The organism is Rhodoferax sp. LS1R11 (assembly GCF_056521395.1).
Genome location: NZ_JBWMAW010000006.1, coordinates 1 through 57,671 on the forward strand (window position 1 = coordinate 1; position 57,671 = coordinate 57,671).

The 57,671-nt window shown below is 59.3% G+C and carries 49 protein-coding genes and 1 pseudogene (1 of these 50 running past the window's edge); 21 read left to right on the forward strand and 29 right to left on the reverse strand.

Annotated elements, in window-relative coordinates:
• Positions 1 to 184: 184 nt before the first annotated feature.
• Positions 185 to 1,381 (reverse strand): annotated as a pseudogene (locus tag AC097N_RS09135) (IS3 family transposase).
• Positions 1,382 to 1,774: 393 nt separating this feature from the next.
• On the opposite strand from AC097N_RS09135, the gene AC097N_RS09140 reads away from it, so the two are divergent.
• From AC097N_RS09140 to AC097N_RS09155, 4 genes are read left to right on the forward strand one after another with little or no spacing between them, the layout of a single operon-like run.
• A complete protein-coding gene (locus AC097N_RS09140; protein WP_479580643.1) occupies positions 1,775 to 2,026 on the forward strand; it encodes a hypothetical protein in 252 nt (83 codons plus the stop codon).
• A 5-nt stretch (positions 2,027 to 2,031) separates the two neighbouring features.
• Complete coding sequence (locus AC097N_RS09145; protein ID WP_479580644.1) at positions 2,032 to 2,457, forward strand: type II toxin-antitoxin system VapC family toxin; 426 nt, start codon at positions 2,032 to 2,034, stop codon at positions 2,455 to 2,457.
• Positions 2,458 to 2,462: 5 nt separating this feature from the next.
• Complete coding sequence (gene trhO / locus AC097N_RS09150) at positions 2,463 to 3,407, forward strand: oxygen-dependent tRNA uridine(34) hydroxylase TrhO (RefSeq protein ID WP_479580829.1); 945 nt, start codon at positions 2,463 to 2,465, stop codon at positions 3,405 to 3,407.
• Positions 3,404 to 4,063 (forward strand): glutathione S-transferase, encoded by a 660-nt coding sequence (locus AC097N_RS09155; protein WP_479580645.1) that lies wholly within the window; start codon positions 3,404 to 3,406, stop codon positions 4,061 to 4,063. Before trhO ends, AC097N_RS09155 begins: the two co-directional genes overlap by 4 nt.
• A gap of 54 nt (positions 4,064 to 4,117) precedes the next feature.
• Here AC097N_RS09155 and AC097N_RS09160 read toward each other — a convergent pair whose 3' ends face one another.
• The 6 genes from AC097N_RS09160 to AC097N_RS09185 all read right to left on the reverse strand — a co-directional run bounded on the left by AC097N_RS09160 (position 4,118) and on the right by AC097N_RS09185 (position 11,189).
• Positions 4,118 to 5,083, reverse strand: a complete 966-nt coding sequence (locus AC097N_RS09160) for an NAD(P)H-dependent flavin oxidoreductase (RefSeq protein ID WP_479580646.1) — start codon at positions 5,081 to 5,083, stop codon at positions 4,118 to 4,120.
• Between the two features lie 97 nt (positions 5,084 to 5,180).
• Positions 5,181 to 6,971, reverse strand: coding sequence for an acyl-CoA dehydrogenase (locus AC097N_RS09165; RefSeq protein ID WP_479580647.1), 1,791 nt, complete (start codon positions 6,969 to 6,971; stop codon positions 5,181 to 5,183).
• 107 nt (positions 6,972 to 7,078) lie between these two features.
• The gene (locus AC097N_RS09170; RefSeq protein WP_479580648.1) at positions 7,079 to 8,017 is read right to left on the reverse strand and encodes an electron transfer flavoprotein subunit alpha/FixB family protein; all 939 of its coding nucleotides are present in this window, start codon (positions 8,015 to 8,017) and stop codon (positions 7,079 to 7,081) included.
• Between the two features lie 13 nt (positions 8,018 to 8,030).
• A complete protein-coding gene (locus AC097N_RS09175) occupies positions 8,031 to 8,780 on the reverse strand; it encodes an electron transfer flavoprotein subunit beta/FixA family protein (protein ID WP_479580649.1) in 750 nt (249 codons plus the stop codon).
• Between the two features lie 170 nt (positions 8,781 to 8,950).
• The gene (locus AC097N_RS09180) at positions 8,951 to 10,243 is read right to left on the reverse strand and encodes a mechanosensitive ion channel family protein (RefSeq protein ID WP_479580650.1); all 1,293 of its coding nucleotides are present in this window, start codon (positions 10,241 to 10,243) and stop codon (positions 8,951 to 8,953) included.
• A complete protein-coding gene (locus AC097N_RS09185) occupies positions 10,236 to 11,189 on the reverse strand; it encodes a histone deacetylase family protein (protein ID WP_479580651.1) in 954 nt (317 codons plus the stop codon). Before AC097N_RS09185 ends, AC097N_RS09180 begins: the two co-directional genes overlap by 8 nt.
• 41 nt (positions 11,190 to 11,230) lie before the next feature.
• Between AC097N_RS09185 and AC097N_RS09190 the strand changes: the two genes are divergently transcribed.
• The 4 genes from AC097N_RS09190 to mltB are packed head-to-tail and all read left to right on the forward strand — an operon-like array spanning position 11,231 to position 16,227.
• Positions 11,231 to 12,151: an AAA family ATPase gene (locus tag AC097N_RS09190; protein WP_479580652.1), complete on the forward strand. Its 921-nt coding sequence runs from the start codon at positions 11,231 to 11,233 to the stop codon at positions 12,149 to 12,151.
• On the forward strand, positions 12,148 to 13,101 hold the full coding sequence (locus AC097N_RS09195; RefSeq protein ID WP_479580653.1) for a DUF58 domain-containing protein: 954 nt from the start codon (positions 12,148 to 12,150) through the stop codon (positions 13,099 to 13,101). The genes AC097N_RS09190 and AC097N_RS09195 overlap by 4 nt, the downstream gene beginning before the upstream one ends.
• A gap of 16 nt (positions 13,102 to 13,117) precedes the next feature.
• Positions 13,118 to 15,139, forward strand: coding sequence for a transglutaminase TgpA family protein (locus tag AC097N_RS09200; protein ID WP_479580830.1), 2,022 nt, complete (start codon positions 13,118 to 13,120; stop codon positions 15,137 to 15,139).
• A complete protein-coding gene (mltB, locus tag AC097N_RS09205) occupies positions 15,136 to 16,227 on the forward strand; it encodes a lytic murein transglycosylase B (RefSeq protein WP_479580654.1) in 1,092 nt (363 codons plus the stop codon). Before AC097N_RS09200 ends, mltB begins: the two co-directional genes overlap by 4 nt.
• Before the next feature lie 31 nt (positions 16,228 to 16,258).
• Here mltB and AC097N_RS09210 read toward each other — a convergent pair whose 3' ends face one another.
• From AC097N_RS09210 to AC097N_RS09225, 4 genes are all read right to left on the reverse strand, one after another.
• Positions 16,259 to 19,459 carry a bifunctional diguanylate cyclase/phosphodiesterase gene (locus tag AC097N_RS09210; protein ID WP_479580655.1) on the reverse strand — a complete coding sequence of 1,067 codons (3,201 nt, stop codon included), beginning with the start codon at positions 19,457 to 19,459 and terminating at the stop codon, positions 16,259 to 16,261.
• Positions 19,460 to 19,517: 58 nt separating this feature from the next.
• Positions 19,518 to 20,477, reverse strand: a complete 960-nt coding sequence (locus AC097N_RS09215; RefSeq protein WP_479580656.1) for an alpha-E domain-containing protein — start codon at positions 20,475 to 20,477, stop codon at positions 19,518 to 19,520.
• Positions 20,478 to 20,495: 18 nt separating this feature from the next.
• Positions 20,496 to 22,019 carry a circularly permuted type 2 ATP-grasp protein gene (locus AC097N_RS09220; protein ID WP_479580657.1) on the reverse strand — a complete coding sequence of 508 codons (1,524 nt, stop codon included), beginning with the start codon at positions 22,017 to 22,019 and terminating at the stop codon, positions 20,496 to 20,498.
• 62 nt (positions 22,020 to 22,081) lie between these two features.
• Positions 22,082 to 24,505, reverse strand: a complete 2,424-nt coding sequence (locus tag AC097N_RS09225) for a DNA internalization-related competence protein ComEC/Rec2 (RefSeq protein WP_479580658.1) — start codon at positions 24,503 to 24,505, stop codon at positions 22,082 to 22,084.
• 53 nt (positions 24,506 to 24,558) lie between these two features.
• On the opposite strand from AC097N_RS09225, the gene AC097N_RS09230 reads away from it, so the two are divergent.
• Positions 24,559 to 25,641 (forward strand): calcium:cation antiporter, encoded by a 1,083-nt coding sequence (locus tag AC097N_RS09230; RefSeq protein WP_479580659.1) that lies wholly within the window; start codon positions 24,559 to 24,561, stop codon positions 25,639 to 25,641.
• A gap of 2 nt (positions 25,642 to 25,643) precedes the next feature.
• Here AC097N_RS09230 and AC097N_RS09235 read toward each other — a convergent pair whose 3' ends face one another.
• Both AC097N_RS09235 and AC097N_RS09240 read right to left on the reverse strand, forming a co-directional pair.
• Positions 25,644 to 26,468 (reverse strand): HDOD domain-containing protein, encoded by an 825-nt coding sequence (locus AC097N_RS09235; RefSeq protein ID WP_479580660.1) that lies wholly within the window; start codon positions 26,466 to 26,468, stop codon positions 25,644 to 25,646.
• 51 nt (positions 26,469 to 26,519) lie between these two features.
• Positions 26,520 to 28,943, reverse strand: coding sequence for a Tex family protein (locus AC097N_RS09240; protein ID WP_479580661.1), 2,424 nt, complete (start codon positions 28,941 to 28,943; stop codon positions 26,520 to 26,522).
• Here AC097N_RS09240 and AC097N_RS09245 point away from each other — a divergent pair.
• From AC097N_RS09245 to AC097N_RS09255, 3 genes are all read left to right on the forward strand, one after another.
• Positions 28,942 to 29,115, forward strand: coding sequence for a hypothetical protein (locus tag AC097N_RS09245; RefSeq protein ID WP_479580662.1), 174 nt, complete (start codon positions 28,942 to 28,944; stop codon positions 29,113 to 29,115). The genes AC097N_RS09240 and AC097N_RS09245 overlap by 2 nt on opposite strands.
• Before the next feature lie 104 nt (positions 29,116 to 29,219).
• Positions 29,220 to 30,011, forward strand: coding sequence for a hypothetical protein (locus AC097N_RS09250; protein ID WP_479580663.1), 792 nt, complete (start codon positions 29,220 to 29,222; stop codon positions 30,009 to 30,011).
• Between the two features lie 378 nt (positions 30,012 to 30,389).
• Positions 30,390 to 33,374, forward strand: coding sequence for a putative bifunctional diguanylate cyclase/phosphodiesterase (locus tag AC097N_RS09255; protein WP_479580664.1), 2,985 nt, complete (start codon positions 30,390 to 30,392; stop codon positions 33,372 to 33,374).
• A 24-nt stretch (positions 33,375 to 33,398) separates the two neighbouring features.
• Here the strand turns inward: AC097N_RS09255 and AC097N_RS09260 are convergent, their stop codons facing one another.
• From AC097N_RS09260 to AC097N_RS09330, 15 genes are all read right to left on the reverse strand, one after another.
• Positions 33,399 to 34,304 carry an SDR family oxidoreductase gene (locus AC097N_RS09260; protein WP_479580665.1) on the reverse strand — a complete coding sequence of 302 codons (906 nt, stop codon included), beginning with the start codon at positions 34,302 to 34,304 and terminating at the stop codon, positions 33,399 to 33,401.
• Entirely contained in the window at positions 34,294 to 34,800 is a 507-nt protein-coding gene (locus tag AC097N_RS09265) for a GNAT family N-acetyltransferase (RefSeq protein WP_479580666.1), read from the reverse strand. The genes AC097N_RS09260 and AC097N_RS09265 overlap by 11 nt, the downstream gene beginning before the upstream one ends.
• On the reverse strand, positions 34,797 to 35,738 hold the full coding sequence (locus tag AC097N_RS09270) for a glutathione S-transferase family protein (protein WP_479580667.1): 942 nt from the start codon (positions 35,736 to 35,738) through the stop codon (positions 34,797 to 34,799). The genes AC097N_RS09265 and AC097N_RS09270 overlap by 4 nt, the downstream gene beginning before the upstream one ends.
• Before the next feature lie 18 nt (positions 35,739 to 35,756).
• Complete coding sequence (locus AC097N_RS09275; RefSeq protein WP_479580668.1) at positions 35,757 to 36,773, reverse strand: NADP-dependent oxidoreductase; 1,017 nt, start codon at positions 36,771 to 36,773, stop codon at positions 35,757 to 35,759.
• Between the two features lie 30 nt (positions 36,774 to 36,803).
• Positions 36,804 to 37,259, reverse strand: a complete 456-nt coding sequence (locus tag AC097N_RS09280; protein ID WP_479580669.1) for a PaaI family thioesterase — start codon at positions 37,257 to 37,259, stop codon at positions 36,804 to 36,806.
• Positions 37,252 to 38,043 carry an SDR family oxidoreductase gene (locus AC097N_RS09285; RefSeq protein ID WP_479580670.1) on the reverse strand — a complete coding sequence of 264 codons (792 nt, stop codon included), beginning with the start codon at positions 38,041 to 38,043 and terminating at the stop codon, positions 37,252 to 37,254. Before AC097N_RS09285 ends, AC097N_RS09280 begins: the two co-directional genes overlap by 8 nt.
• A 94-nt stretch (positions 38,044 to 38,137) precedes the next feature.
• Positions 38,138 to 39,994: an acyl-CoA dehydrogenase gene (locus tag AC097N_RS09290; protein WP_479580671.1), complete on the reverse strand. Its 1,857-nt coding sequence runs from the start codon at positions 39,992 to 39,994 to the stop codon at positions 38,138 to 38,140.
• A gap of 83 nt (positions 39,995 to 40,077) precedes the next feature.
• On the reverse strand, positions 40,078 to 41,253 hold the full coding sequence (locus tag AC097N_RS09295) for an acetyl-CoA C-acyltransferase (protein WP_479580672.1): 1,176 nt from the start codon (positions 41,251 to 41,253) through the stop codon (positions 40,078 to 40,080).
• Between the two features lie 14 nt (positions 41,254 to 41,267).
• Positions 41,268 to 43,367 carry a 3-hydroxyacyl-CoA dehydrogenase NAD-binding domain-containing protein gene (locus tag AC097N_RS09300; RefSeq protein WP_479580673.1) on the reverse strand — a complete coding sequence of 700 codons (2,100 nt, stop codon included), beginning with the start codon at positions 43,365 to 43,367 and terminating at the stop codon, positions 41,268 to 41,270.
• Positions 43,368 to 43,483: 116 nt separating this feature from the next.
• The gene (locus AC097N_RS09305; RefSeq protein WP_479580674.1) at positions 43,484 to 44,179 is read right to left on the reverse strand and encodes an ABC transporter ATP-binding protein; all 696 of its coding nucleotides are present in this window, start codon (positions 44,177 to 44,179) and stop codon (positions 43,484 to 43,486) included.
• Positions 44,180 to 44,181: 2 nt separating this feature from the next.
• On the reverse strand, positions 44,182 to 44,952 hold the full coding sequence (locus AC097N_RS09310; protein WP_479580675.1) for an ABC transporter ATP-binding protein: 771 nt from the start codon (positions 44,950 to 44,952) through the stop codon (positions 44,182 to 44,184).
• A complete protein-coding gene (locus AC097N_RS09315) occupies positions 44,949 to 46,238 on the reverse strand; it encodes a branched-chain amino acid ABC transporter permease (RefSeq protein ID WP_479580676.1) in 1,290 nt (429 codons plus the stop codon). The genes AC097N_RS09310 and AC097N_RS09315 overlap by 4 nt, the downstream gene beginning before the upstream one ends.
• Before the next feature lie 3 nt (positions 46,239 to 46,241).
• Positions 46,242 to 47,189 carry a branched-chain amino acid ABC transporter permease gene (locus AC097N_RS09320; protein ID WP_479580677.1) on the reverse strand — a complete coding sequence of 316 codons (948 nt, stop codon included), beginning with the start codon at positions 47,187 to 47,189 and terminating at the stop codon, positions 46,242 to 46,244.
• Positions 47,190 to 47,280: 91 nt separating this feature from the next.
• Complete coding sequence (locus tag AC097N_RS09325) at positions 47,281 to 48,516, reverse strand: branched-chain amino acid ABC transporter substrate-binding protein (RefSeq protein ID WP_479580678.1); 1,236 nt, start codon at positions 48,514 to 48,516, stop codon at positions 47,281 to 47,283.
• Between the two features lie 127 nt (positions 48,517 to 48,643).
• Positions 48,644 to 50,272, reverse strand: coding sequence for a 3-(methylthio)propionyl-CoA ligase (locus AC097N_RS09330; RefSeq protein WP_479580679.1), 1,629 nt, complete (start codon positions 50,270 to 50,272; stop codon positions 48,644 to 48,646).
• Positions 50,273 to 50,452: 180 nt separating this feature from the next.
• On the opposite strand from AC097N_RS09330, the gene AC097N_RS09335 reads away from it, so the two are divergent.
• From AC097N_RS09335 to AC097N_RS09360, 6 genes are read left to right on the forward strand one after another with little or no spacing between them, the layout of a single operon-like run.
• On the forward strand, positions 50,453 to 51,166 hold the full coding sequence (locus AC097N_RS09335; protein ID WP_479580680.1) for a Crp/Fnr family transcriptional regulator: 714 nt from the start codon (positions 50,453 to 50,455) through the stop codon (positions 51,164 to 51,166).
• A gap of 58 nt (positions 51,167 to 51,224) precedes the next feature.
• Complete coding sequence (locus AC097N_RS09340; protein ID WP_479580681.1) at positions 51,225 to 52,718, forward strand: protein adenylyltransferase SelO; 1,494 nt, start codon at positions 51,225 to 51,227, stop codon at positions 52,716 to 52,718.
• A gap of 28 nt (positions 52,719 to 52,746) precedes the next feature.
• Positions 52,747 to 53,157: a peptide-methionine (R)-S-oxide reductase MsrB gene (gene msrB / locus AC097N_RS09345; RefSeq protein ID WP_479580682.1), complete on the forward strand. Its 411-nt coding sequence runs from the start codon at positions 52,747 to 52,749 to the stop codon at positions 53,155 to 53,157.
• Positions 53,154 to 53,699, forward strand: a complete 546-nt coding sequence (locus AC097N_RS09350; protein ID WP_479580683.1) for a septation protein A — start codon at positions 53,154 to 53,156, stop codon at positions 53,697 to 53,699. Before msrB ends, AC097N_RS09350 begins: the two co-directional genes overlap by 4 nt.
• Entirely contained in the window at positions 53,696 to 53,986 is a 291-nt protein-coding gene (locus AC097N_RS09355) for a BolA family protein (RefSeq protein WP_479580684.1), read from the forward strand. Before AC097N_RS09350 ends, AC097N_RS09355 begins: the two co-directional genes overlap by 4 nt.
• Positions 53,987 to 54,023: 37 nt before the next feature.
• Entirely contained in the window at positions 54,024 to 54,809 is a 786-nt protein-coding gene (locus AC097N_RS09360) for a peptidylprolyl isomerase (protein ID WP_479580685.1), read from the forward strand.
• Between the two features lie 90 nt (positions 54,810 to 54,899).
• On the opposite strand, the gene AC097N_RS09365 is transcribed toward AC097N_RS09360, so the two are convergent.
• On the reverse strand, positions 54,900 to 55,667 hold the full coding sequence (locus tag AC097N_RS09365) for an acetyltransferase domain-containing protein (RefSeq protein ID WP_479580686.1): 768 nt from the start codon (positions 55,665 to 55,667) through the stop codon (positions 54,900 to 54,902).
• A 128-nt stretch (positions 55,668 to 55,795) separates the two neighbouring features.
• Here AC097N_RS09365 and AC097N_RS09370 point away from each other — a divergent pair, with 128 nt between their 5' ends.
• The 3 genes in view from AC097N_RS09370 to AC097N_RS09380 are tightly spaced (at most 38 nt apart) and all read left to right on the forward strand, a layout consistent with a single transcriptional unit that may run on beyond the window.
• A complete protein-coding gene (locus AC097N_RS09370; protein ID WP_479580687.1) occupies positions 55,796 to 56,044 on the forward strand; it encodes a DUF3297 family protein in 249 nt (82 codons plus the stop codon).
• 38 nt (positions 56,045 to 56,082) lie between these two features.
• Positions 56,083 to 57,378 (forward strand): acetyl-CoA hydrolase/transferase family protein, encoded by a 1,296-nt coding sequence (locus AC097N_RS09375; protein ID WP_479580688.1) that lies wholly within the window; start codon positions 56,083 to 56,085, stop codon positions 57,376 to 57,378.
• Between the two features lie 14 nt (positions 57,379 to 57,392).
• Positions 57,393 to 57,671, forward strand: the 5' portion of a protein-coding gene (locus AC097N_RS09380) for a D-hexose-6-phosphate mutarotase (protein WP_479580689.1). It continues 615 nt past the right edge of the window; only the first 279 of its 894 coding nucleotides appear in the window; it begins with the start codon at positions 57,393 to 57,395; its stop codon lies beyond the right edge, outside the window.

Below are 57,671 nucleotides of genomic sequence, written 5' to 3' on the forward strand. Positions count from 1 at the left end.
GGGCTTGCGGTACTGCTCGTATCCTGAGCCTTGATCGGCGGCCATCGCCAAGGTTTGTTGTTTCATTGACATGTAACGTTTCACCCTCGGGTGGCGTGGACCTTAATCAGCATTGCCCTAAGGCGTCCTCTCAATTGACACGGGTCGAATGAACTTGCCCCGGTTGGACCGCTTAGCCGTTCCATTATGCGGCCTTCAATAGCTGTGCCGCGTGCCAGCTTTTCTCATACTGCATCGGGCTGACATAGCTCAGCGTCGAGTGCAAGCGTGCATAGTTGTAAAACGTCAACCAGTCAATTACCTCGTCCATGACTTGTCGACGTGTCTCGAACTTTCTGCCATACAGACGCCCCACCTTCAATCGTCCCCACAGACTTTCAGTCGGTGCGTTGTCCCAGCAGTTGCCTTTACGGCTCATCGAGCTTTTCATCTTGTAGCCCTTGAGCGTGTTCTGAAACTCATTTCCACAGTATTGGCTCCCCCGGTCCGAGTGGAAGATGAGACCTTCGTCAGGGCGGCGTCTGAACCACGCCATGTGGAGTGCATCCGTCACCAAGCTTTTGCATGTGGGGCTGCATGCTCCGGCCCACCACCTGACGGCTGAATAGGTCAATGACGGCGGCCAAATACACCCAGCCCTCGTCGGTAGCGATGTAGGTGATGTCACCCGTCCAGACCTGATTGGGTGCGGTCCTGGTGAAGTTGCGCTGCAGCAAGTCCGGCGCTATTGGCAATTGATGTTTGCTGTCCGTGGTGACGACAAACTTGCGTTTGCATCTGGCACGGGTACCGTGCTGCTGCATGAGGCGGCGTACCCGCCGCTCTTTGCCCACGCGGTGCCCGCATGCAACCAGTTCTTTCCACATCTTGGGCCAACCGTACTCCTGGCGGACCTCTGCATGGATGGCTCGAATATGGGTCAGCAGGGCTTCATCACTGATGCGTTGGTTCACTCCGGGCTTACTGGGTTGGTCCACATTCTTTCGCCGCCAGTGCTCGAAGTAGCCGCTGGCGCTGACCCCCAGCACCTCGCAGGCCAGCGTGATGGGCCAATTGCTTTTGCGGCTGGCAATCCAGGCGTACTTCACATCGATTCCCGAGCGAAGTACGCCGTAGCTTTTTTTAGGATATCGCGCTCCATCTTCACACGCGCCAGCTCAGCCCTCAATCGCGCCAGCTCCATTTGTTCCGGGCTCACCGGCTTGTCGCCTGCGCCCTTGAGTTGGCCTCTGCTGTTGAGCCTGACCCAGTTCTCCAAGGTCGCCTTGGGGATGCCCAGTATCTTTGCCGTCACGGACGCCACTTGACCTCCTTTGACCAGCCTGACGGCCTCCAGCTTGAATTCCAGTGTGTACTTAGCCCGTCGTTTCGTTTCGCTCATTGCGTTCTCCTTGAACTGATTTTTAACCATCAGCTAAGCAGTACGTTTTTCGGGGGCAAGGTCACAGCTATTGAAGGCCGCATAATGGAACGGCTAAGCGGTACGTCCAACAGGGGCAAGTTCAAGGATTTCAGCAATTGCCACAAGGGCGCCACGTTGATGTCGGCCCTATCGGAAAAACCACGCATAACGCTCTGCTGGATATTTATTTTGACGGCAAGCACGACATGCGTATGGTCGAACGTCTGGCATTCAAAATTTAACCTCTTGCAAAGATAGCCCGACATAAAGTAAATTTCTCAATAAAGTACCTCAATCAATCCGCAACGCGGGCAATCCCACGAAAGCGAAAATTGACAGACCATGGCAATTCATTAACTTTGGAGCCTCCTTATGCGCGCTTATCAACTTGAACGCACCGTAACGTCGTCGCATTCATTCACCATAGAGCTTCCGCCGGATGCACCCGTGGGGACAGCCAAGATCATCGTTCTTTTTCCGGACGAACCAACAGTGCCACTTACAAAGCCACAGTTCGCAAGTCTCGGCGAATTCACAAGCTGGCTAAAAATGCAGCCGCCCACGGGACGAACCAGCGAAGACATTGAGCAACACATCCGCAATGAGCGGGATAGCTGGGAATAAGCCTGATGAAGCGCGTTTACCTGGATGCCAACATCGTCATTTACTTTGTAGAGCGGCACCCCCGGTTTTTTCCTGTGCTGCTGCAATACATGTTCGATGCCAACGGTACTGAGCAAGTGACCTGCGTCACCTCTGACTTGGTTCGTCTCGAAACTCGGGTCCTACCCCTTCGGGAAGGTGACCTGAACCTGCTAAATCGTTATGACGCATTTTTTAGCACAATGCATGCGGATACCGCGCCAATGGGCCAAGAGGTATTCGACCTTGCAACCCAACTTCGAGCTGAACACCGCCTGAAGACCCCCGATGCACTCCATCTTGCCGCAGCGCTGCACAGCGGCTGCAATGAGTTTTGGACTTTTGACGACCGCCTTAATCGTGCCGCACAGCAAAGGCTGACCGTGATCAACCTTGCAGACTGGGTCCAATGACACCTCTGCCAAGTTTCCTCACCACTGCGTTCTACAAATTCGTCGAACTGCCCGACTTCGCCGAACTCAAAGCACCTCTGCTCGCCTGCTGTGAAGCCAACGATGTCAAAGGCATCATCCTGCTGGCGACCGAGGGCATCAACAGCACGATTGCCGGGCCGGCGGCGGGCGTGCAGGCGGTGCTGGCGTATCTCCGGCGTGACCCGCGCCTGTGGGACCTGCAACACAAGGAAGCTTGGTCAAGCAAGTCACCGTTCTACCGGATGAAGGTGCGGCTCAAGCGCGAAATCGTCACCATGGGCGTACCCGGTATCAGCCCGACCCGCATGGCGGGCACCTATGTCAAGCCGGAAGACTGGAACGCGCTGATCAGCGACCCCGAGGTGGTGGTGGTGGATACGCGTAACGACTACGAGGTCGGCATTGGCACCTTTGTGGGGGCGCTGAACCCGGACATCAAGAGTTTTGCCAAGCTGCCTGACTGGGTTCGCGAAGCGCCGGCCTTGAACCCGGCCACCGGCAAGAAGCCCAAAGTAGCGATGTTTTGCACCGGCGGCATCCGCTGCGAAAAGTCTACGGCCCTGCTGCGCGCGCAAGGTTTTGACGAGGTCTACCACCTGGAAGGCGGCATCCTGAAATACCTGGAAACGGTGCCCGAAGCGCAGAGCCTGTGGCAGGGGCAATGTTTTGTGTTTGACGAACGGGTCTCAGTTGGGCATGCTCTTGTGCCTGGGCAGCACGGCCTGTGCCGGGCCTGTCGGCAACCGCTGGATGACGCGGACCTGGCGTCACCCCTGTTTGAGGCCGGTGTGAGCTGCCCCAAATGCCACGCCATCACCCGCGAAACGCAAAAAAACAGCGCCCGCGAACGCCAGCGCCAGTGGGAACTGGCCAAGGCACGCGGCGACGAGGCTCCCATTGGCGTGCGGCTGCGGCGGCCTGCCGCATGACGTCAGCGCCCTACCCCGTTCTTTACTCCTTTCGCCGCTGCCCCTACGCCATGCGGGCGCGGCTGGCACTGGCGGCCACTGGTCAGGTCTGCGAGTTGCGCGAGGTGGTGCTGGCGCATAAACCGGCGGCCTTGCTGGAAGCATCGAGCAAAGGCACGGTACCGGTGCTGATTGAAATCGATGGACAGGTCATCGACCAAAGCCTGGACATCATGCTGTGGGCCTTGCGCCGCAATGACCCGCTGCACTGGCTGCCTGCGAAGGGTGATGCTTTGACGGAAGCCATGCAGTTGGTGGCGCGATGCGATGGTGAATTCAAGTTTCATCTGGACCGCTACAAATACCCGAACCGGCATGATGTGGCCGACGCAGCTGGGCATCGAACCCAAGGCGCTGTGTATTTGGACGATCTCAACAGGAGGCTGACCGCGCATCGTCATCTGCTGGGCGAGCTGGAGAGTCTGGCCGACGTGGCGATCGCTCCCTTTGTGCGCCAGTTTGCGAACACCGACCCGACCTGGTTTGCCAGCCAGCCCTGGCCTGCGCTGCAGTCCTGGCTGGCCGTATTTGAGAACTCGCCCCTCTTTCAGCAAGTGATGACGAAATATCCGCCATGGGAGCCGGGCCAGCCGCCGGTGCGCTTCCCCACTTTATAAAACGCTATTATTTAAATAGCTACTCACGCATATTTTACGGGGGCTACAGGCCAATTAGGCATAATTTTTGGCCAGCAAGCGTTCGCGCGCCTGGGCGTACTCGCGCTTGAGCTGGGCCACGAAATCGGCGGCGCTTTGAATCTTGGTGACCGCACCAATACCTTGACCACAGCCCCAAATGTCTTTCCAGGCCTTGGACTTGTCGCCCCCAAAGTTCATCTTGCTGGGGTCGCTTTCGGGCAGGTGATCAGGGTCCATGCCAGCGTTGCGGATGCTGGGCGCCAGGTAGTTGCCGTGCACACCGGTGAAGAGATTGCTGTAGACGATGTCGTCCGAGTTGCTGTCCACAATGGCCTGCTTGTAAGCCTCTGCCGCGCGCGCCTCATGGGTGGCGATGAAGGCCGAGCCGATGTACGCAAAATCAGCGCCCATGGCTTGCGCCGCCAGCACGGCATCCCCCGTGGAGATGGCGCCACTCAACACCAACGGGCCGTCAAACCACTGGCGAATCTCCTGAATCAGCGCAAACGGGCTCTTCACACCCGCATGACCGCCTGCACCGGCCGCCACCGCAATCAGGCCATCAGCGCCCTTCTCAATCGCCTTGTGGGCGTGCTTGTTGTTGATGACGTCATGCAGCACCACGCCACCGTAGGAATGGGCTGCGGCGTTGATGTCCTCACGCGCGCCCAGGCTGGTGATGATGATCGGCACCTTGTACTTCACGCACAAAGCCATGTCGTGCTCCAGGCGCTCATTGCTCTTGTGCACGATCTGGTTGATGGCAAAAGGCGCCGCCGGTTTGTCAGGGTGGGCCTGGTTGTATGCCGCGAGCGCCTCGGTGATTTCAATCAGCCACTCCTCCAGCAGTTCGGCCGGACGTGCGTTGAGCGCAGGCATGGCGCCCACCACGCCAGCGATGCACTGGGCAATCACCAGCTTGGGGTTGCTGATGATGAACAGCGGCGAACCGATCACCGGGAAAGGCAAGGCGTTCAAGGGCGCGGGAAGCTTGGACATACAGTCTCCGGAATATTTGACAATTTATAAGAAAAAGGCCTATAGCCCCCGCTAACCGTGCGGAAGTAGCTATCAACTTAATAGCATCCTAAACGCATCAGAACGCCTCAAGTGCCAGCGCCGTCACGCTGGCGTAGCCCTCAACGATGGCGTCACGCATGCCGGGCGCCTTGGTCAGCAGGTGGTCTGCATAGAAACGCGCCGTCGTCACCTTCGCGTTCATGAACGGCACATCCACACCTTGGGCAATTTGCGTCTGCGCCACGAGCAGCGCGCGGCCGAGCTGCCAACCGGCCATCAGGTTACCGGCCAGCATGAGGTAAGGCACGCTGCCTGAAAACACCGCGTTGGGCTGGGTTTTGGTCTGGCTGGCGACAAAGGTCACCACGTCGAGAAAGGCTTCGCGGGCCGACTTCAGGCGCGCAGCCACGGCCACCGCATCAGCACTGGCGCTCTGGAGCAACAAAGCTTCGGTCGCTTCAATCTGGGCGGCAATGGCTTTGGCTGTCTGGCCGCCGTCACGCGCAGTCTTGCGGCCCACGAGGTCATTGGCCTGGATGGCAGTGGTGCCCTCATAGATCGTCAGAATCTTGGCGTCGCGGTAGTACTGCGCGGCCCCCGTTTCTTCAATAAAACCCATGCCGCCGTGCACCTGTACACCCAGGGAGGTGACTTCCAGGCTCATCTCGGTGCTATAGCCCTTGATGAGCGGCACCATGAACTCATAAAACGCCTGGTTTTGTTGGCGCACGTCGGCATCTGCATGGTGATGGGCGGCGTCATAAGCGGCCGCTGATACGGTGGCCATGGCGCGGCAGCCTTCGACGTAGGCGCGCATGGTCATGAGCATGCGTTTGACGTCCGGGTGGTGAATGATCGGGCCGCTGGCGGGGAGTGAGCCGTCCACCGGGCGGCTTTGCACGCGGTCCTTGGCAAAACTAACGGCTTTTTGGTAAGCACTTTGCGCGATGGCAATGCCCTGCACCCCCACACCAAAGCGTGCGGCGTTCATCATGATGAACATGTACTCCAGGCCACGGTTTTCCTGGCCCACCAGGTAACCGATTGCGCCGCCGTGGTCGCCATACTGCAACACAGCCGTCGGGCTCGCCTTGATGCCCATCTTGTGCTCAATGCTGACGCAATGCACGTCATTGCGCGCGCCCAGCGAACCATCCTTGTTCACCATGAACTTGGGCACCACGAACAGGCTGATGCCCTTCACGCCTTCAGGCGCGCCGGTCACACGGGCCAGCACCAGATGGACGATGTTCTCGGCCATGTCATGCTCACCCCAGGTGATGAAAATCTTGGTGCCAAACACCTTGTAGCTGCCATCCGCCTGCGGTTCGGCGCGGCTGCGCACAGCAGCCAGGTCGCTGCCTGCCTGGGGCTCGGTCAGGTTCATGGTGCCGGTCCATTTACCACTCACCAGGTTTTCCAGGTAGGTCGCCTTGAGCTCATCGGAGCCTGCGGTCAGCAGCGCTTCAATGGCACCGTCCGTCAGCAAAGGGCACAGCGCAAAACTCATGTTGGCGGAGTTTTGCATCTCGCCCACGGAGGCACCAATGGTCTTGGGCAAGCCCTGTCCACCAAAGTCAACCGGGTGCTGCAGGCCCTGCCATCCGGCCTGTGCAAATTGTTTGAAGGCTTCCTTGAAACCAGGGGTTGCGGTGACAACGCCGTCTTTCCAGCTGGACGGGTTTTTGTCGCCCTCCCAGTTCAGGGGGCTTACCACGCCCTCATTGAACTTGGCGGCCTCTTCCAGGACCGCCTGGGCCGTGTCAAATCCAGCATCTTCAAAGCCGGGAATCAGGGCAACCTGCTCAATATCAGCCAGGTGCTGAATATTGAAAAGCATGTCTTTGAGGGGGGCAACGTAGCTCATGAATGAGACTCCAAAAGGAATAATAAAAAAGTGTGCGCAACCCTCATCAAAGAGCGATTGCCAAAAAAAAGGGCATCGCTTGCACGATGCCCTTTTTGTCGTTTGTCTTACAACGCAGCAACCAGTTCAGGCACCGCGACAAACAGGTCCGCCTCCAGGCCGTAGTCGGCCACGGAGAAGATAGGGGCCTCAGGGTCCTTGTTGATCGCCACGATCACCTTGGAGTCCTTCATGCCGGCCAAGTGCTGAATGGCACCGCTGATGCCGCACGCCACATACAACTGGGGCGCCACAATCTTGCCCGTCTGGCCCACTTGCCAGTCGTTGGGGGCGTAACCTGCGTCCACCGCGGCGCGCGATGCGCCCATGGCCGCACCCAGCTTGTCAGCCAGCGGGGTCATGATTTCCATGAACTTCTCGCTGGAACCCAATGCACGGCCACCCGAGACGATGACTTTGGCAGCCGTCAGCTCGGGGCGGTCGTTCTTGGCGATTTCGCTGCCCATGAAGGTGGTCTTGTCACTGGCCGCCACCGCGCTCAGGGTCTCGATGGCCGCAGCGCCCCCGGTGGCTGCTGCCGGGTCGAACCCGGTGGTGCGAACGGTGAGCACCTTGATGGCGTCCAGGCTTTGCACGATGGCGATGGCGTTGCCGGCGTAGATGGGGCGCTCAAAGGTGTCCGCACTGTCAACCTGGGTGATGTCGGAGACCTGGGCAACGTCCAGCTTGGCCGCCACGCGAGGCGCGATGTTTTTGCCCGAGGCCGTGGCCGCAAACAGGATGTGGCTGTAGTTGGCGGCAATGGCCAGCACCTGGGCGGCCATGTTTTCAGCCAAACCGTGGGCCAGGCCAGCATCATCAGCATGCAGCACTTTGGCCACACCGGCGATCTGGGCGGCCGCCGCAGCAGCAGCAGCAGCACCGGCGTTGGCGCCAGCCACCAGCACGTGCACGTCACCCCCGCACTGGAGGGCGGCGCTCACCACATTGAGCGTGGCCGGGCGAATGGTGGCGTTGTCGTGTTCAGCAATAACGAGTGAGGTCATTTTCAATTCCTGTTCAGATTACTTTGGCTTCGTTCCTGAGCTTGTCCACCAGGGTGGCGACGTCGGGCACCTTGATGCCAGCCTTGCGTTGTGCAGGCTCGCTGACCTTGAGGGTCTTGAGGCGCGGGGTCACGTCCACGCCCAGGTCGGCCGGGGTGACGATGTCCATCTGCTTTTTCTTGGCCTTCATGATGTTGGGCAGCGTCACATAACGCGGCTCGTTCAGGCGCAAATCGGTGGTGATGACCGCAGGCAGGGAGAGGGAGACGGTTTCCAGTCCACCGTCGACTTCGCGTTTGACCACCACTTTGCCGTCGACCACGTCGACTTTGCTGGCGAAGGTGGCTTGTGGCAGGTCAGCCAGGGCAGCGAGCATCTGGCCGGTCTGGTTGCAGTCGTCATCAATGGCTTGTTTGCCCAGAATGATGAGGCCGGGTTGTTCCTTGTCGACCAGGGCTTTGAGGAGTTTGGCCACGGCCAGGGGTTGCAGTTCTTCGTCGGTCTGGACCAGGATGGCGCGGTCGGCACCAATGGCCATGGCGGTGCGCAGGGTTTCCTGGCATTGGGTGACACCACAGGAGACGGCGATGATCTCGGTGACGGCGCCTTTTTCTTTCAGGCGCACGGCCTCTTCAATGGCGATCTCGTCAAAGGGGTTCATGCTCATTTTGACGTTGGCGATGTCTACACCCGTGTTGTCCGATTTGACGCGGACCTTGACGTTGTAGTCCACCACGCGCTTGACTGCGACCAGGACTTTCATTGCTTGAACTCCAGATAGTTATAAATTCGGAAATTGACTTGACGTTGAGGTCAACTTGATTGACGTGTACGTCAACTCTCGGATTCTATGCCGTACTACTTGTCAGCCTGGTCGTCTGCACGACATTCGACAAACAAAAAGCAAAATAGTACGACCGTGCTTTTTATAAATTATAGCGGCACAGGCGGTTTGTTTTCGATGACTTGCGTGTGAACCACGCGCTGTGGGTAGGGAATCTCGATGTTGTTGGCCCGCAGGGAACGCAGGATGTCCAGGTTGATCAGGGACTTGAGGTTGTCGCTCCCGTTCTCGGGGTCGGCAATCCAGTAACCGACTTTGAACTCCAGCCCATCGGCCCCGAAGTTGGCCAGCGCAACGGTCGGCGCGGGGTCACGCAACACCCGCTCATGGTTGAGCGCCGCCTGCTGCAACAGGCTCATCACCAAATCCACATCGCTGTCATAGGCGACGGAGACCAAGGCGGACAGCGCCACGCGTGAATCAGCCAGCGACAGGTTTTCGACCCGGCTGATGATCAGCATCTCGTTGGGCACGATCGATTCGCGGCCCGTCAGGGAGCGGATAACGGTGTAACGGGCATTGATCTGGGTGATGACGCCTTCAAAATTGTCCACCCGCACGTTGTCACCAATGCGCATGCTGCGTTCAGCCAGGATCACAAAACCGCTCACATAGTTGGCCGCCAGCTTTTGCAGGCCAAAACCAACACCCACACCGATAGCGCCGCCCAGCACCGAAAGCGCCGACAGGTTGATGCCCACCACGGACATGGCGACGATCAGGCCCAAAAACATCAGGAGCGCCCGCGTGGCGTTGCTCACGGCCTTGCGCAAAGACAATTCCCCGCCGGTGGCCGATCGCAGCAGGCGCGATTCGATGGAGGAGGAAATCCAGAGCGTGAAAATCAGCACGGCACCGGCCGTCAGGCCACCTTCGAGCATGGTCCGCACCGACAGGTTGGCGCCGCCCACTTTCCAGGTAATCTGGTCCAGCTCCTCCAAAATAACCGGGAGCAAGCCGCTGACCCACAGCACCATGGCCAGCCAGGCGACCCAGGAGATGGTGCGCTCCAGCAGGCGCACCACCGGCGACGTCCGAAACGCCGCCTGCAGCGTCTTGACACCCACCCGGATGACCAGCAGGGACATCAGGACCGGAATGGCGATCTTGAAAACGGCCAGCGGCGCTTGTGCCTCCATCAGTGCCCGCGCCGCATAGGCCAGACACAGCAGGAGCAGCGGAAACAGCACGCCGTCGATCACACGACGACCAAACATGATGGAGGCCCGGTCCTGCAGGGGGTCCAGCCCCCGGCGGACCACCGCGGCAATCGCCCAGGCTGCAATGGCGCACACGACCAGCGCGCCCAACTCCATCAAGGCGGTGGGTTTGGTCAGTGCGGCAATCCAGGTGTCGAGGTCGGTTATGCGGGAATCAGACATCGGCCAGCACCCGGATATGCGCTTCAACACTGCGACCCAGCGCACTCAAGGCATAACCGCCCTCCAGACAGGACACAATGCGACCCTTTGAAAATCGGCGGGCCACGTCCATCAGGCGGCTGGTGATCCAGGCGTAATCGGCCTCCACCAGCCCCATTTGCCCCATGTCGTCTTCGCGGTGGGCATCAAAGCCCGCGCTGATGAAGATCATCTCGGGCTTGAAAGCCTCCAGACGGGGCATCCACAGGGTGTCAATCAACTCGCGCACCTCCATGCCTTTGGTGTAGGCAGGCACCGGCAGGTTGACCAGGTTGCTGGCATTGGAGTGAACGTAGTCCAGCGGATAAAACGGGTGCTGGTAGAAGCTGGCCATCAGGATGCGGTCATCTCCGGCCACGATGTTCTCGGTGCCGTTGCCGTGGTGCACGTCAAAGTCCACAATCGCCACGCGTTTGAGGCCATGGCGCTCCAGCGCGTACTTGGCCGCGATGGCCACGTTGTTGAAAAAGCAGAAGCCGCCTGCCTTGTCATGGCTGGCGTGGTGGCCTGGTGGCCGCACGGCACAAAACGCATTGGCCAGTTCACCGGCAATCACCGCATCGGTGGCGGCCAGCGCGGCCCCTGCGGCGCGCAAAGACGCATCCCACGTGTAGATATTGATGGAGGTATCAGGATCGACCTGTGCATGGGTCGGGCCACCGGCTGCTATTTCTTCCTTCAACCCGTCACTCAGGCCCCGAATGGACGCCACATGCATGCGGCCGTGGGCCAGTTCCAGGTCGGTAATCGGCGCACTGGGGGCTTCGCGGCGATCCAGCGCCACGTCCAAGCCGGAGATCAGCAAACGGTCTTCGATGGCATCCAGCCGCTCGGGGCATTCGGGGTGCCCGGCGCCCATTTCATGCTTCCAGCAATCGCGGTGAGTAAAGTATCCGGTCATAGTCATGCAGCGAAATCTCCTCTGAATTATTTTGGTAAGGTCATGCCATGGATGCACAACAAAAACTCAAATCGCTTGTAAATCAGCTTAACACGGTGATTCTAGGAAAACCTGATCAAAATCAAGACTGTGTGACATGTTTGCTGGCCGGTGGCCACCTCCTGATTGAAGATGTGCCCGGGGTCGGCAAGACCACGCTGGCCCATGCTTTGGCCCGCACCTTTGGCCTGCAATTCTCACGCGTGCAGTTCACGGCCGACCTGATGCCCAGCGACCTGTCGGGCGTGGCCATTTATGAGCGGGCCAAAGAGAGCTTTGTGTTCCACCCCGGGCCTTTGTTTGCGCAGGTGTTGCTGGCCGACGAGATCAACCGCGCGAGCCCCAAAACCCAAAGCGCGTTGCTCGAAGCCATGGAAGAAAAGCAGGTCACCGTCGACGGCGAAACCCGCGCCCTGCCCTCGCCCTTTTTCGTCATTGCCACCCAAAACCCGCACGACCAACTGGGCACCTACGCGCTGCCGGAGTCGCAGCTGGACCGCTTTTTGATGCGCATCTCTTTGGGCTACCCCGACCGCGCGGCCGAGCGCGACCTGCTGGCGGGCCATGACCGGCGCGACCTGGTCGACGCCCTGCCTGCCCTGCTGGACGCGGCTGAACTGCACACCCTGCAGCAAAAAGTGCTGGCCGTGCACGCCGCGGGCCCCTTGCTGGACTATGTGCAGGACCTGATTGCCGCCACCCGTTCCGGCCAGTGGTTTTTGCAGGGCCTGAGCCCGCGCGCCGGCATTGCCGTGGTGCGCGCCGCCAAAGCCCGCGCCTTGCTGAACGAGCGCGACTACGTGGCGCCCGACGACGTGCAGGCCATCCTGCCGCAAACCGTGGCGCACCGGCTGGTCCCGGTCAGTGACGCGGGCCGCGGCGCCGTCGAGCAGGTGCGCGCCATGATTGACGCCGTGCCCCTGCCGTGAATCCGCTCCGCTGGGCCAGGGCCAGATTCCGCAGGTGGTTTGAGTCCCGGCTGCCCCTCAAGGACAGCATCACGCTCACGCAGCGCAACGTGTACATCCTGCCGACCCGGGCGGGCTTGATGCTGGGGGCCACGCTGCTGCTGTTGCTGGTGGCGTCCATCAACTACCAGCTCAACCTGGGTTACCTGCTGACTTTTTTGCTGGCAGGCAGTGCAGTGGTGGGCATGCATGTGTGTCATGGCACGCTGCGTGGACTCACTATGCATTTGATAGCACCTCCCGCACAGTTTGCGGGGGCTAGCGCCTCAATTGGTATAAATATTCAAAGCCAGCGCAAAAGTATTCGCCACGGCATTGGCGTGGCGGTGCTGAGCTCGGGCCACTGGGTCTGGACGGACGTGCCCGCGCAGGGCGGCGCCACGGTGCAGGTGGCCGTCAAGCTGGAGCGGCGCGGCCTGCAGCGGGTGCCCTCGCTCACGGCCGAGACACGCTTCCCGCTGGGCACTTTTCGGGTGTGGACGGTCTGGCGTCCGGCGGCTGAAGTGCTGGTCTACCCCACCCCCGAGCCTTTTCCACCGCCCTTGCCACCTGGTGAGCCGCGGGCCAGGGGCGCCGCCAGCGCGCACCAGCCCTCCACCGGCGAGTACGACGGCGTGCGGGCCTACCGCCGGGGCGACCCCCAAAAACTCATCGTCTGGAAAAAAGCCGCCAAGGCTGACGAACTGGTGAGCCGGGACGCCCAGCAGGTGCAGCGCTTCGAGCTGTGGCTGGACCTGCGCCACACCGGCACGGCCCACCCCGAGCAACAACTGTCCCGCCTGTGCGCCTGGGTGCTGCAGGCCGAAAAGCAAGGCATGGACTACGGCCTGCGCCTGAACCCATCAGAGATCAAACCCGGCCGGGGCGAAGCCCACAAAAAGCGTTGCCTTGAAGCGCTGGCCCTGCACTGATGCCGACGCCACAGACATGCTGAAACGCCTGCAAAACCACCTCGCCCGGCTGCCACGTGACAGCCGCGACACGTTATTCATGCTGCTGGTCATCGCCTGGGTCATCGTGCCCCAGGTGGACCACCTGCCCCTGTGGTGCAGCGGGCTTGCCACAAGCGTTCTGCTGTGGCGCGGCTGGCTGGCCCTTACGCAGCAGCCGCTGCCCGGGCGCTGGTGGCTGCTGGGCCTGCTGGCACTGACCGTGGGTGCCACCCTGCTCACCTTCAAAACCCTGCTGGGGCGCGATGCGGGCGTGACGCTGATCGTGGTGCTGCTGACGCTCAAGACGCTGGAGCTGCGGGCCAGGCGCGACGCCTTTGTGGTGTTCTTCCTCAGCTTCTTCACCATGCTGACCAACTTTTTCTTTTCCCAGTCGCTACTCACCGCGGCGGCCATGCTGGTGGCGCTGCTGGGTTTGCTGACCGCGCTGGTCAACGCGCACATGCCGGTGGGCAAACCGCCCTTGCTGCAAGCGGCCAAAACAGCAGGCAACATGGCGCTGCTGGGCGCGCCCATCATGGCAGTGCTGTTTGTGTTGTTCCCCCGGGTCGCACCACTGTGGGGCGTGCCCAGCGACGCGATGAGCGGGCGCAGCGGCCTGTCCGCCAACATGCGGGTCGGTACCATCGCCACCCTGGCGCTGGACGACAGCATTGCCATGCGCATCCGCTTTGAGGGTGCCCCGCCCGCGCAGTCGGACCTGTACTTTCGCGGCCCGGTGCTCTCCACCTTTGACGGGCGTGAGTGGCAGCCCTTGCGCTCAGGCTTCCCCACCCGCATGCAGCCACCGGCCAATATTCAGGTGCGGGGCGAGCCCGTGCGCTACCAGGTCACGCTGGAGGCCAACAACCACCCCTGGCTGCTGGTGCTGGATGCCACACCCGCCAAGCCTTTATTAAACGGCTTTGAGGCCACCATGACGCCCGAGTTGCAATGGGTCACCGACCGTCCGATGTCCGACCTGGTGCGCTACACCGTCCAGAGCTACCCTGATTTCCGTCACGGTCCAACCGCGCCCATGGCCAGCCTGCAGGACTATGTGAACCTGCCCGCAGGCTTCAACCCTCGCACCCTGCAACTCGCGGCCGACCTGCGGCGTGACCCGCGCTACGCCAGCGCTGGCGGTGCGCAGCTGGTCGAAGCGGTGATGGAGCGCCTGCGCACTGGTGGCTACAGCTACACGCTGGAGCCCGGGGTGTATGGCGTCCACACCGCCGACGAGTTCTGGTTTGACCGCAAGGAGGGGTTTTGCGAACACATTGCGTCGAGCTTTGTCATCCTGATGCGGGCGCTGGACGTACCGGCGCGCCTGGTCACGGGCTACCAGGGCGGTGACCGCAATGCCGTGGACGGTCTCTGGACCGTGCGCCAAAGCGACGCCCACGCCTGGGCCGAAGTCTGGCTGGCAGGCCAGGGCTGGGTGCGGGTGGACCCCACTTCGGCGGTGGCACCGGGCCGTACCGGCGCCCCTCAGCGCCTGCAGGCACCACGCGGCGTGCTGGCCACTGCGCTGGGCACCGTCAGCCCCGAATTTGCGCTGAACCTGCGCGCCCTGTGGGACGCCATGAACAACAGCTGGAATCAGCGCATCCTGAACTACACCCAGGGCAAGCAGCTCAACCTGCTCAAAAGCCTGGGTTTTGAGTCCCCCAGCTGGGAAGACCTGGGCTTTGTCTTGATCGGCATCATCGTGCTGGCGAGTCTCGTGGGCGCCGCGTGGACCCTGTGGGAACGCAGCCGCCACGACCCGTGGCTACAGTTGCTGCAAGCCGCCGAAAAGCGCCTGCAAAAAGCGGGTGTGAAGTTACCGCCCAACAGCCCGCCACGCACCATGGCGCAACAGTTGCGCCAACAACGCGGCCCCGACAACCCGCCCGCTCAAGCGCTGCATGACTGGCTGCTGCGTCTGGAGGCGCAGCGTTATGCGCCAACAGGCACACCAACCCAGCGCCTCGGTACACTGCAACGCGAATTCAAACAACTGGCTCAACTCACGTGACGTTCAAACTCATTTCAATTGCTACTGTTTTGATAGCTGCATGCGCACTGTCAACGGCGGCTGCAGCCCAAAAAGGCTTAAAAAAGAAAGCGCTCCTCCTGGCACCGTCCAGGCAGCCTGCGCTGGCGGGGCCCCTCTATGCGCAGCGTGAAGACGCCATGCGCGCCGCAGACGACATCGCCCAGCGGCGCGACCTGAACCCGGAGTGGGTGCGCCAGGCCATCGGCCAGGCGCGTTACCTGCCGCAAGTCGCCAAGTACATTCAACCGCCGCCCGTGGGCACGCCCAAAAACTGGCGCGTTTACCGCAGCCGCTTTATTGACCCGGTGCGTATCAGCGCCGGGGTGAAGTTCTGGCAGGCCAACCAGGAAACGCTGGCGCGGGCGGAAGCTGAAACCGGCGTCCCCGCCGAAATCATCGTCGGCATCATTGGCGTGGAAACCATCTTCGGCCAGCAAATGGGCAACTTTCGCATCATCGACGCGCTGGCCACACTGGCCTTTGACTTTCCGGCCAGCCATCCGCGCGCCAGGGAGCGCAGCGAGTTTTTCAAGGCGGAGCTGGAACAGTTTTTGAGTTTGACCAATCGCAGCAACGTGGACCCGCTGGCCTGGCGTGGCAGCTACGCAGGCGCCATGGGCATGCCGCAGTTCATGCCCTCCAGCTGGGTGAAATACGCGGTCGACTTTGACGGCGACGGCAAGGTCGACCTGTTCAACAGCCCGGCCGATGTGATTGGCTCGGTGGCTAATTACTTCAAGGCGTTCAACTGGCAACCCGGCATGCCCACGCATTACCCGGTGCGTTTTGATGCCAGCAAGCTCGACAAAGACGCCTTGTTGCTGCCCGACATCCTGCCCACGTTCAGCGTGGCCAGCTTCACCGCCAAGGGCGCCGTGCTGGAAGGCGTGGCACTGCAACACACCGGGCCTCTGGCCCTAGTGGAATTGCAAAACGGCGATGCAACGCCCAGTTATGTGGCGGGCACCGAAAACTTTTACGCCATCACGCGCTACAACTGGAGCAGCTACTACGCCCTGTCGGTGATTGAACTCGGGCAGGAAGTCAGCCGGGCCATGAAGCAATAAGCCCTAGCCATTGATTTCTCTCCTGTGGCGGTTAAAGCTGCGAACGACGTGTGTTGCTTGCGCCCAAGTGGGCCGAAAGCCAATAGGCAAACACATCAGCCGACATGGGACGTCCAAAATAGTAGCCCTGAAGTTCATCACAACCCAGTAGCTGAAGCTGCTCTGCCTGCTGAATTGTCTCCACCCCCTCCGCAACCACGTGCAGACCCAGGGTATGGCCCAGCACAATGATGGTGTGAATGATGGCCAAATCGGTCGGGTCCGTCAGCATGTCTCGCACAAAGGACTGATCGATCTTGAGTTTGTCGATGGGAAACCTCTTCAAATAAGCCAGGCTGGAATAGCCCGTGCCGAAGTCGTCGATGGACAGACTCAGCCCCAGGCTTTTCAGCGCACCCAGTTTCTCTTCCGCCGCACTGGCATCACCCATCAGATGAGACTCGGTGATCTCCAATTCAAGACAGGCCGGGTCGCAACCCTGTTCATCAATGCACTGACGCAGGTACGTGACCAGTTCAGGCTCGGCCAACTGCGCAGCGGACAGGTTGATGGAAATGGCGATGTCGCCCAAGCCTGCGGCACGCCAGCGTACCCATTGCGCACAAGCCTCTTGCACAACCCAATTGCCAATCTGATGGATCAACCCGGTTTCTTCGGCAATGGGAATAAAGCGCGCAGGTGACACGGGGCCAAGCTCCGGGCTATGCCAGCGCAGCAAGGCCTCAACGCCCATCACGGTCAATAAATCAGACTTGAGGCGCGGCTGGTAATGCAGGCTCATCTCTCCACGCTCCAGCGCCTGCCGCAAATGGTGTTCCAGAATTTGTTTTTCCTTGATCGCATGGTCAATCGCTGGTTCGAACATGCGCGCCGTGTCACGCCCTGCTGACTTGGCCTCGTACATGGCCGCGTCTGCACGTCGCATGAGCTCATCAAGGTCGAGGCCATCTTCCGGATACATCGCAATTCCGACGCTACAAGACACCTGCAGCTCGTGTCCCTCCACGTGATGCGGCTGACGGATCAGCGGAATCAGACGCTGGTCCACAATGTGACGCGCCTCCACGCTATTGAGCACGGTGCTCAAAATCACCACAAACTCATCGCCACCAAGCCGGCTGACGGTATCGCCGGCCCGGACAGCCAGCATCAAACGTTCTGCAACCGAACGCAGCAGACCGTCCCCCACATGGTGGCCCAAGGTGTCGTTGATACTTTTGAACCGGTCAAGATCAATGAAGAGCACCGCCACGCATTGCCCGCTCAATTGAGCGGCGTCGAGCGCCGTGCGAAGATGGTCCAGACACAGTGACCGGTTGGGCAACTCGGTCAGTACGTCGTGGTGCGCCAGAAACTGGACCCGCGCCTCGGTGCGCTTGCGGTCGGTGATGTCGATGGACAGGCCAATATAGTGCGACACCGCGCCCTGTTTGGCCGACTCCCGCACAGCAGAAATCATGAGCCATGCAGGGTAAGTTTCTCCAGAACGTTTGCGAAAACGCACCTCGCCCTGCCACGCGTCACTGGCTTCCATGGCCCGGTTGATCTGACTGCTGAGAGATTCGCCCTGGTCTGCTTGTTCGGCATCCAGCATCATGCCCAGCTTCTCACCGATGACCTCGTAATAGTCATACGAGGTGCTGCGGCAAAAGGCCCGATTCACACTCAAAATCGACTGCTGGGCGTCCATGATCACGATCCCCTCGGACGATGCCTCGAAAACTTTCGCCCATAACTCCAGGCGCTGCTCCATGTGCTTTAGCACATTGATCGGCGTAAAAGTGGTCAGCACTGAATCCTGCCCCTGGAAAGTCAGGCGCCGCGCAGACAGCACCGCCCAGGATGGTTCAGCCCCGCCAAGCCACCGAACTTCAAACTCGTCAACCACGCCGCGATCGGCCAAACGCTGAAAAAATCGGGCTCGCACGCCCGGGTCCAGGCCACTGCTCCAGGGATCGGTGCTTTGTCCGCCCAGCCAGGCGCGAGCGGGTGCATTGGCATGAAGCACCCGGTGATCGGGCACGGAAGTCACCACCATCGGGATGGGCGTTGACTCGACCAACTCCTGCTGAGCCAGCGCAGCGCGCGCGTCGGCCGCCATCTCCTGTTGGATGACCCGATCACGGTCGAGTTGAAACAGCATGCCGTTGAAGGCGGTGACCAACTGACCGATTTCGTCACGGCTGCTCCAGTGGGCGCGCAGACTGTGGTCACCGGTCCGGCGAACCTCATCGGCAACCGCCGCCAGCCGTTTCAGGGGTTTTGAAATCTGGCGCGCCACGACATAAACCAAACCGAGAATCATGAGAAGCAACAGCAGTGCCGTGCCCAAGTGCAGCCACATCCTCAAAAACAGGGCATCCACGCGCTCATGCAACAAACGATTCAAAGTCTGCTCACCGGTCAGCCAGGCATGAAAAAGCAATTTGTTGGCGTCAGCGTGGATGAGTTTCATGTCATCCAAATCTTGCGCGTTCACGTCACGGTCAGCGAGTTGCTGTACCTTGACCAGCAAATCAGTCAGGCGAGTATCCAGCGCCATTTGCGTGGGTTGCAGCGACGACTTCAGAACGAGGTTGCCCGCAGCGTAAGCCTGCCTGTAATCTGCGCGTGTCGCCTGGATCGCCGCATCAAGCCGTCCGGCCATGATCAGGAGTGCGGTACTTTGTGTTTCCTTGCTGTTGATGAACGTACTTTGGGTCCGCAGGACCTGCATCGTTTCATTCAGCACGTCGGCCAACTCGGGAAACCTCATCACCGTCAACGACATGCTGTAGTAGCTGTCCAGATCAGGGTCCAAAATCAAGTTGGACTGGTTGCCAACGGCGGTCAGAAGTGTCCGCGCGCGCCGGATTAACGGCGTCAGCGATACCGGATCAACAGGCGGGATGGCAGACCCCACGCGCTCCCAGGCGGAAACAAATGCCGCACTGTCTTTCGCTGTTCCCAAGTCAGCGTCATGGGCGGCCTGCACACCCCGAAAGTGCGACATGGCCGCTTGACTCTGCGCCTGGGCTCCGTCGGCCGGAAGGATCAAACTCGTCAGCACCTCCCGGACAGCCGTGGTGTAGGCGACCCCCACAATTTCTTTGCGGGCGAAGTCGATGGCGATGAACTTCTCGTGAATGAGAATGCCGGAGATGAAGATCACGGCAGTCAAATCCAGCAGATAAATCAACGTGAGTTTGCGGCCCACGCTGAGGCCGCCCAACCACACTGAAAGCCGAGTCATCAGAAAGGTCAATTTGAGCTGTCGGGACGGCTAGGCGGCGCCCAGCAACCTCGTGACATCAGGCAATAGAGGGAACCAAAAAATCCCGGCTGATGTGGGCACCCAGATCGTTCACGCGGTCCAGGAACTGCGTCAGGTAGGCATGCAGCCCGGTGGCGAGAATTTCGTCAATGCGGCCGTACTTGAGTTCGGCACACAGCTTGCCGGCGCGGCGCTGGGTTTCACTCGACTGGTCCTCGGCCACCATGGCCAGGTTGCTCACCACCTCATTCAGGCTGGCATGCAGCGAGCGCGGCATGTCCGGGCGCAGAATCAGCAGCTCGGCCACACGCTCGGGCTTGATGACATCGCGGTAGACCTTGCGGTAGACCTCGAAGGCCGAGACGCTGCGCAAAATGGCACTCCAGTGGTAGAAGTCATACTCCTGGTCCCTCTCGTTGGCGGTGCCAAAGAAGTCGCTTTGAACGGCATGAAACTTCACATCCACCAGGCGCGCCGTGTTGTCAGCCCGCTCCAGAAAAGTGCCCAGCCGCATGAAGTACAAGGCTTCATCCATCAGCATGGTGCCGACCGTCACACCACGAGAAAGATGGGAGCGGAACTTGACCCACTCGAAAAATTGGGATGGATCAGCCTCGTATTCACCGGACTTGATCATCCGCTTGACCTCCAGCCAGGTCTGGTTCTGGGTTTCCCAGACTTCGGTGGTGAGCGTGCCGCGCACGGCCCGCGCGTTCTCGCGAGCGGCGCCCAGGCAGGACACGATGCTGGACGGATTGCTTTCGTCCTTCACCATGAAATCCATGACCCGGCGTGCATCGATGTCGCCATGGGCCTCGGTGTAGGTGGACAACAGCTCACTGATGCTCAGCAAACCCTGCCAGCCCACCTGCGCCACAGCGCTGGATTGAGGCAAAAGCGAGGTCTGGTAGTTCACATCGAGCATGCGGGCAGTGTTCTCGGCCCGCTCGGTGTAGCGGGACATCCAGAATAGGTGGTCGGCGGTGCGTGACAGCATGAAGAAACTCCTTGGCGCTCAAGACGATTGTGTTTGTGACTGGGTGGCAGCGTCGGCAGGCGACGCGGCGGTTGCCGGAGTGGGGTCTTCCTCCAGAATCCAGGTGTCTTTGGTACCACCGCCCTGTGATGAGTTCACGACGAGCGAGCCCTCTTTCAGCGCCACGCGGGTCAGACCGCCGGGAACCATCTGCACGGTCTTGCCGCTGAGCACATAGGGACGCAAGTCGATATGGCGCGGGGCAATACCGCTTTCAACAAACGTGGGGCAGCTTGACAGGCTCAGCGTGGGCTGCGAAATATAACCATTCGGATTGGCCAGCACGGCCTTGCGGAAGTCTTCAATCTCGGCCTTCGTGGCGGCCGGGCCGACCAGCATGCCGTAGCCACCCGCGCCGTGCACTTCCTTGATCACCAGGTCTTTCATGTTGGCCAGGGTGTAGGCCAGGTCGTCCTTGTTGCGGCACATGTAGGTGGGCACGTTGTTGAGGATGGGTTTTTCGCCCAGGTAAAACTCGATCATCTTGGGCACGTAGGGATAGATCGACTTGTCATCCGCCACACCGGTGCCGACTGCATTGCAGATGCTCACATGACCGGCGCGGTAAGCGTCGAGCAGGCCCGCGCAACCCAGTGTCGAGGTGGGACGGAAGACTTTGGGGTCCAGAAAATCATCATCTACCCGGCGGTAAATCACGTCCACGCGCTTGGGGCCGCGTGTGGTGCGCATGTAAACGAAGTTGTCCTTGACGAACAAGTCCTGGCCCTCGACCAGTTCAATGCCCATTTGTTGCGCCAAAAAGGCGTGTTCAAAATACGCGCTGTTGTGCATGCCGGGGGTCAGCACCACCACAGTGGGTTCGGCCGTGGTGGCCGGGCTGCTGGCGCGCAGGGTCTCCAGCAAGAGGTCCGGGTAGTGAGCGATGGGCGCCACGCGGTGGGCATTGAACAGCTCGGGAAAGAGCCGCATCATCATCTTGCGGTCTTCGAGCATGTAGCTCACGCCGCTGGGCACGCGCAGGTTGTCTTCGAGCACGTAGTACTCGCCCTCGCCCTTGGCGTTGGGGGCGCGCACGATATCGATGCCGGAGATGTGGGAGTAGATGTTGTTGGGCACATCCACGCCCATCATCTCGGGGCGGAACTGGGCGTTCTTCTCGATCTGCTCCCGCGGGACGACACCCGCCTTGATGATTTCCTGGTCGTGGTACACGTCATGGATGAAGCGGTTCAGCGCGGTGACACGCTGCACCAGACCACGCTCCATGCTGGCCCATTCATGGGCGGGGATGACGCGGGGAATCAAGTCAAAAGGGATGAGTCGTTCGGTGCCGGCGCCGTCTTCGTCTTTTTCACCGTAAACGGCAAAGGTAATGCCGACGCGGCGAAAGATCATTTCGGCCTCTTCGCGGCGCTTGGCCATCATGTCGCCGGGTTGTCGGGCCAGCCATTCGTCGTAGATTTTGTAATGATCACGAATCTGTGCGCCTTGAGTAAAAAACTCGTAGGGCAACTGGGTATACATCTCGTCGAATTTCTGCATAAACGAATTTCCTCCTGTAACGAGCTTAGCAAGCTTTGCGCCAACCTGAAATGGTGCAGCACCTAGGGCACAAGATGGTGCCAATAACGTTGCGCTTTCAATCGGTGACATTCGGCGTCATTTGGGCGGCTGGAGTGCCAGCCGATTGCACCACAGTGGGGCGAATCAAAGACCTGGATGTGACGTTCGGCATAGCGCACCAAAACGGGCTGCGCCGGGTGACCGAACCGATTGCGATACCCGGCCTGTACCAGGGCAATACGTGGCTGCACGGCGTCCAGAAAGGCGGCGCTGCTGGAGGTTTTGGAGCCATGGTGCGGCACCAGCAACACATCGGCCTTGAGCCGTTGGGCACCCTGCTCTACCAGCCGCGCCTCCTGAGTTTCCTCAATGTCACCCGCCAGCAGCACCGTACGTGTGCCATTGCTGATGCGCAAGGTGCAGCTCAGGGCATTGGACCTTGGGGGCGCCTCGTAATCCTGAGCCTGCGGGTGAAGCACCTCGAAGTCCACCTCGTCCCAGCGCCAGCGTTGACCCGCCATGCAGCGGGTCGCCTTGCGCACGGTTTGAAGCTCATGCTCGTCTTCGATCGAACTCACCAGCTCCGCCTGCGCCTGCATGGCCAACACGGCGAGTGCGCCACCCACATGGTCACTGTCCCTGTGGCTGAGCATCAGCATGTCCACCGGTGTGTCCAGCGCCCGCAACAGCGGCACCAGGACGCGGTGCCCGGCATCACTTTCGCGGCTGAACCGTGGCCCGGCGTCATACACCAAAGCGTGTGTCGCCGTGCGCAAAATGACCGCATTGCCTTGCCCGATATCAGCCGCCAGCAGCTCGAACTCGCCTTGCAAAGGGCGCGAGGCCTGCCACAACAGCACAGGCAATATCAGCGGCACGCCCAGGAATCGCAAGTTCCACGGCAAGGGCATGGCCAGCAGCAGGCCGCCAACAACGCCCACGGCGCCAGCCCACAGCGGCGCCTGTGCCATAGACACCGTGGCAAACGGCAAGGCCGCCAGCAACTGCAGGTACCACGCCATCGCCGCGATGGCCCCGGCAGCGACATCCCACAGAGGCGGGACAACAACGCCCAACATGGCCAGCGGCGTGATGAGCAGGGTCACCCAAGGGATTGCAATCGCGTTGGCTGCCAATCCGACCAAAGAGACCTGCCCGAACAGCAGCAGGGTGAGCGGCGTCAAAGCCAGGGTGATGACCCATTGCTCCCGAAACATGGCATAAAAATGACCTCTAGCCCCCGTCCTTCCTGCGGGAGCAGCTCCTGAATCAGTAGCAAAGAGTACAGCTACAGCGACAAAACTCAACCAGAATCCGGCTTGCAGCAGCGCCCAGGGGTCCACCGCCACCACCACCGCGCAGGCCAGCAAGCACACATGCGGCCACGGCCACTGCTTGCCCGACAGGCGCAGCAGGCCGACGGTTGCCAGCATCCACACCGTGCGCTGGGACGGCACCCCCCAGCCACTGAAAACCGCGTAGGCCACCGCCAGCAGCACGCCCCCCATCAAGGCCGCACTGGGCGCCGGTACCCACAGACAAAGTCGAGCGGAGCGACGCCACAGCCAGCCAATGGCCAAGGCCGCCAGCCAGGCGAACATGGTGATGTGAAGCCCTGAGATGGCCATGAGGTGGGCCACACCGGTCGCCCGGAAGATGTCCCAGTCCGCGCGATCAATCGCGTTTTGATCGCCCACCACCAACGCCGCGATCAGGCCCGCGTGTTGGCGTTCGGTCACGCGCTCAAAAACCAGGTCACGCACCTGCTGGCGAGCGCGCTCAACAGGATGCCAGCCCGTTTGCCCCAGACGCAGGGGCGCCGGGTCTTTCGGCCCGGCCCGCACGTAGCCGGTGGCCTGCAAGCCCTGCTCCCACAGCCACAGTTCAAAATCAAAACCGAACGGGTTGCTGGCGCCGTGCGGCGCCTTGAGGCGCACCGTCATCTGCCAGCGCTCACCGGCCTCCATGGGCGCCGGCTGACGTTGCAGTTCACCCACCATGCCGGCGCCTCCGCCAAAGACACCGTTGTACCAGCCGAGATAAAGGTGTGGAGGGAGTAAAACGGGCCGGCCCCGCCACTGCGCAGATTCAACATCCAGCCTGAAACGCAAGCCTGTCTCATTGCGCTGGGGCATGGCATCCACCACGCCCGTCACGAACACGTCGTGCCCTTCAAGCTCGACAGACAAGGTGTCGGAGATAAACGCGCTGGCACGCAAGCCCGTCACACCGTAGCCCAACAAGCCGACCGCCAGCGCCACCCACATCAGGCGCCAATGAATTGCTACTGATTTAATAGCAATAACCACACACAGAACAAGGGCCAGCAGCACAAAACATGCATAAATCCAGCCGGGGTGCAGCGCCACTTGCTGCAATTGCGCGGCAGTACCGGTCACAAATCCCAGCAGCGCCGGGACCATCAGCCGGGCTTTTCCTGCAGAGTGGGGCGCGGCGGAATGCATGCAGACATGCTAACCGGACAAGAAGACAAGGAAACACCCTGTATCCTGCATTCATGAAGAAGTCTCTCCCCATTCCACTCTGGACCATCTTTGCCCCTGTTTTGGCCTGGGCGCTGTTTTCGGGAACCTACCTGGGGCTCGGTGGTGCTTTTTTGCTGCTGGTTGCCCTGGGGTTGATCGGCGGGGTACTGGCCGCGGTGCACCATGCCGAGGTCGTGGCCCATCGGGTGGGTGAGCCTTTTGGCACACTCGTCCTGGCGGTGGCCGTCACCGTCATTGAAGTGGCCCTGATCGTGTCCTTGATGTTTGCCGGCGGCCCCAGCACCACCGCCCTGGCCCGGGACACGGTGTTTGCCGCCGTGATGATCATCCTCAACGGGATCGTCGGCGTGTGTCTGCTGGTGGGCGCAGCCCGATTCAGGGAGCAAACCTTCGGTCTGGACGGCGTCAGCGCCTCATTGGCCACCCTGGCTGCGATTGTGGTGCTGACCATCATCCTGCCCAACTACACCACCAGCGACCCCAGCCCGGTCTACGTGCCCAGCCAGCTCGCCTTTATCGCTGTCGTCTCACTGGTGATCTACGGCACCTTCGTATTCGTGCAAACCGTGCGGCACCGCGACTATTTTTTGCCTGCCGACGAGCCGGATAACGAAGAAATGCATGCAGCGGCACCCAGCCTGCAAACGACAACATGGAGCGCCATTCTGCTGCTCGTCAGCCTGGGGGCCGTGGTCTTGCTGGCCAAAACACTGGCGCCCAGTATCGAAACAGGCGTCGCTGCGGCTGGCGCACCCAAGGCCCTGGTGGGGGTGATCATTGCCGCTGTGGTGCTGCTGCCGGAAGGACTTGCCGCCCTGCGCGCTGCGCGTGCCAACCGATTGCAAACGAGCCTGAATCTGGCATTGGGCTCCGCGCTGGCCAGCATTGGACTGACCATTCCCGCGGTGGCCATTGTGTCGCTCAGCACCGGGTTGACGCTAACGCTGGGTATTGATACCAAATCATCGGTCTTGCTGCTACTCTCGCTCTTTGTGGCTTCGCTCTCGCTGGGGACCGGGCGGACCAACGTGTTGCAGGGTGTGGTGCATCTGGTGATATTTGCCGTATACCTGTTCACCACCATCGTGCCTTGACCCTAAAGCAGGGGCCGCCCCGGCATCTGGGCCATCCAGTCAATGGGGTCTTGCTGAAGCACCATGTCGATGTCCAACCCCAGCACATCCCCCACCGAGCCGGGAAAGGTCACGGCCAGGTTTTTTTCGGACAGGTCAGCCTCTTTGGCCCGAGCCCGCCACGAGGCCAGGTGAATGACGCCGGCCAGGGGTTCATACACATCGTTTTGAAAGGGAGCATCCTGATGCTCCAATGCATCCACCATGGGTTGCGGGAACTGCCATTTGCGCGCAAAACCCGCGCCCACTTGGGCATAACAAAAGCCCAAGGTCCTGGACTCCTGCCTGGCGCGCTTCAAATCAAGCGGGGACACTTTTCCGTCAAGGGTGGCCATTTCTTCGGGCATGCCGATGTGCATGGCCAACTCGCCCACCGCATGAATCAGCCCACAGGTGAAGGCGGCCTGCTGGTTTTGCCGCACCACCCCGGCAAAAGACCGGGCCAGGCGCGCCACATTCACGCTGTACGTCCAGAACTGCTGCAGGTTGATGCCCGGAACCGCCTTGAATGAAGCGCCGGATGCCGCCGCCACGGCCATGGTTCGAACATGGCCCAGGCCCAGAATTGCGAGCGCTTCGGACACACTGCTGATCTTGCCGGAGAGTTTGAAAAATCCCGAATTGGCGAGTTGCAACAAACGGGTGGTCAATGCCGGATCAGTGCTGATCAGCTGGGTAATGGCCTTCAGATCAGGCTCGGCGCGTTCCAGTTGGCTCAGCAGGAGCGCCACTACCTTGGGAATACTGGGCAGGACGAACTGGGACGCGAGCAGCGTCTTCAGTTCCATGAAAACTCAACTTCAAATTTTGATGAATATGTCTGATTCATTGACGGTCTGTTAGCGTGCGGTGCCCTTGAGCTTTGCAAAAGCTGAAGACATGGCCGTGGATTGCGGCGTGCTGGACGGCGATGCAAAACCCTGGCTGCTCGATCGGCCCCTTTGGTTGTTGCTTGCTCCCTGGAACCGATTATCACCCGGACCGTCCCGCCTCGCGGGTGCCGCACCAAGCTTCATGGTCAAGGCAATGCGTTTGCGCGCCACGTCGACCTCCACCACCTGAACCTTGACGATGTCGCCGGTCTTGACGATCTCACGCGCATCGGTCACAAACTTGTGGCTCAACTGGCTCACGTGCACCAATCCATCCTGATGCACGCCCAAGTCCACAAAGGCACCAAAGGCGGCCACGTTGCTCACCGTGCCCTCCAGCACCATGCCCTCTTTCAGGTCCTTGATGTCGTCCACACCGTCGTTGAAGCGGGCCACCTTGAAGTCGGGACGGGGGTCGCGGCCCGGTTTTTCCAGCTCACCCAGAATGTCCTTGACGGTGATCACGCCAAACTGCGTATTGGCAAACAGCTCCGGCTTGAGCACCTTGAGCATGTCGGCGCGCCCCATCAACTCGGCCACGGGCTTGGCCGTGTGCGCCATGATCTTCTCCACCACCGGATAGGTTTCGGGGTGCACGCCGGTCATGTCCAGCGGGTTGTCGCCCCCGCGAATGCGCAAAAAGCCCGCACTTTGCTCAAACGTCTTGGCGCCCAGGCCGGTGACCTGCATCAGTTGTTGGCGGTTGTTGAACGCGCCATTGGCTTCGCGCCAGCGCACCACCGCCTTGGCCACGCTGGGGCTCAGGCCTGACACGCGGGAAAGCAGCGGCACGCTGGCCGTGTTCAGGTCAACGCCCACCGAGTTCACGCAATCTTCCACCACCGCTTCCAGCGTTCTGGCCAACTCACTCTGGTTGACGTCATGCTGGTACTGGCCGACGCCAATGGATTTGGGATCAATCTTGACCAGTTCGGCCAACGGGTCCTGCAGACGCCGGGCAATACTGGCGGCGCCGCGCAGGCTCACATCCACATCCGGCATCTCTTGCGACGCAAATTCGCTGGCGGAGTACACCGAGGCACCGGCTTCGCTCACCACCACTTTTTCAATCAGGCGGTCCGAGGCCTTGGCCAGCAGCTTGATCAGGTCCGCCGCCAGCTTGTCCGTCTCGCGGCTGGCCGTCCCGTTGCCGATGGCAATCAAATTCACGCCATGCTTCTCACACAGCTTGCCCAAAATGTGCAGCGAGCCTTCCCAGTCCTTGCGCGGCTCGTGCGGAAATACCGTTGAGGTCTCCACCAGCTTGCCGGTGGTGTCGACCACCGCCACTTTCACCCCGGTGCGGATACCGGGGTCCAGGCCCAACACGACACGCGGGCCGGCCGGTGCGGCCAGCAGCAAATCGCGCAGGTTGTCCGCAAACACCTTGATAGCGACCTTCTCTGCATCCTCCCGCAAACGGGTGAACAAATCGCGTTCGGTCGACAGGCTGAGCTTCACACGCCAGGTCCAGGCAATGCATTTGCGAATCAGATCGTCGGCCGCCCGGCTCTTGTGGCTCCAGCCCAGGCGCAAGGCGATGCGCCCTTCGGCCAGTGAAACCACAGGGGCCGCTCTTGTTTTGATAGCTGCTTGCGCACTACTGACGGGGGCTGCAGGCACATTTTGTTCAGGAAGAATGAGCTTGGCATCCAGAATCTCCAGGCCGCGGCCCCGAAACACCGCCAGTGCGCGGTGCGAGGGCACACGCCCAATCGGCTCGTCATAGTCAAAATAATCCCGAAACTTGGCGACATCGGCGTTGTTTTCATCCTTGCCGTCCATCAGGTGGCTCTGGAACAAACCCTCCTGCCACAGCCATTCGCGCAGATCTTGCACCAGCGTCGGCGTTTCGGCCCAGCGCTCGCTCAACAGATCGCGCACGCCATCCAGTACCGCCTGCACGGTTGAAAAATCGGGCTGTTTGTCTTCACCCTCGACCACAGGACGCATCGAGATCACATATTTCAGCGCTTCATCCGCTGGCACCAAATCAGGATTGGTAAACAGGGCATTCGCCAGCGGCTCCAGCCCGGCTTCTTTGGCCAGCTGCCCCTTGGTCCGGCGCTTGAGCTTGAATGGCAAATACAAGTCTTCCAGTTCCTGCTTGGTGGACGCCCCCACCAGAGCGGCCAGCAGGGCGGTTGTCATCTTGCCCTGCTCCTCAATGTTCTTGATCACGACTTGCAGCCGGTCACGCAGTTCGCGCAAGTAGCTCAGCCGGGCTTCAAGTTCGCGCAACTGAATATCATCGAGGCCGTCGGTCACTTCTTTGCGGTAGCGGGCAATGAATGGAACGGTGGCACCACCATCCAACAGCTCGACGGCAGCCTGTACCTGTTTAGTCTGGACCCGGATTTCTTGCGCGATCTGCGCGATGATTTTCTGCATGACTTTAAGACTCGCCAGCATGGCGCTGGCTAAAACTGAAACGAAGGTCGCGAGTTTGCCACAGGCTGGTTTTGATACCCCAAAAGCGCTAATCGGAGGCCCACGGCTTGCTGTAAGAAAAAACCTTACAAATTTTGAAAAAAACCTTACAGCCTCACCAGTAAAACGCTGACAACAGTTTTGGAAACGCCCGTCTACATTGGGTCTCAGCGCATCGGATAACGCAATTTGGGTTGTCCGATGGGTCGATCAAATCGTCCCGAACGGAGTTGCACCATGCTTCAACAAATCACGCCTGCCGCCTACCAGCCACCCCGCATCCAGCCACTAAAAACACGCTCGGGCATGGCCAGAAAATCCAATGGATTGATCGAAGAATCACTTCCATTCACTGTAAAGTTAGTCAGCAGCAAAGACGATTTGAACAAAGCAGTCTGTGTTCGCCACGAAGCGTATGCTCGTCATTTGCCCGTGTTCGCTGAATCATTGAGAACCCCAGAGGAGGCCGATGCAGAAGAAGGAACTGTCATTTTGTTAGCCGAATCCAAATTAGATGGCTCCGCGCTCGGCTCAATGCGAATTCAAACAAATGAATTTCAGCCTCTTTGCGTCGAGAAATCCGTCGATTTGCCAAAATGGCTGCAAACGTGCCGATTGGCAGAGGCCTCTCGCCTAGGTGTGGCGCATAAAACAGGCGGACGGTTGGTAACCACGGTGCTGTTCAAAGCATTTTACTTGTACTGCCACCAGATTGGTACAGAGTGGATGGTCGTAACCGGCCGCTCGCCGATGGATCGCCAATACAAAGGCCTACTATACGAAGACGTTTTCCCAGACGCTGGCTACATTCCGCTTTCGCACGTGGGAGGAATTCCACATCGAGTCATGACTTCAAATGTGGACTCGGCAGAATCGCGCTGGATGGAAGCGGCACATCCTTTATTTGACTTCGCCTTTCGCACCGATCATCCCGACATCCACCTTGATGAGTCTCCGCGCTATAGTCGTCAATCGAAATTGGACCAGAAAAAATTGACGCCGCTCATAAATCCAGCGTATGTCAATTGACAGCCCTGTGCTGAGACGCCAAACTGGCCGTGCCGATTCAGGATTTAAAGGTGTGCCGAGCCAACCGAAATAGCTACTGCAACAAACAAATCTTCGGAAAATTGGAAGAATCAAAGGCTGCAGTTGTTCAGATAACCGTCTGCAAGGTGCATCCTTGGTACTACAGTTGTGCAGCATCAATTTTTTGATCGCCAACCTCGTCCCGTCATGTATATTCCTTTTATCACGATGAAAAAGCGTGAATAGAAAAAACAGGGTTGCTTGGAACCGAACCGAAAAGACAACAAATGGAAACCATTGGAGTCAGTTTTATCCGAAAAACGATACGGCCAATAATTGAATGCCGACCGGTCGATTCGCCAATATGCCGTGACATATATGAGTAGTTGGGCTAACATTTCGCACCTCTGGAGCGAGTTCGTCGTCAAGAAGATCAGCCGTTATTTATTCGTGTTTTCGGCATTTGCAGTGCCTGCGTTAATTGGGGTCTTTTCGCTGGCATGTTTTCTCGCGTCCGAGACCGATAGCATCGCGCGGTCAGCCAAGCCAATTGATTTTCAAGTCACGCAAATAGATGCCAATATCACTAGTCCAGAGCAGGCCCTGAGGGCACTTGACTCTGGAGCCTTCGTTCAAAATTTCAGTACACAATTATCGGAAGCGCCGGTATGGCTCACCTTTGTCACTCCAACGGATGATGATTTTGTCCCGCTAAAGGTCGAATTTCCGTCGCGACATGCGACCGAAATTGAATGCTGGGACGCTCGATCGCTTCAGCCTTTGGGAAAGGCTGACCGACGAGGCGGGACTGGTGAAGTTTCTTTGGTTAAGGCGGGGTTCGCACTATCGCTGAATCCCACCAGACGCACTCAACGCGTCTTATGTCGAACGAACCCAGTGGGCCCAGCCCACATCTCCGCGCTGAAGTGGACTGCATCTGAACTTCAGCTTTCCGCGCAAGAATTTCACAGAAAATCAGGCCTTTTAGACGGCGGTATTTTGATACTCGCGGCGTTCGTTTTGGTTGCCGCTGCGATCAACCGAAATGCGTTGTATTTACTGTTCACTGCATGGCTTGTCGTCAATCTCCGAATGGCGGCCTTGTCTAGTGGGTGGGACAATCAATGGCTGGGCATCACAATACAGCAGGAATGGATGTCGCACGTCAGATCATTCACACTAGCGCTGTATTACGTGCTGGCGATCGCCTTGTTTCAGGCACTGTTTCGCGACGAGCTGAAGCGGGTCGGCGCAAAACGCCCTCTTCAATTCATGCAATGGACCTGCCCTCCTTTGCTGTTGGCGTCGGCCGTCGCCCCCTATCGTCTCTACCTTCCTTTTCTATGGATATCAACTGGACTGGTGATCGGAGTTTTCTCGTACTATTTGGTTCGCATTTTGATGCGAGTGCGCTCTCCGGTCGCGCTTCTCTACGGTGCGTCAATCAGCATTACTTTGATAGCGAGCTTTTATGAAGTCATCTCGGCTGCACTTGGAGTCAAAGGACTGATTGGGTCAGTCAACAGCGTCACCGCGGCCCTGTCCTCCAGCCTGCTGGCTGCGCTGGCGATTGCGGAGCACATGCGACAGGAACATGTGCAGCGCCTTGCATTGCAAGCGGAGCTCAAAGACACCTACGAAGCCATGCCGATTGGGTTGTTCACTCTGGACTTGCGGGGTCGTTTCATGAGCGCTAACCCTGCCCTGCTCAGTATGTTGGGGCCCAATGTGCTCGACGATGGAGGCAATTCGTGGCAGCAGTATTTTGCGGACGGCGCATGGACGCAGCTTCATCAAATGCTGCACAGCAAAACAGAGGTCGAGCTTGAAATCAAGGGTCGCAAGATGCTCGGCTTCTCTGGTTCAAAGCGGTTTCTGGTCAAGGCCACGTTGGCCCGCGAGCGCATTGAAGGCTCGTTGCAGGATGTCACTGAAAAATCCAGGGCCACTGAAGACCTGTATTTTCTGGCCAACCATGACTCCTTGACCAAAGTGCTTAACCGGCGCGGCATCGAAAAGGCACTGACCAGTGCCATCACCAATCTCGCCGAAGACAACCCGATGGCACTCGCCTATCTGGATCTTGACCGCTTCAAGCTGATCAATGACTTGTTCGGCCACGGCGCTGGTGACGAGGTGCTGAGGCAGGTGTGCACGCGGGTGTCCAACTTGCTTGGCTCCGACCTGCAGTTTGGCCGCGTGGGGGGTGATGAGTTTGTCATTGTCTTCCCGTCCACGCCAATCGAACGGGCTGCGGTGCTGTGTCGTGGCGTTGTGGACAGCATCGGCACGCAGCCTTACCGGATCGGGGAAAAGGCGTTTTATGTGCGGGGCTCCATTGGACTGGTCGAGGTGAGCAGCGGCATGAAGTTCAACGACGCCATGTCCACCGCTGACCGGGCGTGTCGCCAAGCCAAGGCGGCCAACGGTGCCGGTCTGGTGGTGTATGAGAAGAATGCCCTTGCCTTCCAGCAGCATGAGGCTGAACTCAAGCTGATTGCCTTGCTGGCAACGAGTTCCGCCACCGATGGCCTGTACCTTGAGATGCAGCCCATCATGTCTCTGGTGGCACCGCATGAGTCCTTGAACTTTGAAGTCTTGCTGCGCATGCGCGATGCGGATGGCAAGGTCGTTCCGACGGACCGCTTGATCGCTGCAGGTGAGTCCAGTGGCCGCATGGGCATGATTGACCGCTGGGTACTCAAGACCACACTGGCGTGGCTCGACAAAAACCATGCCCAGCTGAAACACACCAAGTTTGTGTGCATGAACTTGAGCGGTGCCTCCCTCAACGATGAAAAATTCCTGCAGGACGTGTACACCCTGCTTGAGCAGAACCCACGTATCGTGGGTCAGTTGTGTCTGGAGATCACCGAGAGTGTGGCCCTGCATGACCTGGACAATACGCGCCGCTTTGTCGACAAGGTCCGCAGCTATGGGGTCACCGTGGCGCTGGACGACTTTGGCGCGGGCTACACCTCCTTCTCGTATCTGAAGGAGTTCACGGCGGATCTGCTGAAGATCGACGGCAGCTTTATTGTCGACATGAACAAGCACCCCGCCAATGTGGCCATTGTCGAGGCAATCGTCAACCTGGCCAAGAACCTGGGCATGAAGGTGGTGGCGGAGTGGGCTGAAGACTTTGCCACCGTGCAGACGCTGACCGAAATTGGCGTGGACTACGTGCAAGGCTTTGTCATTGCACGGCCGCAGCACACGGATCGCATGCTGTCGGCCGAGTCATCGGCCAGTTTCATTCAGGACGAAGAACTGCGCCAGTTCGTGGCCTTGCTTGGAAAATCGGGCACGATGCTGGCCCAGGTCGATTTATTCACCGAAGGGCGCCCCGTCAACGTCCATTGACGTCACGAGGCGGGCCTCGTTGGGTCAGCCTTCCCGCAGGGCCTGCTTCAGGGCCACGCCCAACTCCGGCTTGTGGCTGAAAGGATCCGTCGGGTTGCGGGCCAGCATGATGTCTTCCATCCGGACCTGAACCGAAGCGATGGCTTTGGGGTGGCTGTAGATGTAGAACTGGTTGCTGGAGATCGCGTCAAACACTTTTTGCGCCACATCAGCCGCGCTGACCTTGCCCGAACCCACCGCCTTGTCGCTCATGGCTTGTCCAATGAGCTGGCTTTTGGTGGGCTTGACGGGCACGGCTTCTGACGGGCGGTTGCGGTGGCTCTGGCTGATGCCGGTGGGCACAAAGAACGGACACAGCACGGACGCGCTGATCTGGTCCGTGACGAGCGCCAGGTCCTGGTACAGCGTTTCACTCATGCTGACGACGGCATGTTTGCTGGCGTTGTAGATGCCCATGTTGGGCGCATTCAGCAAGCCTGCCATGCTGGCCGTGTTGACGATGTGGCCCTGATACGTGGGGTCTTGTTTTGCCGCCTCCAGCATCATGGGGGTAAAGACGCGCACGCCATGGGCAACACCCAACAGATTGACACCGATGACCCATTGCCAGTCTTCTGCTGTGTTTTCCCAAATCAGGCCTCCGGCCCCCACGCCCGCATTGTTGAAAACAAAGTGAGGCGCACCAAAACGCGCTTGCACCGCGCGGCCCAAGGCTTCTACCTCGCCAGCTTTGGAGACATCCAGTTTGAAGGCCAGCACTTGCGCACCGGTAGCCTCCAACTCGGCGGCCGCATGGTCCAGCGCATCCTGCTGCACATCGGCGAGCACCAGGTTCATGCCCAGCCTGGCACCCAGGCGGGCGCATTCCAGGCCAAAGCCGGAACCGGCCCCTGTCAGGACAGCCGTTTTGTTTTTGAAATCAGTAATCACGAATTTGCTCCAGGTTGCAGGGTTGCCAGACCATCTCTAAATGGTCAATGCCGTCTTCGACATAGGGTTTGCCAGCGTCCACGAAAGCATGGCCGCTGTAAAAGTGTTTCAACCGGGCCTGCGCGCCAATCCGTATAGGCTGCGGCCCCCACTGCGAACAGACCGCCGAAACCGCCTCTTTCATCAGCAGGTGCCCCAGTCCACCCCCACGCGCGCTGCTGCGGGTGACCACGCGGCCAATGCTGGCCTCCGCAAACTTCACACCGGCGGAGAAGCACCGGGCATAGGCCACCAACATGTCACCGCGGTGGCCCAGCAGATGCATGGCCAGGGCATCGGCCCCGTCTATGTCTTGAAAGACGCAGTTTTGCTCGACCACAAAGACTTCGCTGCGCAGTTGAAGCAGGTCGTGCAAGTCCTGCACACTCAGCGCTGTGAAGCTGCTCAGCTTCCATCGCAGCGGTTCTTCCTGGGTCTTCACGGCAACAGGGCTCATGTCGGCGTCACCGCCTTGAGCACGTAGCCAATACGGGGAAAGTGCACATGCACATGGCCTGCACGCTCGTCCACACGGCTCAGCGTGTAACGTGTGCGGGTGGCTGCGACCAACACGCCTTGCGTGGCTTCCTGGCCGAAAGTCTCGGCCGCCACAGCCACCAGGCTGCCCAGCGCAATGCCGTGCTCATCCTGAAAGTTTGAATCATTTTGGGCTATAGCCCCCGTGGAATGTGCGCAAGCAGCTATTGATTCTATAGCAGAGTATTTTTCCATCTGGCCATGCCCCAACGCCGCCATGCGGTCCATCCAGGCCAATACCCCGGGTGTGGCCTCCAGAATGTCCGCCATCACGGGTATCCGATTGCGCGAGAACCACAGGGGGTGGTAGACAGCAAAGTCCGCCACGCAAGGCGCGCTGCCCATCAGAAAAGGCTGGTCTTCAAGCATGTTGGCGATGCGGCGCAAATACGTTTTGTAAGCGGCCGTCGCGTCCGCCGGGCGCAGGCGGGTCATGCCTGCAGACATGGCGGCACGGTCCGCACCAAAGGCCTTGGCGGCCTCAACCGGCGCGCCCTGAAACATGACAGCCGCGCCTTTGGGCTGCAGGTTGTAGGCCATGGCGGCCCAGAACAGCGTCGTGTCTCCCCACTGCGCCAACACACGCGCCAGGCCCTTGTGATGCTCCGGGTACAGCGTGGGCGTGGGTTGCAGGTGCTCCAGCACATCGCAAATCAGAGAGCTGTCGCAATACACATCCGAGCCCATCTGTAGAAACGGCGTCTTGCGGTAACCACCGGTCAGCGCCAGCACGTCGGGCTTGGGCATGATGGCCGGGATAAGCACGGACTTCCATGCCAGGTTTTTAAAGCCCAGAACCAGCCGTATTTTTTCCGAAAAGGGTGAAGTCGGGTAGTGATGAAGAATGATGTCTGCCATGGTCATACCTCCCGTTGATCAAAGCAGCTTGACCAGCTGCTTGCCAAAATTCCGGCCTTTGAGCAAGCCCAAAAATGCTTCAGGTGCAGCCTCAATCCCTTGAGCCACGGATTCACGGGGGCGGAGTTTTCCGGTGGCCACCAAGGTAGCGAGTTCCTTGAGCGCCTCGGGCCACACGTCCATGTGCTCACTCACGATAAAGCCCTGCACCTTGAGTCGGCTCACAAGAATCAGCGCGGGGTTGGCCAGGGGCAAGGGGGCGCCGTCGTAGCCGGCGATCATGCCGCACACCGCAATGCGGCCAAAGGCATTCATGCAACCCAGCACGGCGTCAAGCACCATACCGCCTACGTTTTCGAAATAACCATCAATACCGGCCGGGCAAGCTTCTTTGAGCGCACGGTAGAGCGACGCGGCGTCCTTGTGCAATTTGTAGTCGATGCAGGCGTCAAAGCCCAGTTCATCAACGGCGTACTTGCATTTCTCCGGCCCTCCGGCAATACCCACCGTGCGGCAGCCGCGGGCCTTTGACAACGCCGCAAACGCGCTGCCCACAGCACCAGTAGCAGCGCTGACTACCAGGGTCTCACCGGCTTTGGGCTCGATAATTTTGACCAGGCCGTACCACGCAGTCACCCCCGGCATGCCAACGGCCCCCAGGTAGGCACTCAAGGGAACATGGGTGGTGTCAACCTTGCGCAGCGCGCCGGGTTCATTAGCGTTCACCACGCTGTATTGCTGCCAGCCGCCCATGCCCACCACCTTGTCACCCACGGTGAATTTGGTATTTTTTGATTCAGCGACCTCACCTGCCGTGCCCCCGCCCATGGTTTGCCCCAAGGCCTGCGGTACCGCGTAGCTCTTGCTATCGTTCATGCGCCCGCGCATGTAGGGGTCGAGGCTCAAAAAGTGGTGTTGTACCAGCACCTGTCCGTCTTGCAGTGCAGGCGTGTCACCCATCACCAGTTTGAAGTTGCTGACCGTGGCTTCGCCGCTAGGCCGGTTGTCCAGCTGGATTTGCTTGTTTTGTGGCACGTTGAATTCCTTGGGAAAACTGGGAAAAAATCAGTCGGTTGAAATAACAGATGCAGTGACGTTCAGCGCCTGCGTGCTGCGCGGGCCAACTGCCAAACGCTTCACATACTTGAAGGTGCCGGTGCCATGCGCACAGGCGCGCCCTTCAGCATCAAAAACAGTGGCTTCCGTGAACGCCATGGTCGCCGTGCGGTGGATCAGATGCCCCTTGGCCGTGAGCTGGCCGCGGGCAGGCTGCATGAAGCTGGTTTTCATCTCAATGGTGACCACGCCGCTTGCTTTGTGCACACTGCGCGCGGCCACCGCCATGGCGACGTCGAGCAACGTCATCAACGCACCACCATGGGTGACGCCAAACGAGTTGAGATGTTCTGGCTGGGGCTCATACAGCAGTTCTGACAAGCCACCATCGAACACCCTCAGCGCAAAGCCAAGGTGATCGACAAATGGAATCTCAACGCCAAAGGAAAGTTGGTTTTCAGCCACCGGTCACCACGCTCACGCCGCCGTCCACGGCCAGCCACTGTCCCGTGATGTGCTTGCCCGCATCAGAGGCGTACAAAACACACAAACCTTTGAGGTCTTCATCGTCGCCCAGGCGTTTGAGCGGCGCGTGCGCAGCCAGCTTTTCCTCACCCAAAGCGGCCAGCGTGCCCATGGTCATCTTGCTTGGGAAAAAGCCGGGGCAGATGGCATTCACGGTGATGTTGTACTTGCCCCATTCGGCACCCAGGGTGCGCGTGAAATTGATGACCGCTCCCTTGGAGGTGTTGTAGGCGATGGTGGTCATGCCTTCGGGGTTGCCGCCCAGGCCGGCGATTGAGGCCACATTGATGATGCGCCCCGACCGCCGCGCAATCATGCTTTTCTTGGCAATGATCTGGCTCAGGATGAAGTAGCCACGCACGTTGAGGTTCATCACCTTGTCCCAGGCATCAATCGGGTGGTCTTCGGCGGGCGCGCCCCAGGCGGCTCCGGCGTTGTTGACCAGAATATCAACGTCACCCATGCGTTGCAGGGTTTCATCGGCCAGGCGATGGATTTCAGACTCCTTGGCACAGTCGGCAGCGACCCAGCGGGCATCAATACCGGCCGCCTGCAGCTCGGCCGTGGCCTGCTCCAGGTCTTCGGCCTTGCGGGAGCTGATGAGCACCCGGGCGCCGGCCTCACCCAGAGCGTGTGCCATTTGCAGGCCCAGGCCACGCGAGCCGCCGGTCACCAGCGCGGTCTTGCCGGTGAGATCAAAAAGTTGCTGAATAGTACGTGCCATGAAAATTATTTCCTGATGTGGGTTGAGTTCGGTGGTTTATTGTGCCGTCAAGACGTGCCGGGCTGGTGTCCCATGCGTGATATCACAGCGCGGGTCAGAAGGCGTCTTCGGCCATGGCCGCACAGGTTTGGTCACGGCTTTCAACCACCTGGAGCCAGGCCCCGATCTTGGGCAACTCATAATGATAAAAATAGCGTGTAGCGCTTACTCTGCCTGCGGTAGCAGCTATCGATTGTGTAGCGTCCAGGGCCAGCGAGGCCGCGGCCACATCCAGCCAAACCCAGGCCAGCACCGTGTGCCCAAACGCCTGCATATAAGGCACCGCATTGGCCAGAGCCTCCAAAGGAACACCGGTCGCCCATGCGGCCTGGGTGGCCTCCGACACCCGTCGCAGGGCATCCGCCAGCGCATCGGCATGTGCCGACAGCTGAGGCACCTGTTTGGCGCGCTCGATGGTGGCGTTGACCCGTCCCGCCAGCAGAGCCAGCCCGCGGCCGCCCTCCATCAGGACCTTGCGGCCCAGCAAGTCCGCCGCCTGAATGCCGTGCGTGCCTTCATGAATCATGTTCAGGCGGTTATCACGCCAGTATTGCTCCACGGGAAAGTCCCGCGTGTAACCGTAGCCGCCATGAATCTGGATGGCCAGCGAGTTGGCCTCCAGGCACCACTCGCTCGGCCAGCTTTTGGCAATTGGCGTCAACACCTCCAGCAGCAGACGGGCGTCGTCAGCAGCCTCGGCCACACCGGTGTGCTGCTCATCCACCAGGCGAGCGCAATACAACTCAAGCGCCAATGCGCCCTCGCAATAAGACTTCTGTGCGAGCAGCATGCGTTTGACATCAGCGTGCTCGATGATGCGCACCTGCGGTTGTGAGGCATCTTTGCCTCCCGCCCCCACAGGCCGACCCTGCGGACGGTTTTTCGCATAGTCCAGTGACGCGTAATACCCCGCCATGCCCAGCATGGTGGCGGCAATGCCCACGCCAATGCGCGCCTCGTTCATCATGTGGAACATGCAACGCAAGCCCTCATGCGGCTTGCCCACGAGGTAGCCCACCGCCCCTGCGCCCTGCCCGTCCAGACCGCCTCCGGTGCTCTGCACGGGGTACTTGCCCTCACCGAAATTGAGCAAGGTGTTGGTGGTGCCGCGCCAGCCCAGCTTGTGGTTCAGGCCCGCCAGGGCGACATCGTTGCGCTCGCCCGTCAGCGCTCCCGCCGCGTTCACCATTTTCTTGGGCACCACAAACAGCGAGATGCCCCGCGTGCCGGGAATGAGCTTGCCATCCGGCCCCGGAATCTTGGCCAGCACCAGATGGATGATGTTCTCGGTCAGCTCGTGCTCTCCGGCGGAGATCCACATCTTGTTGCCTTTGAGGCGATAACGGGCGCCCAGCGGGTCGGACTCAAAGTTTTCACCATCGGGCGTGGCACGGGTGGTGACATCCGACAAGCTGGAACCGGCCTGGGGTTCGCTCAAACACATGGTGCCCGAGAAGCGGCCTGAAAACTCATTCTTCGCAAACACCTCTTTTTGCAACGGCGTGCCATGCACCATCAACAGGTTCGCGTTGCCTGTGGTCAACATGCCGGAGCCCATGCTGACGGACGCACAGGCAAAAAATGAATTGGCCGCCGCCTCGATCGTGTAGGGCAACTGCATGCCCCCCATCTCAAAATCTTGCGCTGCGCTCAGCATGCCGGACTCGGCATAGGCTTTTTGTGCATCATGCGTGACTTGGGGCAAGATCACTTTCTCGCCGTCAAAATGCGGCTCCTGCACGTCAACCGTGCGGTTGAACGGCGCGTATTTTTCACGTGCAATTCGCTCGCAAGTCTCCAGCACCGCGTCAAAAGTTTCGCGGCTGTGGTCGGCGAACCGCTCACGCTGGTTCAGTGCCGGCGCATCCAGCCACTGGTACAGCAAAAAATCGAGTGTGGAACGCAAGCTCATGGTGTGACCTATAAAAAAAGGGACTGCAATCGGTATGACTGCAGCCCCAGAATCAAGAGTTGAATGAAACGTCAGTGACGGGGTCAGAGCACTTCAAAAACGCCTGCAGCCCCCATGCCACCGCCAATGCACATGGTGACGCACACGCGTTTGGCGCCACGGCGCTTGCCTTCGATCAGGGCATGCCCGGTCAAACGCTGGCCGCTCACCCCGTAAGGGTGACCCACCGCAATCGCGCCGCCGTTGACGTTCAACAATTCGGCAGGAATGCCCAGCTTGTCACGGCAGTACAGCACCTGTACCGCAAAGGCTTCGTTCAGCTCCCACAAGTCAATGTCGCTGATCTTCAGGCCCAGACGCGCCAGCACCTTGGGAATGGCAAACACCGGACCAATGCCCATCTCGTCCGGCTCGCAACCGGCCACGGCAAAACCCAGGAACCGGCCCAGGGGCTTGAGTCCCTTTTTCTCGGCCAGTGCGTCATTCATCACAACCACAGCGCCACCGCCGTCCGAGAACTGGCTGGCATTACCAGCGGTAATCAGGCCACCGGGGAGGGCGGAACGCAAGCCACTGATGCCTTCCTTGGTGGTGCCTTCGCGGATGCCTTCGTCCTGGCTCACCGTCACTTTTTTGGTGGTCAGGCCCATGACCTTGTCAGCCACGCCCATGGTCACGGTGATCGGGGCGATCTCATCGTTGAACAGGCCTGCAGCCAACGCGGCCGTGGCGCGCTGCTGGCTGGCTGCGCCGTATTCATCCATCGCATCACGGCTGATGTTGTAGCGCTTGGCCACGTTCTCGGCCGTTTGCAGCATGTTCCAGTAAATCTCGGGCTTGTTCTTGACGAGCCACGGGTCGGCGATCATGTGCGTGTTCATCTCCTGTTGCACGCAGGAAATACTCTCGACACCACCGGCCACATAAATATCGCCTTCACCGGCGATGACGCGCTGTGACGCGAGGGCAATGGTTTGCAAACCAGACGAACAAAAGCGGTTGACCGTCATGCCCGACACGGTCACCGGGCAGCCAGCGCGCAAGGCAATCTGGCGGGCGATGTTGAAGCCCGTCGCGCCCTCGGGGTTGGCACAACCCATGATCACGTCGTCCACTTCCCCGGCCTCAATGCCGGCCCTGGAGATCGCATGTTCAACGGCATGGCCACCCAACGTGGCGCCATGGGTCATGTTGAAAGAACCCTTCCAGCTTTTGGCAAGCGGCGTGCGGGCGGTAGAAACAATTACAGCTGATGTCATGTTGATCTTTCTAATCAGTTAAACGTTTTGCCTTCAGCAGCCAGCTTGGCCAGCAGGGGCGCTGGTTGCCAGAACTTGGCATCGTCCAGCGGATTCCTGGCAAAGCGGTTCATGGCTTGCACCACATTGAACAAGCCCACCTGGTCGGCGTAGTTCATCGGGCCACCGCGGTAAATCGGGAAGCCATAACCCATCAGGTAAACGATGTCGATGTCGCTGGCCTTGGAGGCAATGCCTTCTTCCAGAATGTGCGCGGCCTCGTTAACCAGCGAGTAAACCAGGCGTTGCACAATTTCCTCATCGGACACCTTGCGCGGCGTAACGCCAATCGCCTTGCGGTGCTCGTCGAGCATGGTGAGAACTTCCGCATTGGGCACGGCGTCGCGCTTGCCCGCCACGTAGTCATACCAGCCGGCACCGGTTTTCTGTCCGAAGCGCCCTTTCTCGCACAACAAGTCAGCGGTCTTGCTGTACTTCATGTCTGGTTTTTCGGTGTAGCGGCGCTTGCGGATGGCCCAGCCAATGTCGTTGCCAGCGAGGTCGCCCATGCGGAACGGGCCCATGGCAAAACCAAATTTTTCGACCGCCTTGTCAACTTGTTCCGGAGAGCAGCCTTCATCCAGCAGGAAGCCTGCTTGACGACCGTACTGCTCAATCATGCGGTTGCCGATGAAACCATCGCACACGCCTGACACGACGGCGGTTTTCTTGATCTTTTTGGACACGGCCATCACGGTGGCCAGCACGTCTTTTGCGGTCTTCTCGCCGCGAACCACTTCCAGCAGTTTCATCACATTGGCGGGGCTGAAGAAATGCATGCCCACCACGTCTTGCGGACGCTGGGTAAACGAGGCAATCTTGTTCAGGTCCAGCGTCGACGTGTTGGACGCGAGGATGGCACCCGGCTTCATGACGCGGTCCAGTTCCTTGAACACGGCTTCTTTCACACCGATTTCTTCAAAAACGGCCTCGATGACCAGGTCAGCATCCGACAGATCGTCATAACTGAGTGTGGTGGTGAGCAGGCTCATGCGTTGCGCGTACTTGTCCTCTTTGAGCTTGCCCTTTTTGACCTGGGATTCGTAGTTCTTGCGTATAGTGGCCATGCCGCGGTCCAGCGCATCCTGTTTCATTTCCAGCATCTTCACCGGGATACCGGCGTTGAGGAAATTCATGGCAATGCCGCCCCCCATGGTGCCAGCGCCGATGACTGCTACTGAATTAATAGCGCGCTGCGCAGTATCTGCGGGGACATCCGGTATTTTTGATGCAGCACGATCCGCCACAAAAATATGACGCAAGGCGCGGCACTCCGGGGTCCACATCAGGTTGATGAAGGTGTCGCGTTCAAACACCATGCCTGCGTCAAACTTCTGCTTGGTCGCCGCTTCAACGGCGTCAACGCATTTGGCCGGTGCCGGGAAGTTCTTGGACATGCCCTTGACCATGTTGCGGGCAAACTGAAAATAGGCGTCACCCAGCGGGTGCTTGCAGGGCAGGTTGCGCACCAAAGGCAAAGGCCGTGCGTCTGCCACTTCCGCAGCATAGGCAAGCGCCTCTTGCGCGAGTGACTCGATGGAAGTGGCCATTTTGTCAAACAGCTTCTGGCCGGGCAGCATGGCCAGCATCTCGCTCTTGACAGGCTCGCCGCTCACAATCATGTTCAGCGCAGGCTCAACACCCAGCGCACGTGGCAGACGCTGCGTGCCACCGGCGCCAGGAATCAAGCCCAGCTTGACTTCCGGCAACGCCACATTGCAGCCAGGGGCCGCCATACGGTAGTGGCAACCCAGGGCCAGTTCCAGACCGCCCCCCATGCACACGGTGTGCACCGCGGCAATCACGGGCTTCGACGAATTCTCAACCGCCAGAATCACGCTCAGCAAATTGGGTTCCTGCAAGGCTTTCGGACTGCCGAACTCCTTGATGTCAGCACCGCCCGAGAACGCCTTGCCGGCACCGGTGATGACGATGGCCTTGACGGCCGCATCGGCATTGGCAAGCGCCAAACCGTCGGTGATAGCCAGGCGAGTGGCATAGCCCAAACCGTTGACGGGCGGGTTGTTCAACGTAATCACGGCGATATCGCCATGCACTTTGTATTCAGCGGTCATGCTTGCATTCCTCAGAAGTAAAAATAGAACGATCGTTCGTTTTTTGGATTGTAAGAGCTATATCCGTGTACGCAAGAGCGGGTGACGTCCGTTTTGTCACAGCCGGGACAAAGGGCTCAGACCTCAAGCCACTCTTTGCGAATGTAGTTGTCATTGCGCAGTTCTGCGGGGGTCCCCGCAAACACAATACTGCCGTGCCCCATGACCAGACAGCGGTCGGAAATATCCATGGCGATGGTCAATTTCTGCTCGATCAACAACACCGAAATACCGCGCTTTTTGAGCGCCTGCAGGTACTGCGCCACCAACTCCACAATCTTGGGCGCCAAACCCTCGGTGGGCTCGTCAATGATGATCAGGTCCGGGTCCCCCATCAGCGTGCGGCACAACGTCAGCATTTGCTGCTCGCCACCGGACATCACCCCGGCCTGGGTGTGCTGGCGCTCCTTGAGCCTGGGGAACATCTGGTACATGTCCTCCAGGGACCAGCGACCAGCTTTGCGGGCATTTTTTTGCCCCAGATACAGGTTTTGCTCCACCGTCAGGTTGGGAAATATGTCACGACTCTCAGGCACATACCCAATGGCCAACTGCGCAATTTCGTAGGTTTTTTTACCCAGAATCTCCTGCCCCTTCCAGTGCAGCGAACCCTGGCAGTCGACCAGGCCCATGATGGCCTTGGCCGTCGTGGAGCGTCCCGAGCCATTGCGCCCCAGCAGCGACACAATCTCGCCAGCCTTCACCTCGAAATGGACACCGTGCAGCACATGGCTCTTGCCGTAATAGGCGTGAAGATTTTCAATTTTCAGCATGCTCAATGTCCTGCCCCTTGCGCGTCCGCGACTGAAGAGCCCAGGTAGGCTTCTTGTACTTTCTGGTTGGCACGCACGGCCTCGGGCACGTCGTAAGCCAGCAATTCGCCATACACCACCACCGCAATCTTGTCGGCCAGACCGAAGACCACGCCCATGTCGTGCTCCACGGTCAGAAGCGTTTTACCCACGGTCACGTCCTTGATCAACTTGATGAAACGGCTGGTCTCCGACTTGCTCATGCCCGCCGTAGGCTCGTCCAGGAGGATGACATTGGCACCACCGGCGATGGTGATCCCGATTTCCAGCGCACGTTGCTCGGCATAGGTCAGGTTCACCGCCATCACATCGCGCTTCTTGTCCAGCTTGACCATCTCCATCAGCTCCTGGGTACGCTCATTGGCATCATCCAGATCCGCCAGAAACCTGAAGAAGGTGTACTTGTAGCCCAGACTCCACAAAACGCCGCATCGCAGGTTCTCAAAAACACTGAGTTTGGGGAAGATATTGGTCACCTGAAAGCTGCGGCTCAAACCCAGCCGGTTGATCTCAAAAGGTTTCTTGCCATTCAGCAGTTGACCGTTGAGCAGCACCTCGCCACTCGTGGGTTCGAACCGGCCACTGATGAGGTTGAACAAGGTGGACTTGCCCGCCCCGTTGGGCCCGATGATGCCCACCCGCTCGCCAGCCGGCACTGCGATGTTGATACCGCGAATAATTTCGGTCTTGCCAAAGCTCTTTCGCAAGTCCTTCAGTTCAAGCGCATAAGTCATAACGCCTCCCTTCGCTTGATTTCTTTTTCAATGTTGTCCTGAATGCCACTCCACTCTTTGGCAAATTGACGGCGGCAGACTTCAAACAAGCCAAGCCCGGTCAGCATGACGAATGCCGAACCAAACCAGCTGTTGAGTCCTTTTGAATCCAGCTTCACGCCCATGAACGGCACCTCGGGCCCCAGCGCCGCGTTCAGCTGCAGGTGATAGAGCATCTCGATCATGGCGGCTGCACCAAACAACACCACCAAAGCGGTCAGTCCCAGTGCCAGGTAACTGACCCACAGCTTGCGCAGGTAACCAAACATGGCCACCCGCAGGTTCATCATGATGAGCGAAGCCACGCCGCCAGGGGCATACATCACCATGAACAGAAAAATCAGTCCAAGGTAAAGCAACCAGGCCTTGGTGAATTCCGACAGCAACACGAAGGCCAGCACCATCAAAATCGCCCCCAAAATTGGTCCGAAAAAGAAGGTTGCGCCCCCCAGGAAGGTGAACAGCAAGTAAGCCCCCGAGCGGTAACCGCTGACCACCTCGGAGGTGACAATTTCAAAATTCAACGCCGCCAGGCCGCCCGAAATGCCTGCAAAAAACGCCGCTACGATGAACGCGATGTAGCGCACTTTCTGGGTGTCATAGCCCACAAACTCGACCCGTTCCGGGTTGTCCCGCACCGCGTTGAGCATGCGCCCCAAAGGGGTTCGGGTGAAGGCAAACATCAAGCCGGTACAGACAAAGGTATAGATCGCAATCAGGTAATACAACTGGATCTGGGGCCCGTAGGTGATGCCAAAGGTCTTGGCTCCCGTGACACGGTTACCCGAGACACCCCCCTCCCCGCCAAAAAACTCGGGGAACATCAGTGACATGGCCCACACCAGCTCGCCGATGCCCATGGTAATCATGGCAAACGGAGTCGCCGCTTTCTTGGTCGTCACCCAACCCAGAATCACGGCAACGGCCATGCTGGCAAAACCTCCCACAATGGGGATCAGGCTGACGGGCAATGGGAACCCGTCGGTCACCAGATTGAGCGTGTGAATGGCCAAAAAAGCGCCCATGCCGGAATACACCGCATGACCGAAGCTCAACATGCCGCCCTGCCCCAGCAGAATGTTGTAGCTCAGGCAAACGATGATGGCAATGCCCATCTGGCTCAGCATGGTCTGGCTGAGGCTGCTGGTAAAAATCAGCGGCACAGTGAACAGGATCAGCGCAAAAAGCGACCAGACCATAAAACGCCCTACATTGAGTGGCTTGAACTCGTAAACATCGCGACTCATGGTTCAGCCCTCCCGCTTGCCAAGAAGACCCTTGGGCCGAAAAATCAACATCAGCACCAAAAACAGGTACGGAAGAATGGGAGCCACCTGGCTGAGCTTGAGCTTGAGCACCGCGTAGCCAAATGCAGACGGTGTCAGCATGACGCCAACCGTTTGCAAGGCGGACAACAGGGAGGCGTCCATCGCCACGGCAAAAGTCTGGAGAATGCCGATGAGCAGAGACGCCAGAAAAGCGCCCGCCAGGGAACCCATGCCGCCCACCACCACCACCACAAAAATAACACCGCCAACCGAGAACGCCATGCTGGGCTCGGTAACAAACGCATTGCCGCCAATGACCCCTGCCAGCCCCGCCAGAGCGCAGCCACCGCCGAAAACCAGCATGAACACGCGGGGCACGTTGTGGCCCAGCGCCTCCACCATTTCCGGGTGCGTGAGTGCGGCCTGAATCACCAGTCCAATACGGGTGCGGGTGAGCAACAACCAGATCGCAATCAGCATCAGAACGGCAACCAACATCATGAAGGCGCGGTACATCGGAAACTGGGTGCCAAAGACCGTGAACAGCGGACCATCCAGGGCGGGCGGCACGCGGTAGTCAACGGAACCACGGCCCCAGACGAGTTGCACCAGTTCCAGAATGATGTAACTCAGGCCAAATGTGATCAGAAGCTCAGGAATGTGACCGAACTTGTGGACCCGGCGCAGACAATATTTTTCAAAAGCAGCCCCCATCAAACCCACCAAAACGGGTGCAACGACAAGCGCCGGCCAAAAGCCGACAACCGAGGTCACGGTGTAGGCCAGATAAGCGCCCACCATGTAGAAAGACGCGTGCGCAAAATTGAGCACACCCATCATGCTGAAGATCAGCGTCAGCCCTGAACTCAGCATGAACAGCAACAAGCCGTAGCTGATGCCGTTCAGCAGTGAAATGGTAAGAAACTCCATTGATAGCCTGTGAGTGTTTTTAATTGAACGCAGAAAACCGAAAAAAAAGCCGGGTGGCCATGACGTCACCCGGCTCGTTATCAGAAAAAAATCAGGCTGGACGCTTCATCTGGCAGCTGGTTGGCGTGCTGGCCACATAGCCTTCGATGTACTTCACCGGTGCGAAGGTATAGCCCGTTTTTTCGACACTGTAGGGGTTTTGCTTGTCCACTTTTTGCCATTTGGAAATGTACAAACCCTGCTGCATCTGGTTATCAGACTTGCGCATTTGCGAATCACCATTGAAGCCCTTGAAACTCAAGCCATTCATGGCAGCCGCCACCTTGACCGGATCTGTGGATTTGGCTTTCGCCATGGCTTCGCTCAACAGGACAATGCCGTTGTAGATCGAGAAGGTGTAGAAATCGTCACCAAACTTTTTCTGATAGTCAGCGGTCAGCTTGCCCATGGTTCCGCTGTAGTTGGAGTGGGCATAAGAGATTTGATACACCTCGCTATCGCCCCCTGCCGCCAGGACAGTGGGTGTACCGGACACCGCAGCATAGTAGGTGTACATCGGCAGCTTCAGGCCCGCATCGTTCAAGGCCTTGACAAACAATGTCAAGTCAGCCCCCCAGTTACCTGTGACGATGGTGTCCGCACCTGACTGCTTGATTTTGGCAACGTAGGGTGCAAAGTCTTTCACTTGGCCCAAAGGCACCAGGTCTTCACCCACGATCTGGGTATCAGGCCGCTTGCGCGTCATGCCGTCCTTGAAGTACTTGGCCACCTGCTGTCCGTGGGAGTAGTTTTGGTTGAGCAGATACACCTTCTTGACCTTGGGCTGGTCCTTCATGAAGCTGGTCAAGGCCTCCATCTTTTGGGACGTATCGGCATCCAGCCGGAAGTGCCAGTAATTGCACTTGTCGTTGGTGAGTGCGGGGTCCACCGCCGCGTAGTTCAGGTAAACCACTTCCTTGCCTGGATTGCGCTCATTGTGCTTGGCCACCGCATCCGACAAGGCCAGGGCGGCACCGGAACCATTGCCCTGGGTGATGTAGCGAAAGCCCTGGTCCACCGCGGCTTTGAAGGTGTTCAGGGCCTCTTGTGGCGCGCCTTTGCTGTCCATGCCCACAATCTCGAACTTCACACCGGCAACGTTCTTGGCGCCGTTCAGGTTTTCTGCCAGAAATTGCCAGGACTTCAACTGGTTTTGTCCGACGTTGGCCATGGGGCCGGAGAGGCCTTCGATCATGGCAATCTTGACCGTTTCACCGCTTTGGGCGAGGGCTCCGCCAACACACATCACAGCAGCCGTTGCTGCAACAATTTTCAACGCAAAATTCATAAAAAATCTCCAGAGTGTTGTTCAATCAAAAACCATGTCAGAGTACAAGTTTTTACTACACGTCCCTTGAGGGATTTCCCGTAGGGTGGACACCCATGCGACACACCCCGGGGCTCGCGCAGGGCGGTCAGACTTGCGGCAGGCGGTAGTCTTTCAACAATTCGCGCAGCTTCGTTTTTTGCATCTTGCCGGTGCCGCCCAAGGGAATGGCATCGAGAAAAACCACGTCATCGGGAATCTGGAACTTGGCGGTTTTTCCTTCATAAAACTGCAGAAGCTCATCCCGCGTCACCTCGGCGCCGGGCTTCTTGACGACGGCAATGATCGGCCGCTCATCCCATTTGGGGTGCTTCATGCCGATGCAGGCCGCCATGGCTACTGCCGGGTGCGCCATGGCAATGTTCTCCACGTCGATAGAGCTGATCCACTCACCACCGGACTTGATCACATCCTTGCTGCGGTCCGTGATTTGCATGTAGCCCTCGGCGTCGATGGTGGCCACGTCGCCTGTGGGAAACCAGCCATCCACCAAAGGTGCACCACCCTCGCCCTTGAAGTAATCGCTGATGATCCAATGCCCCTTGACCAGCAGGTCGCCGTAGGCCTTGCCATCCCAAGGCAGTTCATGCCCGGCCTCATCGACAATTTTCATGTCGACCCCGTAAAGACCCCGCCCCTGCTTCAGGCGGACCTTCATTTTTTCTTCTGGCGCCAGGGTCATGTGCTTGTTCTTCAAGGTGCACACGGTACCCAGCGGCGACATCTCGGTCATGCCCCACGCATGCAACACCTCGACGCCATAGACGTCATTGAACGCGGTAATCATGGCGGGTGGGCAGGCGGAGCCGCCAATCACCGTGCGCTTGAGGGTGGAGAAGCGCAAGCCACCGGCCTGCATGTGTCCCAGCATCATTTGCCAGACGGTCGGCACGCCCGCCGCAAAGGTCACCTTCTCGGTCTCGATCAACTCGAAGATGGACTTTCCGTCCATGGCGGGCCCCGGAAACACCAGCTTCGCGCCCGTCATGGCAGCTGAATACGGCAAGCCCCAGGCGTTGACGTGGAACATCGGTACCACCGGCAACACGCAGTCCCGGGCACTCATGCTCAAGGCATCCGGCAGGGCACCTGCCAGTGCGTGCAACATGGTGGAGCGGTGGCTGTACAACGCAGCTTTGGGGTGGCCCGTGGTGCCGCTGGTGTAGCACATGCTTGAAGCTGAATTTTCGTCAAACGAGGGCCACTGGTAGTCGCTGGACTGCGCCCCGATCCAGGCCTCATAACTGACCAAACCCGGGATGCCGCTGTCGGCCGGCAACTTATCCGCATCGCACAGGGCCACAAAATGCCTGATCGTGGTGCAGCGGCTGTGAATAGCCTTCACGATCGGCAGGAACGACAGGTCAAAACACAGCACCGTGTCCTCGGCGTGGTTGGCAATCCAGGCGATCTGGTCGGGGTGCAGCCGCGGGTTGAGCGTGTGCAGTACACGCCCTGACCCGCTCACCCCGAAATACAGCTCCAGATGGCGGTAGCCGTTCCATGCGAGGGTGGCGACGCGGTCGCTGAACCCCAGCTTCAAACCATCCAGCGAGTTGGCAACCTGTCGCGCGCGAGCGGCCAGCTCTTTGTAGGTGTAACGATGAATATCGCCCTCGACCCGCCGTGACACGATCTCGCCTTCGCCATGGTGGCGTTCTGCAAACTCAATCAAGGAAGAAATGAGCAACTCATGGCTTTGCATCAAACCGAGCATGGAAAAACTCCTGAAATGGGGTGAAAATTTTTTCGTATCATCTGACCGAATCTCCGGCCGCCAGTCTGACACTGAATTTGCCTTTTGACAAAATTTGTCGCTGACCCGTCATTTCATTGGTAGTTACCCCAAGCCGCCAGGCGCCCTCTCACCAACGCCCCACGGGCTCACCGTTTGTCCATGTTTCCCAGCGTCTCCTCATCCACCTCGCAGTTCCTCGCGGCCCAGCCGTGGTTCATCCGCTTGTCGATGGCCGACCAGTTGCAGGTCAGTGATCAGGTCATACGCCTGCATGGCAAAAAAGGCGACGTGATGCTGGCGGCCAATGCGCCTGTGGAGGGCTGGTACGCGGTCTTTTCGGGTCTGGTCAAGCTGCAAAGCGCGCCGGTGATGGGTCGCTCCTCCACGTTTTTGGGCGTGGCATGCGGTGACTGGTTTGGTGAAGGCTCGGCACTCAAAACGGAGCCTCGCCGCTACGAAGTAATCGCCTTGCGCGACACTGAGTTGCTCTGCCTGCCCCAGCCCGCGTTTGACAAGCTGCGCGCCAGTAGCATGGAGTTCAACCAGTTTCTGGTGCAGCAACTCAATTTGCATTTGAGCCAGGCCATGGCCTTGATTGAAGCCAGCCGCATACGCACGCCCGAGCAACGGGTGGCCCTGTCCCTGAGCCGGCTGTTCTGGAACCGCAGCCGCAAGGTCAACCTGTCGCAGGACGAACTCGCCAACCTGGTAGGGGTATCGCGCCAAACGGCAAACCAGGCCCTGAAATCACTCGCTCAACGCGGGCTGGTCAACCTCGAGTTCGGCCGGGTGGGCATCCCGAACGACGACGCGCTGAGCAAATTCATTTTTTCCCAGCAGGACGCGCCCCAGCTCGCGCCGAATCCGCGCTGAAAATGCCGCGATAACCCTGCAGATTTCGGGCCGAACCGGTCTGCGGGACAATTTGCAGATGAATACACCCGCACGCAACCCCGACACACTTGATGTGGGACTGACCTGGCGCAACAGTTTTGCCCAACTGGGAGAGGCCTTTTTCACGGCACTGGGCCCGGAATCGCTGCCCAACCCTTATTGGGTGGGCCGCAGTGCCGCCGTGGCACGTGAACTGGGCCTGGACGACGCCTGGCTGGAATCCGCCAGCTTGCTGGAAGTGCTCGGCGGCAACAGCGCCTTGGCAGGCACGCAGCCGCTGGCCAGCGTCTACAGCGGCCACCAGTTTGGCCAGTGGGCCGGACAGCTGGGCGATGGGCGCGCCATTTTGCTGGGTGAAACCAGCGCGGGACTTGAAGTCCAGCTCAAGGGCGCCGGACCCACGCCCTACTCCCGCATGGGTGATGGACGTGCGGTGTTGCGCTCCAGCATCCGCGAATTTTTGTGCAGCGAAGCCATGCAGGGCTTAAGCATCCCCACCTCGCGCGCACTGTGCGTCATCGGGTCCGATGCGCCCATCCGCCGGGAAACCATCGAAACAGCGGCCGTAGTGACCCGCGTGGCGCCCAGTTTTGTCCGGTTTGGTCATTTCGAGCATTTTTCGTACAGCGGCCAGCATGAACAGCTCAAGGCCCTGGCCGACTATGTGATCGACCGCTTTTACCCCGAATGCCGTGCCTCCGAGCGCTTTGCCGGCAACGCCTATGCGGCCTTGCTGGAGGCGGTCAGTGAGCGCACCGCACGCATGGTGGCACATTGGCAGGCCGTGGGCTTTTGCCATGGCGTGATGAACACCGACAACATGAGCATCCTGGGCCTGACCATTGACTACGGTCCGTTCCAGTTTCTGGACGCCTTTGACCCCGGCCACATCTGCAACCACTCCGACAACCAGGGGCGCTACGCCTACAACAAGCAGCCCAACATCGCCTACTGGAATCTTTTTTGTCTGGGGCAGGCCTTGCTGCCACTGATCGAGGAACAAGCCTTGGCGATCGGCGCGCTGGAATCGTATAAAACCGTCTTTCCCGCCACGCTGCAACAGCTGATGTGCGCCAAGCTCGGGCTGGTTGAAAGCCCATCGGACGACACGGTCAAAGACCGTGCGCTGGTTGAAGATATTTTGAAGCTGCTGGCCCAGGACCGGGTGGACTACACCATCTTCTGGCGCCGTCTCAGCCACTCAGACGGGGGCGCGAACCCTGAGCCCGTGCGCGACCTGTTCCTGGACCGGAATGGGTTTGACGCCTGGTTGCTACGATATTCAGAGCGGTATGCGCACGTCCCACCTGGGCTAGCGGCCGATTTAATGTTAAAAATCAACCCTAAATTTGTTCTGCGTAATCATTTGGGTGAACAAGCCATACGGCAAGCGAAACTAAAAGACTTTTCAGAGGTCAACACCTTGTTGATGCTGCTTGAATCACCATTTGATGAGCACCCCGGTTTTGAGGCCTACGCCGACTTTCCGCCCGATTGGGCCAGCAGCATCGAGATCAGTTGCAGTTCCTGAACCCTTAGCCAACCCCCAAGAGGCCACCATGACCTACAAAATTGAAAAAACCGACGCCGAGTGGAAAGCCCATCTGGCGACCCAAGGTGCCGAGCCCCTGGCCTTTGACGTGACCCGCCACGAAGCCACCGAGCGCGCCTACTCCGGCAAGCTGGAGGGCAACAAGGCCGAAGGCATCTACAGCTGCATATGCTGCGGCAAGCCGCTGTTTGACTCCCAAGCCAAGTACGAGTCGGGCTCCGGCTGGCCCAGCTACTTTCAGCCCATCGACGACGACGCCGTGGGCACCAAAGTGGACGGCCTGCTGTGGATGAAGCGCACCGAGGTGCACTGTGCAGACTGTGGCGCCCACCTGGGCCATGTGTTCCCGGACGGCCCGGCCCCCACGGGCCTGCGCTACTGCATGAACTCGGCCTCGTTAAACTTCAGCCCTACATGAAAATACTGATCGACTTTCTCCCCATCCTGCTGTTCTTCGGCGCGTACAAGACCTATGACATTTACGTCGGCACCGCGGTCCTGATGGCCGCCACCGTGCTGCAAATGGCCGTGATCTACGGCATTGACCGCAAACTGCAGGCCCTGCACAAAATAACCCTCGCTTTGGTGCTGATTTTTGGCGCGCTGACGCTCGTGCTGCATGACGACCGCTTCATCAAGTGGAAACCCACTGTGCTGTATGCCGCCATGGCGGTCGCCCTGGGCATTGCCGTGTGGGTCTACAAGAAGAACTTTCTCAAGATGATGCTGGGCAGCCAGATGGAGCTGCCCGATCACGTCTGGATGCGCCTCAACGTGGTGTGGGTGGTCTACAGCGCGCTCATGGCACTGGTCAACGCCTACGTGGCGGCTTACTACACCACCGAACAATGGGTCAACTTCAAGCTCTGGGGCTATGTGTTTCCCCTGGCGTTCATCATTGGCCAGGGTTTTTACATCTCGCGTTACCTGAGCGCCGACGAACCCAAGGTGGGCTCTTGAGCGCGCCCGCCACCGGCGCACCGACCGCGCAGCAACTCGACCAGCGCCTGCGCGAACGACTGGACCCCATGGCACTGGAAGTGATCGATGAGAGCGACCAGCACAACGGCCATGTGGGCTCCAACGGCACCGGCGCAGGCACCCATTTCCGGGTGCGAATCACGTCACATTTGTTTACGGGCAAGACCGCCGTGATGCGCCATCGCCTTGTGTATGATTCGCTGCAAGATTTCATTGCCCAGGGCTTGCATGCGCTGGCTATTGAAGCCAAGTTACCCCCCGTTTGAACCTTGTTCTCCAGAAAAATTTACTTAGGGAAACCGAATGAAGATGAAATTTTTATCCGCTGTTGCCACTGCTGCCATGCTGTGCACACTGGCGCCAGCCGTTTTGGCGCAAAACGTCGCCATCGTCAACGGCAAAGCCGTTCCCAAAGCCCGTCTGGATGCCCTGTCGCAGCAAATCGCCCGCTCCGGCCGTCCCGTGACGCCTGAAATGCAAGGCCAACTGCGCGAGGAAGTCATCGCCCGCGAAATTTTCATTCAGGAAGCCCAAAAACAAGGCCTCGACACCACGGAAGATTTCAAAACCCAGATGGAGCTGGCCCGCCAGACCCTGCTGATCCGCGAACTCTTTGGTATCTACCAAAAAGCCAACCCCGTGACTGATGCGGACATCAAGGCCGAGTACGACAAGTTTGCTGCCGCCAATGGGGGCAAGGAATTCAAGGCCCGCCACATTCTGGTGGAGAAGGAAGACGAAGCCAAGGCCATCATTGCCCAGCTGAAAAAAGGCGGCAAGTTTGAAGAAATCGCCAAGAAATCGTCCAAAGACCCAGGCTCTGGCGCCAATGGCGGTGACCTGGATTGGGCCAGCGCCGGTAACTACGTGGCCGAGTTCTCTGACGCCCTGACCAAGCTGGCCAAAGGCAAAACCACCGAGACACCGGTGAAGACCCAGTTCGGTTACCACATCATTCGCCTGGACGACGTGCGTGAGGCCCAGCTGCCTAAGTTTGACGATGTCAAACCGCAAATTGCCCAACAACTGCAGCAGCAGAAAATGACCAAGTACCAGGAAGAACTGCGCGCCAAGGCCAAGATCGAATAAACCGGTCTGTGTCCCGGCAAAAGAAAAGCGGCTCAGGCCGCTTTTCTTTTGGGGTGCCCTATTGGCCACAGGTTCAGTGCCAGGCTCGCGCTACCGGTTCAGCCACCCCAGCGCCATCAAAATCCCAATCATGACCGGTTGGTGCAGCATGTAGTAGGTGAGGCTCCAGCGCCCCAGCACCACCAGCGGTTGCAGCGGGGCCGGTAGCGCCCGGGACAACCGCTGGCCGCGCCGCTGCGATAACCCGTGACCGGCGGCCACGCCCCACAGCATCACCCCGAACCAGGGCAACAGCGGCACGTAATCTTCGGTCACGGGTTTGCGGGTGACCAGACCCAGCCAGTTGAGCGCCGGGGCATTCAAATTTTCAGAAAAAATAGCCATAGCGCCCGTCTGTAGTGCGGGAGCAGCTATTAAATTAATAGCAATAACGACCGCACCCACCCACCACAACCGGCGCCCCAGGCCGGTCATCCAGCGCGCCATGACCAGCATCAGGGCCATACCATGCAGCACGCCAAAGTAGATAAAACTCTGGGGGTACATGAGCCAGGAGCCGGCCGTGACCAGCAAGGCGCAGCCCGCCACCTGGGCCCAGCGCCGCCAGAAGCGGGGCCAGGTCTGCCCTTGCGCCACGGCCATCGCCTGCCCCATGCCAGCGCAGAACAGGAACAGACTCAGGATCAGCGTTCGCTGCGCGGTCCAGACCGGGTCGCGGTAAAAATCCTGCCGAATGTACCCGAATTGATTGAGGTCAAAACTGAAATGAAATGCGGTCATCCAGACCATGGCAGCACCACGCAAAGCGTCCACCGAATCAAATCGGCCTGAGAAATGTGAGGGTTGTTTGCGCAGCATGGCTTGACGATACCCGAACCAGGGCCAAATTCAGTTGGCGGCCAGCGCTCACAGAGGGCTCCAGAATGGCAGGGGCCAAATCGTGGAAAATCGATGTCTGTTCCTATTCATCACAAAAGAAGATCTCCATGACTGACGCCACCCAACGCCCCGCCCTGCCCGACCATCTGTCCAGTGACGCACGCAGTTCCCATCACGTGGCCGCCGTGTTCGAACACGACATTGGGATCAAGCTCAACGACCAGGAGCGCTTCAATGTCGAGGAATACTGCATCAGCGAAGGCTGGATCAAGGTGCCCGCGGGCAAAACCGTAGACCGCAAGGGCCATCCCCTGATGATCAAGCTAAAGGGCAAGGTCGAAGCGTTTTACAAGTAAACGGTTTCCAGTCATCCAATCAGGGAAGCCAGCACACCATGTCCGTCCAAGATCTCTATCAAAAAAAGCGCGCCACGGCAGAAGACGCGATCAGGCTCATCCATGACGGCGACTTCGTCGTTGTTCCCACCGGGGTCGGCGAGCCGCCCACGCTGCTGACCGCCCTGTCGGAGCAGCGCCGGCGCTTTCACGACGTCAAGGTGGCGCAGATTCTGGCGGTGCGCAAATACGGCTACTTCGACCCCGAAACCGTGGACCATGTGCGCCATGTGGCGTTTTTCTTTGGTGGCGCTTCGCGCGCGGGCGGGCAAAGTGGCTGGGTGGATTTCATCCCCGCCTACTTCTCGGAATTACCCAGCCTGATCGAACGCCAGCAGATCCCGGCTGACGTGGTGCTTTCCATGGCCTCGCCGATGGACGCGCATGGCTACTTCTCGTTCAGTCTGGGGGCTGACTACACCATGGCCGCCGTGGCCAGGGCGCGTGCCGTGGTGCTGGAGGTCAACCCCAACGTACCGTTTGCCAACGGCAACTGCCATGTTCACATTTCCCAGGTGGCGGCGCTGATCGAGAGCAGCGAGCCGGTGATGGAGGTGGGCCTGCCCAAAATTGGCCCAGTGCAGGAAGCCATTGGCAAGTACGTGGCCGACATGATCGACGACGGCTCCACCTTGCAGATTGGCTACGGCGGCATTCCCGACGCGGTGGTGATGCAACTCACCGCCAAGCACGACCTGGGCATTCACACCGAGATGATTGGCGATGGCATCCTGACGCTGATCAACAGCGGCGCGGTCACCAACCGCAAGAAGACCTTCATGCCCGGGAAAATGGTCGCCACTTTTGCGCTGGGCTCCAAAAAGCTGTACCAGTTCATGGAGCGCAATCCGGCGCTTGAAATTCATCCGGTCGACTTCACCAACGACCCCTATATTGCCGCCCAGAACGACAAACTGATGGCCATCAATGCCACGCTGCAGATTGACCTGCTGGGCCAATGCGGCTCGGAAAGCCTGGGCTCATCTCCCTACTCCGGCACCGGGGGGCAGGTCGATTTTGTGCGCGCAGCCAACCGCTCACGCGGGGGCAAGGCCTTCATCGTCTTGCCCTCAACGGCCAAGGACGACACGCTGACCCGCATCGTGCCCGTACTCTCGCCCGGCACCCATGTGACGACCAGCAAGAACGACATCAACTACGTAGTGACCGAATTCGGGGTAGCCCAACTGCGTGGCAAATCGGCGAAGCAGCGCGCCCAGGAAATGATCTCGATTGCCCACCCGGCGTTTCGGGCCGAGCTGACAGAAGCGGCCCAAAAAATGCATCTGCTGTAAGCGCATTGCATCCCATGACCGTGCCACTGCCGCCCCAAATCACAGCCATCGACCACGCCGGGCACGCCTGCCTGCACATCAGCACACGCCACGGCACCGCCATCCTGGCGCTGCATGGGGCGCACCTGCTGTCCTGGGTACCCACCGGTCAGCGCGACGTGTTCTGGGTGTCCCCGCAAGCCCTGCCGGCACCCGCGGCCATTCGCGGCGGGGTGCCGGTGTGCTGGCCCTGGTTTGCCAAACAAGGCATGCCCGCCAGCGCGCGCCAACATGGCCCGGTGCGCAACGTCACC

What these genes read in the sequence shown, in the direction of transcription:
- AC097N_RS09270 (WP_479580667.1), bottom strand. Translation starts at nt 35,738, where the DNA reads ATGGCAGACATCATTCTTCATCACTACCCGACTTCACCCTTTTCGGAA.
- AC097N_RS09225 (WP_479580658.1), bottom strand. Translation starts at nt 24,505, where the DNA reads ATGCATTCCGCCGCGCCCCACTCTGCAGGAAAAGCCCGGCTGATGGTC.
- AC097N_RS09165 (WP_479580647.1), bottom strand. Translation starts at nt 6,971, where the DNA reads ATGAGCTACGTTGCCCCCCTCAAAGACATGCTTTTCAATATTCAGCAC.
- AC097N_RS09330 (WP_479580679.1), bottom strand. Translation starts at nt 50,272, where the DNA reads ATGCTCGGTTTGATGCAAAGCCATGAGTTGCTCATTTCTTCCTTGATT.
- AC097N_RS09220 (WP_479580657.1), bottom strand. Translation starts at nt 22,019, where the DNA reads ATGCAGAAATTCGACGAGATGTATACCCAGTTGCCCTACGAGTTTTTT.
- AC097N_RS09315 (WP_479580676.1), bottom strand. Translation starts at nt 46,238, where the DNA reads ATGAGTCGCGATGTTTACGAGTTCAAGCCACTCAATGTAGGGCGTTTT.
- AC097N_RS09200 (WP_479580830.1), top strand. Translation starts at nt 13,118, where the DNA reads ATGCTGAAACGCCTGCAAAACCACCTCGCCCGGCTGCCACGTGACAGC.
- AC097N_RS09285 (WP_479580670.1), bottom strand. Translation starts at nt 38,043, where the DNA reads ATGGCACGTACTATTCAGCAACTTTTTGATCTCACCGGCAAGACCGCG.
- AC097N_RS09375 (WP_479580688.1), top strand. Translation starts at nt 56,083, where the DNA reads ATGTCCGTCCAAGATCTCTATCAAAAAAAGCGCGCCACGGCAGAAGAC.
- AC097N_RS09335 (WP_479580680.1), top strand. Translation starts at nt 50,453, where the DNA reads ATGTTTCCCAGCGTCTCCTCATCCACCTCGCAGTTCCTCGCGGCCCAG.
- AC097N_RS09185 (WP_479580651.1), bottom strand. Translation starts at nt 11,189, where the DNA reads ATGACTATGACCGGATACTTTACTCACCGCGATTGCTGGAAGCATGAA.
- AC097N_RS09320 (WP_479580677.1), bottom strand. Translation starts at nt 47,189, where the DNA reads ATGGAGTTTCTTACCATTTCACTGCTGAACGGCATCAGCTACGGCTTG.
- AC097N_RS09350 (WP_479580683.1), top strand. Translation starts at nt 53,154, where the DNA reads ATGAAAATACTGATCGACTTTCTCCCCATCCTGCTGTTCTTCGGCGCG.
- AC097N_RS09245 (WP_479580662.1), top strand. Translation starts at nt 28,942, where the DNA reads ATGACTTTAAGACTCGCCAGCATGGCGCTGGCTAAAACTGAAACGAAG.
- AC097N_RS09160 (WP_479580646.1), bottom strand. Translation starts at nt 5,083, where the DNA reads ATGTCCAAGCTTCCCGCGCCCTTGAACGCCTTGCCTTTCCCGGTGATC.
- AC097N_RS09175 (WP_479580649.1), bottom strand. Translation starts at nt 8,780, where the DNA reads ATGAAAGTCCTGGTCGCAGTCAAGCGCGTGGTGGACTACAACGTCAAG.
- AC097N_RS09170 (WP_479580648.1), bottom strand. Translation starts at nt 8,017, where the DNA reads ATGACCTCACTCGTTATTGCTGAACACGACAACGCCACCATTCGCCCG.
- AC097N_RS09370 (WP_479580687.1), top strand. Translation starts at nt 55,796, where the DNA reads ATGACTGACGCCACCCAACGCCCCGCCCTGCCCGACCATCTGTCCAGT.
- AC097N_RS09235 (WP_479580660.1), bottom strand. Translation starts at nt 26,468, where the DNA reads ATGGAACTGAAGACGCTGCTCGCGTCCCAGTTCGTCCTGCCCAGTATT.
- AC097N_RS09180 (WP_479580650.1), bottom strand. Translation starts at nt 10,243, where the DNA reads ATGTCTGATTCCCGCATAACCGACCTCGACACCTGGATTGCCGCACTG.
- AC097N_RS09340 (WP_479580681.1), top strand. Translation starts at nt 51,225, where the DNA reads ATGAATACACCCGCACGCAACCCCGACACACTTGATGTGGGACTGACC.
- AC097N_RS09190 (WP_479580652.1), top strand. Translation starts at nt 11,231, where the DNA reads ATGGATGCACAACAAAAACTCAAATCGCTTGTAAATCAGCTTAACACG.
- msrB (WP_479580682.1), top strand. Translation starts at nt 52,747, where the DNA reads ATGACCTACAAAATTGAAAAAACCGACGCCGAGTGGAAAGCCCATCTG.
- AC097N_RS09360 (WP_479580685.1), top strand. Translation starts at nt 54,024, where the DNA reads ATGAAGATGAAATTTTTATCCGCTGTTGCCACTGCTGCCATGCTGTGC.
- AC097N_RS09310 (WP_479580675.1), bottom strand. Translation starts at nt 44,952, where the DNA reads ATGACTTATGCGCTTGAACTGAAGGACTTGCGAAAGAGCTTTGGCAAG.
- AC097N_RS09250 (WP_479580663.1), top strand. Translation starts at nt 29,220, where the DNA reads ATGCTTCAACAAATCACGCCTGCCGCCTACCAGCCACCCCGCATCCAG.
- AC097N_RS09300 (WP_479580673.1), bottom strand. Translation starts at nt 43,367, where the DNA reads ATGACCGCTGAATACAAAGTGCATGGCGATATCGCCGTGATTACGTTG.
- AC097N_RS09295 (WP_479580672.1), bottom strand. Translation starts at nt 41,253, where the DNA reads ATGACATCAGCTGTAATTGTTTCTACCGCCCGCACGCCGCTTGCCAAA.
- AC097N_RS09325 (WP_479580678.1), bottom strand. Translation starts at nt 48,516, where the DNA reads ATGAATTTTGCGTTGAAAATTGTTGCAGCAACGGCTGCTGTGATGTGT.
- AC097N_RS09240 (WP_479580661.1), bottom strand. Translation starts at nt 28,943, where the DNA reads ATGCAGAAAATCATCGCGCAGATCGCGCAAGAAATCCGGGTCCAGACT.
- AC097N_RS09230 (WP_479580659.1), top strand. Translation starts at nt 24,559, where the DNA reads ATGAAGAAGTCTCTCCCCATTCCACTCTGGACCATCTTTGCCCCTGTT.
- AC097N_RS09155 (WP_479580645.1), top strand. Translation starts at nt 3,404, where the DNA reads ATGACGTCAGCGCCCTACCCCGTTCTTTACTCCTTTCGCCGCTGCCCC.
- AC097N_RS09215 (WP_479580656.1), bottom strand. Translation starts at nt 20,477, where the DNA reads ATGCTGTCACGCACCGCCGACCACCTATTCTGGATGTCCCGCTACACC.
- AC097N_RS09265 (WP_479580666.1), bottom strand. Translation starts at nt 34,800, where the DNA reads ATGAGCCCTGTTGCCGTGAAGACCCAGGAAGAACCGCTGCGATGGAAG.
- AC097N_RS09290 (WP_479580671.1), bottom strand. Translation starts at nt 39,994, where the DNA reads ATGAGCTTGCGTTCCACACTCGATTTTTTGCTGTACCAGTGGCTGGAT.
- AC097N_RS09210 (WP_479580655.1), bottom strand. Translation starts at nt 19,459, where the DNA reads ATGACTCGGCTTTCAGTGTGGTTGGGCGGCCTCAGCGTGGGCCGCAAA.
- AC097N_RS09305 (WP_479580674.1), bottom strand. Translation starts at nt 44,179, where the DNA reads ATGCTGAAAATTGAAAATCTTCACGCCTATTACGGCAAGAGCCATGTG.
- AC097N_RS09145 (WP_479580644.1), top strand. Translation starts at nt 2,032, where the DNA reads ATGAAGCGCGTTTACCTGGATGCCAACATCGTCATTTACTTTGTAGAG.
- AC097N_RS09140 (WP_479580643.1), top strand. Translation starts at nt 1,775, where the DNA reads ATGCGCGCTTATCAACTTGAACGCACCGTAACGTCGTCGCATTCATTC.
- AC097N_RS09255 (WP_479580664.1), top strand. Translation starts at nt 30,390, where the DNA reads ATGAGTAGTTGGGCTAACATTTCGCACCTCTGGAGCGAGTTCGTCGTC.
- AC097N_RS09365 (WP_479580686.1), bottom strand. Translation starts at nt 55,667, where the DNA reads ATGCTGCGCAAACAACCCTCACATTTCTCAGGCCGATTTGATTCGGTG.